This window comes from Alkalimarinus coralli, assembly GCF_023650515.1.
In the GTDB taxonomy this organism is placed as follows: Bacteria; Pseudomonadota; Gammaproteobacteria; order Pseudomonadales; family Oleiphilaceae; genus Alkalimarinus; species Alkalimarinus coralli.
In genome coordinates this window covers 453700-511370 of record NZ_CP096016.1, presented here as the reverse complement: position 1 = coordinate 511370, position 57671 = coordinate 453700, and the positions used below count along the sequence as shown (strand labels likewise).

Sequence of the window (57671 nt, the reverse complement as noted above, 5' to 3'; positions counted from 1 at the left end):
TTGTAGAAGTCAACACTTTAACGTTCGCGCCCAAGCACCTCAACATTCATTCAGATACCAACACCAGGTTTCTATTCACCAACAGCAGTAACCTGCCCCATCTTATGGTCATGGCGCTCGATATCAACGAAGTATTGGCCGATCAGCCATTTATTGATGCGTATTTAGAGCACGGAAGCGAAGATGTTACGGTGCCGGGAGGGCACAGCCATGGCAGCAGTAGTTCAACCGCAGATGATGCCTCTCCGATGGTTAAACTGATTGATGAGCACCCCGCCGTGTTTTTAAAACCTGGAGACACCAAGGAGATTCTGGTTAGATTTTCTGACACTCAACCCGTTCAACTAGCCTGCGTTTTGGATGAGCACCATGCCCAAGGAATGGCCGGGTCAATCAGACCTCATAGTAAAAGCTCTGCAGCACAAAATTCGCTCTGAGGACTTGCGGTATTAATAAGACACATGATTGCCCCCCCCCCGCTTGGTCAGCACACCATCAGCATCAAGCAAAATGAGCCATGTCAAAGCATCAACACGAAAAGCCCTTGACCTTACCCCGATAGGTGAAAGCGCGGGGCCCCCCTCTTACAAAGCCCTTGGCAAAATGTGTGACTACAAAGAAGTAAGAGGGTGCCCCGCGCCCGATAAAATGAGTTTTAATAAGCAGATAATTAACATAGAGCTCATAGCGCGATAGTACTTACTTAAGACGTAATTTATTGAAGGTGTTCTATACGGTGAGTGTATTGCGAATGTATGCTAATGGGCTAATGATTGCTCTATACGATGGGTGTCTTGCTAATGCCTCTTTTATTACTTGTCCTATTTGTCGGCTTGTAGGCGTGTTTCAAGAAGTGGATGTCTTTTTTATTTTCAACAACTTGTTATGCAATGCCCTGTCGTCGCACGTCATTCGATACACCCGCACAGATCGGCCATGGAACTCTTGGTGTGTGTAGGCTCCGAACCCGACCTTCTCCGCCACCCTAACGGAGGCTGTATGCTCCGGCTCGATAATAACAATTACCGACTCGCAGTGTTTTTGGTCGAAAGCATACCGGAGAACACCTTTGACAGCTTCTGTCGCATACCCCTGATGCCAGAACCTGCGTGCCAGACGATAACCTAGATTGATTTCTTCAACATCGCCAAACAACTCCGGCCCAACGCCACAGAAGCCGATAAAATTCCCTGATTCCTTCTCACACAATGCCCATGGCCCAATTCCATGAGAGTCGTAACACTCAAGGCACCAATCAACGAAATTTCGAGTAGCTTCTTCGTCGCAAACTCCACGAACGGAGAACTTCATGACTTCCGGATCACAGAGCATTGCGGAGAGCACCGGAGCGTCTTGATGGGATAGCTTCCTTGCAATCAACCTCTCTGTTTCAAACAATGGCACCGATCTCTCCCTGTGCATAGACATAATGACTCCCCACGTCACCAAAGAGTGCTGACCTCCAATTCGTGGGTTAGCAAAGCCAGAGCCATAATATAGTTGTTAATCACTATAGCGGAGGCCAGCACCACGAAAAACAATAGCATAATATTTGCGAAAAACTCAGGTCATCAATCTTAACACTGCTGCTATTCGTAAGGAGCTTCTGTTTCAAGAAATGGGTGTCTTTTTTATTTTTTTATTTACTCACTGCGCGCACTTGTTAACCTGCTAGTAGGGTGCAGCAATAGCCTCAAACTTGTATTCATTGAAGTCTTTGACAAGCATTCTTTCCCCTAAGTCTTTTTTGCTTTTAAGTGATGCTCGATATAAGCAACCCTTAGAACACCAAATGATACTATCCCCATCATTGTCAGCCCATTCCCAATCATCAAAAATAAACTGCGAACCGCTGACTTTGTTTTCAAGCATATGCTCATCCCAGTAGCAACCCTTGCCTTCGGGTGATCCTACCTGCTCGTGAGCCACCTTCGTTAGTATCCAGGAGTTCTTTAATTCTTTGCTAAAAATGGTAGCTCTATTCCACTTACCGTATTGCTCTTTTCTTAGAAGTGTCCAACCATCACGCATTAGCCTTCGATAGTAAACTCCTGTATCTTCCGCACCAAATTGGCCTTCTGGGACGTAGCTTTTATTTTGCTTCACTAAGCTCGATGTAATCAGCCTATTATTTGAATTAGCATATCGATCATTCAACCAGTAAGAATTTTTACTTAAGAATAAGCCTCCGCCTTCCCAGCAGTCCCCTTTGGCGTGTAATTCTACTGCTTTGAGCCAAGGAGCTTTTGACACAGCAGTCCAAGACCCTCTAGTTTCTGAATCCCACTTAACATTCATAGCAAAGTAAAGTAAAAACTTACCGTCAGGCGATAAATCTGACCTGCGTTCGTAAATTCTCCCTTTTAACCACTGACCTATTTCAACACTGTCACTTTTCCTATCCCACAAGAAAGTACAGACTTCTTTGGAAGGGCCGCGCCTAAACACAACGGCTCTAGGGCTGTTGGAAGCAAGAACTACGTGCAATCTAGCTGGAAAAAGTTTTGCCATAATGATCAAAGGTTAACGCTTGGCTCAGCCGCATGCGGACTGGAGCAAGTTTTGTGTGAAAATGCAGCGCAGCGGAATGGACACAAAAACTGCGTAGGCTCGCATGTCCGCTGGAGGCACTTGATACTAACAATGACCTCCCAAGGATTTTCTAGCTTGGCAGGTTGAACTACCATCCAAGATGGAACTTGCTCAAAGGCACGTACCTCAGGAGGCCATCATTATGAAATTCTATACTAAACAGCACAAATTTCACTGTGGTATCGACTTACATACCAAAATCATGTTTGTCCGAAACTCGGGACATCCATCTTAACACTGTAGCTATTCGTAAGGAGCTTACGTTTCAAGAAATGGATGTCTTTTTTATTTTCCGACGGCCTTCTGAGAGTCTTCCACTGCTCAATGCCACAACTCACAGGGCTTTGACCTTCTCAATTGCTCTAAAGACCAAACTATTTGCCTGATAAACGTGTAGGTTGTGTCGATAGGGAGAAAACAGATCTTTTTATTGCTGCTATTCGTAAGGGTCTTCTGTTTCAAGAAGTGGATGTCTTTTTTATTCTTATTTTTTATTCGGCAGTTACTGCTGAATTGGGCGGGTTAACCCCGCCTCTAAGGTGTTAATAAAATCGACGTTTGGCAGCAAAGCCAAGCAATCCAAGACTTAGCAGCGATAAAGAGCCTGGTTCTGGGATGGTAGCTGACACTTTAAAGTTAGAGTCCCCACTAATTGGGAGGCTGGGATCATTTCTATTTTCTTTGTACCACCATACGAGTGATGCAGGCCTAGACAAAAAATCTGCAAGCGGATCTGGTGAGTTGAACGGTACAAAGCCTCCTGCCGTCGACATAGCAGATACAATGAAGTCATCAAAGCGGAGAACGATTACCAGCTCCCAGCTTACATGGGTTGCTTGATAGAAATTGACATATGATTCAGTGAGTTTTTTGTATTTTATTGGGGAGAATGTTGTAGAGAAGTTGGTTATTTCTCCAGCTACGTAATTGGTTACTCCCCATTCTTCACTGCCTTCTACTTTTTTGGGGCTAATTGTATCTACAGAAAAGCTGCCGCTAAATGATTCTCCGGCTTCAGATTCAAATTGGATAAGGAGAGCGTTGGCTTGAGAGGAAAATAACACAAGAACAAAAAAAAAGTATTTCATAGTAAGTCCATTTTTAGTTATTTATTTAACGAAATCACTAAAGGCAAGAATTGGGCCTGTCATGACTAACACTAGATAATGCAAGGCTTGAGAAAAATAAACCCTCTACTATCAACAAATTGCGTAAATTTTACTGACGCGACATTGGTGCAGCACTTTATGGCAAACACTCAACTACATGACACACGAAGCTCGCAGTTTTCGGTTTCGCCGCTGAGCTTGGGGGTTAGTGCTCCTCACTCATTCACCGGAGTTAAATCCTTCTGCCCTTTCTTTTCAAGCCCTACTGTTGTGCCAACCATTAAGTCACTCCTCACTTCTGCCCCAAGCTCAGACTCCTTTGCAAACTTGCGCTTAAAATAGGCGCTGACATTCGCCCCCAGCACCAGCAAGCACGGCGTGAGGAACAACGTCAGCAGTGTTGCAAACGCTAACCCGCCTGCAATGGCGCTTGAGAGTTGAGTCCACCACTGGGTAGAGGGGGCGCCAAAGGTTACATCCCGGTTAATAAAGTCAATATTCATCGAGAGCACCATAGGGATCAGGCCGAGAATGGTAGTGCCTGCGGTAAGAAGCACTGGCCGCATTCTCAACTCTCCGGTTATCAGAGCCGAGTCGTAAGGAGACAGCCCCTCTTTAAGGTAGGCGTTGTAAGTATCAATCAAAACAATATTGTTGTTGACCACGATACCCGCCAACGCAATAATCCCCAGCCCCACCATCACAACGCCGAACGGTTGAGCGGTGACCATTAAGCCAATCAGCACACCCGCCGTCGAGAAAACAATCGCGCTGAGCACTAACAGGCTTTGATAAAAGCTATTAAATTGCGTTACCAGTATCAGCAACATCAGGAATATTGCCAGTACGAATGCGCTGGACAAAAACTGTGCGGTCTCTCTCTGGTCTTCATCTTCACCTTTAACGGTGATATTCACATCAGGTTTCAATTCACGGGTTTTCATTAACTCCTGTAACGACTGCAGCCGCTCGCTGACCAATCGCCCCTCTTCAACGTCGGCCTGAATCGTAATCACCCGCTTGCCATCGACCCGTTTAATATTGCCGGTCTTTTGCGCGGGAATCAGCGTGACAAAGTTGCTAAGCGGTATCATTCCTTTTTCGGTTTGAATGCTAAAGTTATCAAACTTGTCCAGCGTTCGCTCTTTTCTGGGGAAACGAATACTAATATCGATCTCTTCGTCTGAGTCATCAGGCCGGTAATCAGATACACGGTAGCCGTTGGTAATCATCTGAATGGCGCTACCGATCAAGGCGATATCGGCGCCGTAACGCGCCGACACTTCTCTATCAACCTCCAGCCTCCACTCTATGCCTGGCAGCGGTCGGTTGTCTTCCACATCCTTAAACCCACCTAACTCGGTCATGGCTTTGCGTATAGTGACAACGGCTTCCTGCAGGTGCTCTGGCATCATCGCGCCGACTTGTAGCTGTATCGGCTTGCCACCTGAAGGGCCGTTCTCTTCTTTGCGAAATTCTAGCTTTATGCCTGCGAGGTCAGAGGTTTTGGCTTGCATCTCGTTTAATATTTCAGATGCGACTCTGCGACCTTGCCAATCAACAAACTGAAATTGAATTGAGCCAATCACATCCTCTGCAACGCCACCCTGAGAGCGGTTGAATGATCTCGCATAGAGCGATTTGAGTTCTGACATGCCATACAGTCTTTGCTCAACCTCTTTCAACAATCTGTCTTTTTCATAGATTGAGAGATCACCACGAGCATGCACCAGCACCTGTGCGGTTTCTGGTTCAACATCGGGGAAGAACTCTACCCCTTTGCCAAACTGCGCGTAAGCAATATAGGTAACGACAATAATAGACATGGCCAGCAGCAGTGTTTTACCCGGGTGCCTGAGCAATGCGCCCAATAACCGCATATAGCCTGACATCAGCAGTGATTGGGTCGACTCGGATGATGGCTTCGCTTGGCTGCGACTGCCACCCAACCAGCTACCCAATACCGGCAAAAACACTAACGCAACGGCCAAAGAGGCGAGCAGGCAAATAATAACGGTGATCGGGAGAAACTTCATAAACTCTCCCACCGTCCCCGGCCATGCAATCAGCGGAAGAAAGACCACCAGCGTGGTCGCGGTTGATGCAATAATCGGCCATGCCATTCGCTTGGACGCCTGAGAAAACGCTTTGCCCGCAGCTAACCCCTGCTCCTGATTTCTGGATGCCAGCTCGGTCACCACAATCGCGCCGTCTACCAGCATCCCCACCACCAAAATAAGGCTGAACAGCACAACAATATTAAGCGTGTAACCCATCGAATAGATAATCAAAATGCCGGTTAAGAATGACGCAGGAATCGCCACCCCCACCAACAGAGAGGAGCGCAAACCCAAAGCCCCAACGATGACGATCATCACCATTACAATGGCGCTGGACACATTGTTTTGCAGATCCTTTAACATATCTACAATTTGGCCGGATTTATCAATGGTGTAAGTGTGCTTGAGCGAACTCGGCCAAAACTGCTGTTTCTCATCAACAATCTGCTTAACTTGCCCAATAACTTCGATAATGTTGGAACCAACACGTTTCTTTACATCAAGTGATATTGCCGGTTCACCATTCACACGCGCAAAACTCTGCGGGTCTTTAAAGGCACGGCGCACCGTCGCGACATCCCGGAAGCTGACCACCGTATCCCCGACGACTTTAATCGGTAGTGACAAAATATCATCAAGACTTTCAATCACCCCGGAGACCTTCATAACCTGCCGACCATGGCCACTATCGATTGCGCCAGCCGCCACTAACTGGTTATTACGGTTAACAATATTAAGTACACTTTCAAAATCAATGTTATAGGTTTCGAGTACCAGCGGATCAACAATAATTTCCAGTACTTCTTCTCTGTCTCCACCGATATCAACTTCCAATACGCCCGGTAGCGCTTCAATATCATCTCTAAGGTCTCGCGCGATTCTGAGTAAATTTCGTTCTTGAATTGAGCCGGATAGGCTCATACTCAATACTGGGAACAGCGCAACATTGACCTCATTAACTTCTGGCTCTTCGGTATCGGTGGGTAGGTTAACTTTTGCTCGGTCTACTTTCTCTCGCACATCATCCAGCGCAGACTGGCTATCAAATCCGGCATCAAACTCCAGTGTCACCGAGGCATGGCTCTCACCTGCCGAAGAGCGCATCTCTTTAACGCCTTCAATCGATTTAAGCTCTTTTTCCATTGGCCGCACCAGCAGCCGCTCGGCATCAGCGGGCGAAATGCCGTCGTGATACATAGAGACATAAATAATAGGAATGGCAATATCCGGCTCAGACTCTTTAGGTATCGACTGGTACGCAAACGTGCCGCTGATCAGCAGGAAAATCAGCACTAACAGTGTTGATCGCCGCCTGTTGATCGCCCAATCAATCAGGTTGTGTTTGTCATCCATCATAACGCCACCGGCTCTGAGCTGTTCTCTTCAGAGCTATCATGAGATCTATCTTCTAAACTATCTTCAGAACTGCCTTGAGAGCTAGCTCCCGCATCATCCTCGACTGGCTCAACCTCATCACCTTCACTAACAAACCCCTGGCCAACGGTAATCAGGCGAAATGTATCCGGTAAGCCTTTCAGCCATATGCCATCTCGCTCACTTCGCAAGATATCGACTGGTTTGGTGATCACCCTGTTTTCACCATCAACCCCTTTCACCTGAAGAATACCTTCACTATTCAGGTCAAGCAGAGACCCCGTTAGTTTGTGGGCACGCTGTTGACCTAACTGAATGGTTACGCTGGCACTCTGGCCAAAGCGCACAAAACGCTTAACATTTTCAGACTTGGCTTCAATACGAAAGGTACGGGTGCGAGGGTCAGCGGATGCTGATACAAACGAAATTTTTCCATCTAACGATTGCCCGTTCAGCAGCTTCGCGCTAACCGTCTGCCCCAACGATAGCCTGGCAATATACTGCTGGGGAACATCGGCACTAATCAGGGTATAGCTGTCATCCACCAAATACGCCAGAGGATCACCGGGAGAGACGTAATCTCCCACTTCAACATGGCGTTCATTCAGCACCGTGGCAAAAGGTGCTTTGACCGAGGTTTTATCAATCTCAACCTCAATCTCTTTTACTGCGGCTTCGGCAGACAGGACATTGGCAATATTCTGTTGTTGCTGGTTCTTCGATAGCATATTCTTTTGCCGAAGTTGCGCCCCTGCGCGCTCTTCCGACTTGCGAACCTCTAGCTCAGCCTTGGCTTTCTTCAAGCGAGCCAGTCTGTCACTGACATCCAGTTCGACAATTAAATCATCTTTGTTCAGGCGGGCTCCCTTGTCTTTGCCCAGCCGGGTAACGATACCTTGCACTTCTGCCTTAATCTCAATCTCCCTGGCAGCTTCAATCTGGCCTTGAAGCAACAGGTTGTCGGTAATCAGCTCTGCTTCTATATTTTTGACCTTCACTTTAAATTTTTCTGCGGGCGCCTGTTCGGCCGAGTGATCGACCGACGCGGCTTCAGGCGCAGACCTCGAACCGGAAAGCACCCACCCTACTGCAACAACCGTCAATACTATTGCCACTATTAATGAACGACTCATATGTTTCCTCTTATTCTACAGTCCATGCTTTCTCGCCCTATCAATACACAACCCATGCTTTCCTACAGATAAACTGTTTTTGTTGCTGCGCCTGACAAAGGTATGTCTGGCAAAGATATGTCTGGTGACGATATGCCAGCATACTTTTTATGACTATTAGTCATATTCGAGCAAAGGTGATCCCAATTTATGCTCGCAACCCTGATTAACTTCTTAGGCCCATTAACCCAGCAATCATGTACTCACTGATAATGGTAATAAACTCATCTTGCTCCAGCTCAGTATGACAGCTGATGTTGGTATTCAAGATCATTGACATCGCACCATCAAACGTTGCCTCCAAACCAATGATTAAATGCTCATGTGGCCGTTTTGGAATAATGCCCTGCTCAATCCCCGTATCCAGAATTCTGCCGATAAATGACTCAAACAGCCCTTCAATACGTTCAAATTTTTCCTGATATTGACTGCTCAGTCGTTCAATGTAATCAGCCCTCTTGCAATAAAAACTCACTCGAGCATGAGCCTGACACGCCAGCGACAGCTCAAAAGAGAGGCGTATCACCTCTTTCATCACCTTATCAACCGGCATCTCGTGGTCAATGGCTCTGAACTCGGCCAGTAACCTTTCGTGAAACTCCAGCGTGATGCACGCGTAAATTTCATCTTTTGTTGAGAAATGCTTGTAAACCGTCCCTTTACCAATCTCCGCCTTCTTGGCAATTTGATCAACGGTCACTTGCTCCCAGTTTGGGGTCTCAAATAGTGACAACGCTGCATCAATTATTTCCCGCTCTCTGCGAGCAAATTCTCTCTCTTTTCGTGTTAAGGGCTGCATACTTTCACTACAAGCTTTCACTACAAGCTTTCACTACATTCGTCCACTACATGCTTTCACTGCAAACTCCGGCTACAAGCTTACGCTACCAACTTTCGCTACAGACTTTCACTACATACGACCTGAATTTAAAACGGCGGCTAGATGCAAAAGCATAATACCCGCCGTCATAATATGACCAATAGTCACACATATAAAATAACAGGTCAATTTTTGTTCATATTATTCTTCACACAAATCTAGAATAGATATGAGTATGCATAACCTGCCGTGACAGCCATTCCAATAACTACCAGCAAGAAAGCTATAATCATCTGGTTCTTAAAGAATGATTTGAGTAACACAACTTCCGTTAAACTGGACCCTGCACTTCCGATAATCAGTGCCATTATGGCCCCCAATCCCATACCTTTGGTGGCTAATACTGCACTGAGTGGAATAACCGCTTCGGCACGAATATAAAGGGGAATGCCGATAATCGCCGCTATAGGTACCGCTAATGGATTGTTTTCGTTCGCCACACTCGCCACATAGTCCGCCGGCATAAAGCCATAAATCACCGCCCCGATTGAGAGGCCGCCTAATAAGTAAGGCAAGACCTTCAAGAAGTCCTTCCAGGTGGTTCTCCAGATTTCTAACCACTTATTCTCAATAATCGTTTCAGCCGAACTGTCCTGCGATATCTTAGAAGACACAGGCGCGATATATGCCTCAGCCCTGATATACTTTTCAAAGCCCAGCTTTTCAAGACTATACCCGGCCAGAATAGAGACACCCATCGCAACCGAGAAATAGAATACCGCGACATTCAACCCAAAGGTCACAACAAACAACCCAATAATAATGGGATTTAACAGCGGACTCGCAAACAAAAACACCATCATCGTTCCAAAGCCTGCATTCGCCCTCAATAACCCCTTCAGGAACGGAATGGTAGAACAGGAGCAAAAAGGCGTGATAGCGCCTAAGAAACCAGCAATAACATAACCTTTTCCTTGCTTACCACTTAATATACTTTGGATTTTTTTAGGTGGAATATGCATCTGCAAAATGCCTACGATATAGCTAATCACCAAAAACAGTACGGTTAGCTCGATAGCCAGAACGGTAAACATTCTGACTGACTCCTGAATCATCTCAGTTGATACAGTCATCATTTTTCTCTCCTTAATTAAAACTATATTTCTAGTATTTTCGAAATATAGTTTTAAACTCTGACAATAGCAATATATTTCTGCTAATATCGAAATATTAAAATCTGAGGGGAACAAAGTGGAAATAGAAAAACTGGCCAAGGCATTAAAAGAGCTGGGCCACCCTACACGCTTAACCATTTTCAAACGCCTTATCAAGGCGGGCTATCAAGGGCTGCCCGTTGGAGACATTCAGGAAGAGTTGAAAATTCCGGGGTCAACGCTTTCTCACCATATATCAAGCCTGGTTTCGGCAGGTTTGATTGCCCAACGACGAGAAGGGCGAACGCTATTCTGCGTTGTTGAATATGGCCAGCTACAAGCGGTTGTTAGCTTCTTTCAAGATGAGTGTTGCATCGATATGGCGCCTAAATAAGCGGACTTGATCAGCTCTGCTACGAAACAGCAAACCCACAGCGCCCCGAGAGTTAAATGTTCATAAGCTAACAGTCTGAAAGAGCGTTACAGAATAAATACATACGAATAATCATTTGCTTACTAGAATACTTATCATGAAGACCAGTGAGAGGCCATGATGAAAGCAATACAGCCCTGCCTATTATTAATAGCGGTTACCCTCATTGCAGGCTGTAGCTCGATTCCACCTGCCTCAGTTGAGCCTCAGACGAGCCAACTACCGATACTTCAACCTGCGTCAAACTCTATTGTTAAAAGTCTTCACGACCAACATGAAGCGTGGAAAGGAGTGAAGTACCGTTATGGCGGGCTGTCCAAGTCTGGCGTGGATTGCTCAGGGTTTGTATTCTTAACCTTTAAAGAGCAATTTGGTGCTGTGCTGCCACGGTCAACACGGCGTCAGGCTGAAACAGGCTTACCTGTAACACTTGCGCAGTTACGCCCCGGCGATTTGGTGCTATTTAAAACAGGATTTAAAGACCGGCATATCGGTATATATGCCGGTGAACAACGTTTTTTGCACGCCTCAACCAGCAGAGGAGTTAAGTTTTCAAGGTTGGATAACCCTTATTGGAAAGAGAATTTCTGGCAAGCCAGAAGAGTTTTCTAGGCTTCTTTTTCTACTCCGACTAAAAAGCTCTCGAAGTCTTCTCCGGTCAATTTTTTGATTTGACTAAACAGATACCAGATCGCCAGCATTAGAATTACAGTGCTCGGCAGGGCGATGACGGGGTAGCTCAATGCCGTCATCTCTCCCAGCTCTTCGGCAAACTCAGGTGTGCCAGGCGGGCTAACCAGAATGACTTTTGCCAAGACATAGTTCAAAACAGATGACACAAAAAATGAACCCGCAACAATAAGTGACGCCAACTTTAAACGTTTTTCAAACTCATCTGTGTAGTTGTTGTCGGAAAGCGCTGAATAAAGATCATCAGTGCGGATTATCTCTTTATTCAAAATGATCATTTTAACAATAGGGTATTTTGTACGCTGGGTTATCAGCACGGCGAGGCCAATAATAGCAGGAATTGCAGCTTCTTTGATCGCGATGTACTGAGGGTCAAGCTCTAATAAACTAATTCCCCCTGTTAAAAACACACTCACAATACCCAGAATTGAGAACGCATTGACTTTACCGGACTGTTTAAGATCCCATAAGCCATAACCAATAGGAAATGCCAGCGCGACCACAATACTCCATACCGGCCCCAGGCTATCAACCGCCGAAAACTTGCTGAGAATTACCACCGGAATAATGATGTTAAACGCCAGGTTGCCTAAAAGGCCGCCTTTTTTCTGTGTCTCTTTTGCCATATTGTTGGTATCTACAGTCAAATTAGTTTCTACGGTTAAATTAGTTTGTACGGTTAAGTTAGTATCTATAGCTAAATTAAAATCTTCAGCCAGCTGGAATCTGCGACCAACGGCCCATTGGTTTCGTCAAAGCAAACCCCTACAGGTTGTTTCGACATTGAATCATGAGTTTGGTTCATTTTCAATCAACCCGCCTTAGCTTTGCGACAGGGTGCCGTCCTCAAGAATGCCTGACTAGCAGATAAGCACCCGCTCCAGCCATGATTGAACCCGCAGACCGGTTCAACCGTTTCATTGAACGGTGAGATTTAAAGTAGCGTCGCGCAGATGAGGCGGAAAATGCAATCAACAACAATCCCGCCATTAAAGCCACTAACGTTAATAGCGAAGCCAACGCTATATCACTGCCTGACAGTTCAGACACATCCAAAAATGTAGGTAAAAAGGCGATATAAAACAGTATAACCTTGGGGTTTGAGGCAGAAATTAAAAAGCCCTGAACAAAGCTCATTGAAGCCCATGAACGCTGATGCTCCAACTGTTGTCCATCAACATTAACAGGCGTCACCCACATCTTGTAGCCAAGATAAAACAGGTATGCCGCACCAACCAGTCGAATAACAGTGAATAACTCACCCCAGTTCTCAGCAATAGCGGCTAAGCCATAGCAGGCCAAGACAAGGTAAGCGATGTCACTTATCGCCATCCCCAGCGCTAAAGAAATGCAAGACCTCACACCACTCACCAGTGCACGGGCAAGGATTGCGAAGACCCCAGGGCCTGGCGTAATACCAAAGATAAATATCGCAACAAAAAAAGTGATTGTACTTTCAATCGACAAAAAACGTGCCCCAATAAACGAATTGTTGAGGGGTGAACTATACCCTGAATTGACTTAAGAGTCGTTTTCATTATGTTTATTTAAGTGATGGAGGATTAATGAACGCTTCCAATTAATCACTAGTTTGGCCGTTTCAAGGCATCGAGAATTCTCTATTTACGCCTTGCGGCCACCTCGCTGATATATTCTTGCCAGATATCAGCGACATGACTAACTTTCAAGGAACCGCTTTAACAGGTACTGAACACGTTCATTTTCCCTTAACAGGGACTCATTCTGCTGCATCAACTCAATGACCAACGCCACCGCGACCCAATCTATTTCCAAGTCCTGGTGCAAGCGAACGGCTTTTTTGATCCAGTGAACGCTGGTCGTATCAAATACCCAGTCGGCGGTTTTCTCCCCCCTTACCGGCTGAGCAATGCCATACTCGACAATTTCGATGACGATATCAGGTTCAATGCATTCAAGTTGACACAATTCATTGAGAGGAAGACTTAATGATATTTCTGTCATTTTTTTACCCCCCAATCAGCGCGTGGGTCAAACTTGGCTGTTTCTGATAACTGCTGCCACAAATGCCTGATTTTTTCGTTCGCGGTAGCAGGCATAACAATTTTAATAATCGCATACAGGTCACCGGTCACCGTTTTTCCCTTCAGTCCTTTACCTTTAATGCGTAGTTTTTTGCCTGACTGGCTATTGGGCGCAACCACCACATTGATATTGCCCTCCAGCGTAGGAACAGTCACTTTTACACCGAGTGCCGCCTCCCACGGGGCAATGGGTAGCGTTATCATAAGGTCGTGGCCTTGCACATCAAACAATGGATGAGGCACTAAACGGATATGTAAATATAAGTCTCCCGCCGCGCCATTGCCCATGCCCGGTTTACCCTGGCCTTTAACCCGAATGCGTTCTCCATCGGCAACCCCTCGCGGTATTGTCACCTTCAGACGCTTGTTAATATTTTCGAGTTTTTGGCCATCAAATACGGGGAGTTTATATTCTACCGTTTTAACATGATTGCTAAGCGTCTCTTCCAGAAAAACAGGCATTTCAATTTCAATATCCTGCCCTCTGACATGTCGGTGGCGCATATCGCCTGCATGGTCGAAACCATGGCCTTCGCCACCAAAAATAGAGTTGAAGAACTCAGAGAAGTCGCCCTCAAAATGCTGAGCCCCATGATGTTGAAAACCACCGGAGTGCTGCCAGCCTGGAGGGGGCCGAAAACTCTGCCCTGACTGGCCGCCATATTTTCGAAGTTCGTCAAATTCAGCACGACGAGCTGGATCTTTTAACACTTCATAGGCTTCTGCGACTTCTTTAAACTTGCTTTCTGCGCCTTCAGCGGGGTTCATATCAGGGTGATATTTTCGCGCCAGTTTCCGATACGCTGTTTTAATCTCCTTAGCATCGGCATCGACATTGACCCCAAGAATTTTGTAATAGTCTTTGAATTCCATACCCTTTCTCGAAACTGTTCAACTAACAGAACTCACACCTTTACTGGATAGCCTTTTCAGTATAGTGAATGTTTTGGGAATACACTCAATATCACCGCCCCCAAAGAGCCCTAGCTTGTTAGCGCCGAGAGAACCTCAATAGCCGCCCTGTCGCCAGAGCGCACGGCGCCATCCATATAGCCACAACCTACTTCAGCGCATTCCGTGCCTGCCCAATGTATTCTACCCACAGGCGCTCGCAAGGCCGGGCCTGCCGATGTAAGGAGCCCTTTAGTCAGCGGCGTAATGCACCCGATACTCCAAGGGTCTGTTGACCAGTCTTTTTCGACGTAGCCCATTGTTGCCATAGACTGAGGGCCAAAATAACGGCTTAACTCCTGCGGCAACAACCTTGCCCGATCGGGTTCACTGGCCATAGCGGGTACTTCAGCAGCAGACAAGAAGGCAGTTAGAACGCCTAATGATGCATCCGGCGGTGAATTATCAAACACCAACTGCAGTGGCGCGTGATCGGTGACGACATTACCGTTTAGGCCCGCCTCACGCCAAAAAGGGGTTTTATAAATAACCGAATGCTTAATTAACGGCAACCGGGTAAGCCCCGCCCACTGCTTGACCAATGCATTCCGTTGGGCGGTTAAGCCAGTCTTAAAGTTGATTCGTAATGTGTCAGCCGGCGCCATTGCCACCACAACCTGATCCGCAAGGTAGGTTCCTTTTGGTGTACGCACTTCAACAGGGCCTGTTGCATTATCGCTAATAGAGGTTACCGGCTCCCCCATTTTCACCCGGTGGCCCAACGCTTTAGCAACGTTGATCGACACCTGCTGTGAGCCGCCTACAAATCGTAAGTCCTGAAGCCCGTTATCATTCAACGCGATACCTAACAGCCCACCACTGGATTGAATATAGTGTAAAAACCACAACAGAGAGATGCGCTCAGGGTAACCCGACATAATGGCTCGGCAAATAATGCGAAAGGCTTCTACCGTCCACTTGGATGCCCCCTCTCCTTTTAACCAATCTGCCAGTGTTATATGGTCCAGGTAATGCGCATTCGCCGCTTGCCATGGGCTCCCTAGCGGCAACTGGTCAGCCATTGACTGTAAGCGCCACGCCAACCGGGTAAAGTCATAACCTTTCTTAAAGCTAAGCTCCGGCAGCAGCCCTTTGGACACCAGCCCTTGAATCTCATAGATACCTGCACCGTCATAATACGCATCAAACGTATCCACGCCTACGTCTGCTGCCAGTGAGGCAATGCGATCCTGCCCTGGCCCAATCCACTCGCCACCACCCTCGACGACATGCCCTCCCGGCAGTGGCAGATTAAGGGTGCGCCCTCCCACCCTGTCTCGAGACTCCAACACCACCACCGAATCAATACCGTTGTTCACCAGATTACGTGCTGTGGTAAGGCCCGCGAGTCCTCCTCCCACAACAGCTACCTGAACGCGCTGTACGTTTGGCGCGCTCCATGAGAAGCTCGCAGGCAGCACGCCCGATGCAATAGCCCCCATACCCAGACGCAAAAAATCTCTTCGGTTACTCTTCATAAATGCTCTCCGGCATTTTGGGTTCGTGAGCCTGCATAGAGTATTGAGCGTGACTATTGCAGGTTCCGGCAGCCAACCACTGTGTAATACGATCAAGCGCCTGTTTATCTAACGTGTTTAATATCGCAATCATCCCCTGATCTGCATCACCGCGAGTGTTTTGCTTAATTTCACTAATCCGGCGATTAAGATATTGTTTATGCTGAAAGCAGAGCTTAGGAGCCAGCAACTCACTATTGCCTTCGCCATTAACGCCATGACATGCAGCGCAATTTTTTATATATGGACGATTTGAGGATATTCCGCCTTCTGGCGTCGGTAGTGTTGAGATATAACGAGCGACCTTTACGATATCATCAGACGAAAGCGCTCGGGCAAACGGGGTCATAACGGGTAGATTGACACGCCCGCCCCTTAGTTTCTGAAGTTTATGCACCAACACCGCTTCATTCTGCCCCGCCAAACGGGGCACACTGCCATCACTGCGGCCGCTTCCATCTGCCATATGGCACGAAGCACAGCCCTCAAACAACAAAGCCCCTTCTGCAAGCGCAGACTCTTCACCCTGTGTCTCGCTTGCTTCAATCCGCCACGGTGAGTCGAGCGTTATCGCCACAGGTTCGGGAGCATTTATTCGCTCCGCTTTTAGCATATAGACCAGACCTGCCCCACAAAGTCCGATCAAAAGCGCAAATACCAGTAAACGCTTCATACCATCTCCAACCGATATTAAGGGTTCAGCTTTTGAGCACGTCGATATAAACGCCCAATGACCTTGGCAACCCACATTTTCGGCAGCATTTGAATGAGGGCCATCCCTATCTGATTAGACAAACCCGGAATACAGGTGGGCCGCCCTGCCAGGCAGGCGTTAACGGCTTTCTGTGCAACATAGTCCGGTGCCAATATCAAAAAAGCAGGAATCTTCATCACACGCCCTTGGGCCGGGTTATCTAACATTTTAGTAGCCGTATAACTTGGGCAGACAACAGTCACAGAGACGCCTGTGTTGGCGGCCTTCATTTCATTGGCGAACGCCTGACTAAAAGACAACACAAACGCTTTTGATGCAGCGTAGAGTGCCTGATTTGGAATGGCCATCCAGGCGGCGGTTGAGGCAACATTGAGAATCCGACCACCTCCTCTTGTTGCCATCTCGTTGGCAAACAAGTGAGAAAGCGCAGTCAACGCAACAATATTGCAATGAAGCAAGTTCTCCTGATCTTTCAGGGCAATCTGTTTGAAGTAACCATTAAACAGAAGCCCGGCATTGTTAACTAATATATCGACAGCTATATTGAGAGAAGTGACCTTATCAAACAGGACTTGTGCAGCATCAGGGCTCGCTAAGTCGCATGCGATCACTGCCGTTTTAATACTGAATGAGTTCTCCAACTCACTCGCCGCATTTTCTAACTTTTGCTGGGTGCGGGCTACCAGTACGATGTTATAACCATTTGATGCCAGCACTTTACAGAATTCAAACCCAATGCCTTCCGAAGCACCTGTCACCAGTGCATATTTCTCTTTCATGTTATGCCTTTTTTATTGTCGTTGTGTGCATGCATACACAGCCTAGCTTATTTGAATAAAATTATGACATACCGATAAGGGCAATGATTGACCTATGGCGACTCGTTCATTGTCATATAACGACATCTCCATCTGATTCATCTAGCTCTATAAATCAAGTATTGCTTCCAGATAGCCACCTTTCACCTCGCCTCGCTATACCCTACACTAACCATTTATGGGCATCATAATCCGAGCGACTCTCAGCTACGGAGCCAGCACGAAAGACGATATGAAACGCGATGAATAAAACCAACATATTTGAAAACCTCCCTGAACATTTAGATCAGGAAGTGTTTAATACCCTTGTTGAGAATAAGAACGTAACAATTGAACGTATTGTATCTAATGGGCACACCTCACCTAATGAGGGATGGTATGACCAGGAAAGAGATGAGTGGGTTATCGTGCTAAAAGGGGCTGGTGAATTAACCTTTGAAGATTCAGGTTCGGTCAAGCTAGAGGCTGGTGATTATATCAACATCCCCGCTCATACCAGGCACAAAGTGTCATGGACGTCACCCGATACAGAAACAATATGGCTTGCGGTACACTATTAGAGGTCTTTGTGTAGCTAATAACGCCGTGCAACGGTCTCTATATTCATTTAATAACTATTGATTTAACAACTGACAATTTAACAACTGAATAGACAGACTACGCATCGAGGAGCACTAAAAATGTTTGAATCTCTTAAACACTGGTTTGAGTCGTCGGCCACTGAGAGTAAATTATTCAACCATGCGGATGAAGAAACGATCCATATAGCACTCGCCTCGTTGCTTTACCGTGTAATCGCCTCTGACCACAGAGAAAGTGACCGGGAAAAGCATGAGTTTGCCGATATTCTAAGAACGGAGTTTGATCTTAACGACGCCCAGATTGCCAGCCTTTATAAGCAGGCAAAACACCTTAACAGCAGTCTCGCTACAGATTTAGAGACGATTGATCACTACCTGAAGCAAAACCCACATTTACGCATGATATTTATGAAGAAACTTAACCATCTCATTTCACTTGATGGTGTGACATCCAACGAAATGGAGGTGTTTTACAATGCTCAGAGCGTGCTGTTCCCTGAATTGTCGGGCGAAAGTGAGTTTTAACCAGACAGAATAGCAATTTGAGACTAAAGATATGGCGCTTAAGCTCAAATCGGCAATCACCTGTCCGAACTGCGGATATCAAAAAATAGAAATGATGCCAGAAAACTCATGCCAGTTTTTCTATGAATGCCAAAATTGTAAAACGCTGCTTAAGCCCAGACCCGGTGATTGCTGCGTATTTTGTTCATATGCAGACACCCCGTGCCCTCCTATACAGATACAGCGGTCTTGCTGTTAACACGGTACGACGCTAACAGAGACCCAGACCTGCGAGACTGGCTATTAACTTTCAACATGCGGATGAGCACTGGGTTGGCAGGTAAAACCTCAACACAATAAATGAATAAAAAGTCTCAGGACTGATTATTTATCAACTTTTTTAGATTTCTCCTATTGACCTATGTCCAGCGCATAGCTTTAAAGTAACCTCAAATTAGATATACGGGTACTGATAATGTTACGTCAGAGGTTAATCACAATTTTACAAACATTGGTATTGCTGCCCTTGCTGGCATTAGCAACCCCCTTTGTTACGGCTGAGATTGTGTCATCCCCTGAAGTAACGCAATTCGAGCAGATAAATACCCAAGCTGCTGGTCTTTTTGTTTCAGGCTCAGCGGAACACCGAGAAGAAATGAGCATGAGTCGTACCGACATGAACGACCACTGCCCAGATTACAATTCATCTCACCAATGTGGCAGCTGTGCGGCTTGCGCCGTACTACCTGTTTACGCTGAAAAAATGTCAGTAACTGACTCTGGCGCTGCTACGCCATATCAATTTCAATTTCCTTTAAGTAACATCAAAAACCACTTCAAACCTCCCCGCGTTTAAATTTCTTATGCACCTGATTGACCCCTTAAATCACGGTGCTTAATCAATACAGTACATTTATCTATACAACCGTATTTAATTGATCCATAAGGAATTCAAACATGAACAAATTTATTTCATTCACAACTGCGCTGTTAATCACTACATCTATGAGTGTCGCCGCTGATGGTGGTAAGAGGTGGGAACAAATGGTTGAGCGTAACTCAGTACCACACCTTCACACCGGCACCCCTTCTGCCAGTAAGATGGAGCACACGGCTGCACAACATAAAAGGTGGTTATTTGATGACGCCAAAAATAGTGAGCTAGATGCCAATGTTTCAGAGCATAAACACTCCGTCCCCAAACACGTGAACCATATGGCTTCCGATCATAAGTTTGAGATGGTTGGTGGAAACTAATAAATAGCTTTATAAAAACTCGGCCTTGCGTTTATCCCGCAAGGCCCCCTTCTCTGAATGGCCTGAGCTCCAGATGCTCCTGTTTTCAGCAGAACACAGCATTTAAGCCCGCCCCCTAAAAACAGCGTTAAAAGCACACTTATTATTTCAAAAAGATATTTCAAAAATACCATTTCGAGACCCACACTATAAGCTCAAGTTGAGTATTTTAGTTTAGATGGGCAAAAGAATGGCTATAGTTATGCGCATCAGCCAGCTATTGAGTCTTTTAGTAGGGTTAGCATTTTTGGCCTCCTATAATGTGGAGGCTACCACTGAAACGTTAACTCCATCGTATGTCGAGCTTGAGTCTAACGTCAATCATGCGACAATGAGAGGCCAAGACCATGACATCAAAGATGTAACAGATACCCACAGTGATGATTGTGTTCTGGAAGATCAGCATGGTTGCCACTGTATTTATTGTGCGTTTTTACTAAGCCATTCACCGACATACACCACACATAAACAAGGGGCCTATTATCTCCCTTTGCTACCAACTGTATCCCTCGTTGTATTCCCAATTGACCACCCACCTCAGTAATCGACTCTATATGATCAAGTGTCAAGTGAAATGATTAAATCATCATTTTGATAGCGAAATTTTCTGAGGAATACGTCATGAAAAAGCTAAGCACATTAACGCCATGGGCAGCCCTATCACTCCTTTTAAGTGCCAACGTAATGGCTGAAGGTAAAGCAGACCAACGAAGTGATGCGCCAGTCACACAGCAAGGAGCTGATGAGGTAGTGCAACATATTCATAACAAGTTTGGAGATACTGCTGCTGGGCCAATGATGAAGGAAGGTGATGTTCATATGGACAAAGGTGAAGATCGGGCACACGGACATTCCATTCACCCTCATACAGTGCAAGGAGGTAAACAACCACATATGAATATGACAGCCCATGAATACAAACAATGGCAGTTTGGTAGCAATTGATAGCCCCGTACAGAGGAAGAGCCTAAAGGCTCTTCCTCTGTTTCTCGGCAACACCTATCAGTTGTAATTAAAGGATATTCGATGAAGGGGCTATTCATATGAATACATGCCGCCAGCCAGTCCTTTCCCGGCGACGTTTCGTAACCGGTTTATCTTCCGCCACAGCACTTTCCATTCTGGGAAGTACGCCACTTCTCTTGGGAAGTAAGCGCTACTCTGATGCGCCCCCTGTCATGCAGGGTAAACTCTTTGACTTAAACATTGCCTATCAAGAAATGAATTTTACTGGCTCCCCTAGTATAGCCACCACCATCAGTGGTGCTCTACCAGCCCCCATTTTGAGGTGGAAAGAAGGCGAGCGGGTCACACTCAGAGTGCACAACAATCTTGATCAAACAACCTCTATTCACTGGCACGGTATTATATTGCCAACCGATATGGATGGGGTACCGGGCCTCAGCTTTGGAGGCATTCCACCTGGCGAGTCGTTTGAGTACCAATTCGACCTGCTACAAAGCGGCACCTACTGGTACCACAGCCATTCCGGTTTTCAGGAACAAACGGGGATGTATGGTGCAATTATTATTGACCCCATTGAACCTGAACCATTCAGTTATGATCGAGACTATGTGGTGCTGCTATCAGACTGGAGTGACGAATCTCCGAGCAATATCTACAACAAACTAAAAAAGCTCAGTCACTATTACAACTTTCGAGAAAGAACCCTTGCAGACTTCTTCGAAGAAGCCGACGAACATGGTGTCGCAAACGCATGGAACAACCGTCGCATGTGGAATCAGATGCGCATGAGTGACCGGGATATTTCCGACGTCACTGGCTACACCTATACCTTTCTGATGAACGGGCAAGCGCCTGCAGATGGCTGGATAGGGCTTTTCGACAGAGGTCAGAAAGTCCGGTTACGTTTTATAAATGCTGCAGCTATGACCTTTTTTGATGTTCGGATTCCAGGGTTAAGAATGACCGTCATCGCCGCAGATGGTCAAAATATTCAACCGATATCCATCGATGAATTTCGTATTGGGGTTGCTGAAACCTACGATGTGATTGTCGAGCCAGAAAGCGATACGGCTTACACCATTTTTGCCCAATCAATTGATCGCACAGGCTATGCTAGGGGCACATTAACACCTCACCCTAACCTGAAGGCCGACATACCCGCTTTGGATCCTGCTCCGATATTAACCCATGCAGATATGGGGATGGGTGGTCAAGGGGCTCACGAAGGGCATGACATGAGTGGTTCTGGCATGCCTACGTTTAAAATGAAAGGGAGTGAAATGCCAGGCGCAGGAATGATGGGAACAGGACAAGCAGGCTTTGGCAGTTCCACCCCAGTAAAGCACTCCACAACTGAATTTGGCCCTCACGTAGATATGCGTGCCGATAACCCAAACTACCGCCTTGATGACCCTGGTGTAGGTTTAAGAAACCACTTGCAGCGCTACGATCGCACGGTACTAACCTATGCTGATCTTCAGAATCTCTACAAGACTCAAGACACAAGAGAACCTCAGCGGGAAATTCAGTTGCACCTGACCGGCAATATGAGCCGCTATATGTGGTCTATCAATGGAACTAAATTCGCGGATGCTGAACCACTGCACCTTAGCTATGGAGAGCGTGTCCGAATCACTCTGGTCAATGACACTATGATGAACCACCCGATACATCTGCACGGTATGTGGAGTGAATTAGAAACAGGAGATGATCATTACATTGCACGTAAACACACTGTAATAGTACAACCAGGCGCCAAAATCAGTTATCTCGTTACTGCCGATGCAATAGGTCGCTGGGCCTATCATTGCCACCTGCTCTACCATATGCCCGGCATGTTTCGAGAAGTAATAGTGAGTTAGAGGTCTGTCATGATAAATGTAAAAACGCTCTTCCCTCTGTTTTTCTCACTTATTGTTTTGCCCGTTATCGCTGGAGTAAAAGATGACCCAGTGCTTGCCAAAATGATGGTTAATCAGCTTGAGATCAGGGACATTGGGGATGATAATATCACCGTCTGGGATGCCCAACTCTGGGCCGGGCAAGACCTGCAAAAGCTATGGTTAAAAAGTGAAGGCGAATATACAAACGGAGCAACAGAAGAGTCGGAACTACAAGTGCTTTATAGCCAGGCGGTTGCACCATACTGGGACGTTCAGTTCGGTTGGCGTGGAGATTTAAAACCCTCTCCCGATAGACATTGGCTGGCATTAGGGGTTCAGGGACTCACCCCCTATTATTTCGAAATAGATACGGCTCTTTTTGTGGGCAATCATGGACGAGTAGCCGCACGCATTGAAGCGGAGTACGAGCTACTATTCACTCAACAACTCATTCTTAGCCCAGAGCTGGAAATGAATTTTTTTTCCAAGGACGATGTTGAAACAGAAACTGGATCGGGTCTTTCGGATTTAGAAGCAGGCCTCCGGTTACGTTACGAAATACGTCGTGAAATTGCACCGTATATAGGTGTTAACTGGTCTAGAAAGGTGGGCAAGACAGCCGACTTTGCTCGCGATGAGGGAAACTCAGTTGATATCACGGAGATACTAATTGGCATCCGGGCATGGTTTTGATAGCAATGCTTGGGCCTCTGGTTTCTCTAATATTCCTTCTTCTGTGACTAAAAATAGTGTGTAAGCTCCATATAGTAAATATTGCTAAAAAAAGCATATTCGTCCTGAGCGCTACCAAAAAACAGTTGAGCTCCGCCCCCCACATAGAGATCTTCAAAGGCAGGAACGGCATAATTAAACGACGGATAGAGAAAGTGGCTATGGTCGTCCAGATTACTTATCCCATATAACGCAACAGTTATGAGGGGAGAGACCTCCTTCCCCACACTTCCGCCAAGATAGTTCCGCCCTAACCCCAATTTTTCTCCGTTGATGAGTAAACTAAAATCATATTTGGAGGGATCACTCTCCCCATCACCATTAAAATAGCCTTCCAATACAAGTCTTATCCCATCATCAGTGGTGTAATCAGCGCTTAATACCACTTCAACATACTCATCACTTGTGTCCGGGTCGCTGAAAACGATTTCGGACCGTAATCCAATCAACTGTGCTTGTCCTGCAAACCCCAATCCCAGTTTCTTCTCATCAACGAACTCCCCAGCCATAACTGACCAGTCCACAACATCAATATTACTTTTAAAGCGAATTGCGGCAGAAGCATCAGACGGTTTGTGCTGAGGGGCATAAGCAATACTCAACCGGCTTAAATCCTGAACATCATAGTCAAGCAGCATCGCATCAACACCCGTTCGCTCATCTCTTTCCAGCTGTAGAGGATTAAGCGGATTAAACCGGTCAAGAGGGTTCCAAATCAGCGCAGTGGCCCAGTTGATTTGCTGCCGCCCCACTCGCAAATCGGCTTTATCACCACTTAATCGAACCGTCCCCCGGTAGAGCTGGTGCGTCCCATAAACATCATTTTTGTCGATCGTATTCCCTTGCAAGTCCCAATACCTGGGGTCATCCCTCTCGGCAAACTGCCTGAATTGGATGGTATCAAGATAGCTGCCCAACTGGATTTCATTATCATAAACTAAGTCTACTTCCATCTTATCCCACCGCTCTGACAAGCCAAGCCTCAAGCGGTTGATGTCTAACCAATAGTCTTCTACAGGGCCAATAATCGTTTCACTGCCAATAAACAAGTTTTTGTAATACCCGTTAAGTTCAATTCCGTTGGTCGGTGTCGGCAGCAAAATCAAGAAACCTATTGTCAGAAACAGGCCGTTTACCGCGCCCCCGTATGCACGCCTAGGCATGACGAATGGCCTCAACCGGGTTCAGTCGCGATGCTTTGATGGCCGGATAAATGGATACCGTAACCCCGCATACAAACAGCAAGAGACTCGGCAACCAAATATGCTGAAGGATGAGTACCGGGTAAATAATATCGGTCATGCCCGGAATCGTCTGCATAGATTTACTTAAACCCGATAGGTCAATGCCGAAGTGGGCATAGTAAGCGGTTATTGCAGTGCCTAACATGGCTCCCACCACCATCCCCACCAGCCCCAGTACGATGGCCTCATACAAAACCAGTCGAATCACTTGGTGGCCTTCGGTACCCAGCGCCATCATCACGCCAAACTCTCGCGTCCGCTCTAATACCGACATCAGCATGGTATTCATTACGCCCATGGCAACGACGATAAACACCACCAATATCAGGTAAAAATCAATTTGGGTTAGGTCAACCATCTGAACCACAATGGGCATAACCTGCTCCCAGGGCAGCACTAATAACTTAGATCCATCAACCTGTTGGGCTAACTGCCGGGCGAATTCCTGACTAATAAAGCGGGATTGCAAACGAACAGCAACAACAGATGACTCCCCCGGTTTGAATGCCAATAAACGGTGAAGAGAGTCAAAGTTAACGAAGGCATAACCCCCATCAAATACTTCGCTGCCGGTATCAAAAACGCCACTCACAGTATAGGCGGCAGAGGCCAGGTCTCCCCCCGCCTGCTGAATGGTCACCACCACCTTATCGCCCACCTCAACGCTAAGTTCTTCAGCTATTTTTTGGCCGATCACCATACCTTCCGGTACCGCTGGATTAACATATTGCCCTTGTGACATTTGCTTGAACAAGGTCGTGACTTGCTTTTCTTTTGGCGCAACAATGCCACTCAATTCTACAGGCCAACTTTTTCTGGCACTGGCCAGCATGCCTTTTACGATGACCCTTGGCGCAACCGCTTTAACCTCGGCCGATTGTGCGACCTTTGCGACCAGAGAATCGGTATCGCCAATACGCAACGAAGGCGAATAGTCCTGGCGAAATTCAGAGGCAGACACTTGTAGATGGCCGCTCATTTGGCCGGTCGAGTTCTCGATCATCTGTTCAAAAAAGCCATCAGCAAAGGCGTAGAGAAACCAGTAAGCAGCAAGACCAAATGCTGTTGCACCCGCGGTTAGCATGGAACGTCTTGGATTACGAAACATCGATCGAAAGGCAATTTGCCAGAACACCCACTGGCTTTGACTGGGTTTATCGGTTCGACTACGCAGTCCTGTCCAGCCTTGAGGATGCAATCCTCGAATAGCGGTGACAGGCTGAAGTCTAGACGCCCGCCAGGCAGGATAGAGCGCCGGTAAAATAGCGACAATCAATACGACTGCATTTACCAACCAGACATGCCCCATATCGGTGACCGGATACACCATGCCAGACAACCCAGGCATGGTTTCCATGGCCTGGGTAAATTGCCCGAGATCCATCCCCGTCTCGGCTAAATACTGGTTAATGGCGACACCCAAAATGCTTCCCAAGGCAACCCCCAAGATTCCAAGCACGACTGACTCAGAGAGTACCAGCATGAGCACTTGATAACGTTGCGTGCCAAGCGCCATCATCACGCCAAATTCCCGGGTTCTTTCCATCACAGACATCAATATGGTGTTGGCAATTCCCGCGGTGACCACGGTAAAAACCACAAACAGAACCACATAGGCGACCGCCTCATGAAACTGCACCATTTGTAACAGGGAGGGCATCATCTCTTGCCAACTCAGTACCTCATATTGGTCAGCGAGTTGACCGCTAATAACCGCTGTTATCATGTCAACCTGGCTTCGATCTTCAAGCCTGATTGACCATGCGGATACCCTCCCCCATAAAGAAAATAACTCCTGCGCACCCGCCAATGAAATATAGGCCAGATTACGATCCATAATCTCAATGCCGGTATTAAAACTACCCACAACCCGAAAGCGATCTGCACCGATAGACCCATCTGCGGCTTGGGTTATCAGGACAATTTCATCACCAACGCCGGCGTTAAATGCCATTAATGCGTCATCACCTAATACCACTTCATTGGTGGCATCCGTTTGTAAGTATCGCCCCTCAATAATGGCCTGTTTTATTTGGGTGACTGACGGTTCGGCATCAGGCGAGACACCGGCCACCTGCATCATTCTGGACTTTTCACCCACACTGGCCAGCGCATAGCCTTCCAGCCGAGGCGAAAAACCGGCTATTCCCTTTTGCTGATCTAACAGCGAAGCAATCGGGCTCTGTTGGTCGATAGCAATATTGAGCTCTTTCGTATCGTGATAACCCAAACGATGAATTTTGATATGACCACTCACGTATCCGGTGCTGTTGTCAATCATTTGCGAGTTAATACCGTCTATAAACCCCCAAACAAATATAAGCGAGGCGCAACCCACAATAACAGATGAAAGCGTAATCAAGGTGCGGCGACGATTCTTTAGCAAATTACGAAGCGTGAGCCATAAAATACGCATCAACTATCTCCTTTCCTCAGAGTCAACTCGACCATCTTTTAGTCGAATCACTCTTTTGGCTCGCTCCATCACCATTGGGTCATGTGTTGAGAAGAGAAACGTGGTGCCGTGATGTTCATTCAGATCCCTCATTAGATCCAACAGACTCGCGCCGGTTTTAGAATCCAGATTTGCCGTGGGTTCATCCGCTAAAATAATGGAAGGTTGTGTCACCATCGCTCTTGCCACTGCTACTCTTTGCTGTTGACCGCCTGACAATTCGCTTGGCCGACGATTGGCCATCGACTCCAAACCGACTTCGTGCAATATCGCTTCTGCACGCTTACGGCGTTCGCTGCCTGAAATTCCCTGTAGCAACATGACATATTCAACATTTTCCAGTGCGGTCAATACCGAGATCAGGTTGTACTCCTGGAAGATAAATCCGAGTTTCCATAAACGTAATTTCGTTAATGCCGTACAACTAAGGTCACTCAGCAACTGCCCGCCAATGCGTATTTCTCCTGAGGTAGGAGTATCCAGCGCCCCGATATGATTAAGCAACGTTGTTTTACCTGACCCCGAAGGCCCTACCATGACAGTAAACTCCCCCGCATCAATGTTCAAAGTAACATCCTGAAGAGCATGCACTTTAATCGAATTCTGCTGGTAGGTTTTGGTTAGGTCATGGGTTTCGACGATGCTCATGAGGCCTCCTCTATTTTGGATTGCGAAGGTTACGAAGACTGAACAACTCATCATCCAAAGGATCGTCAAAGGACAGTTGTTTTACCACAATTTCAGTAAACTGGTCGGTTTTGTCTTGCGGCACCATGCGCCAACGGGTCGGTATTTTTCGCCCGCCCATTACACGAACATCACTGTAGTTCATTACTTTAACGATCTGCCCTCGCTCATCAAAAAAGGACTGTTGCAAGGGTATAAAGTCACTATAAATCAGGAATTCGAGTTTGCCCCAAACCACTGGCGCATCCGGTTTTGGAATTGATGTGATGCGGTAAACCGTTTTTCCATCCTGAGTAAATGACTCTGATATTTCATGGTTATAATCATTTTCCAGACTGCTCTCTTTAACCAGATCATCGTTACTAAAATCAGAGCCCATCCAGGGCTGCAGCATCATCGAAGGAGGAATTTTAATCGTGCGATCAATCTTGGGAATGTAGTTCCACATTTCGCCACCGATCCGCAGCGACCCAACACCTTTTTCCTTTTTCGGTGAGTGAATTCTTATGAATGTTTTGTTCGGTCGGTCCAGCCAGGCCTCTAGCTCAAGTTGGCGTTGCCAGTATTGCGTTTTAATCGACATGGTAAAGATGCCGTGGCTCTTCTTACTCCACATCAACGTTTCCATACCGGTAATCAGAGCTCGCGCGTTTTCCGTCGCCTGGGCACTAGAAACGAGCAGCCAAAAAATTATTAAGCATAAGGCGTTGAGCATCTACTATCACTCCCTTTTATAAAATTATGATCCATGATTCCAAGCCGACCGCCGGGAAAGCCACCACTACTCCTTAGAAAAGTAGATATCGCCGTAATATACCGTTGCCCGGGTATTTGAGTTATCAGTATCGGTCATGATGGCCACGCCGTCGATCAAGCGTACCTCTTCTCCAAATTCGTGTTTAAACGCGTCATAAACATTACGCTTTTCGCTATACCAAGTGCCCACCTGATCGTCCGCCGTTCTCACGGCAACCATCCGGTTATTGTCCGGCGCAAAGGCATTTGGCCAACGTTCGCCTTTCTTCGACCGACTAGACCATACATAATTCAGTGCTTTGGTATTCCAAAAAAACAACCCGCCAGAAACCATCACATAGAGTCTGGCGACATAATCATCACCGGCTTTTTGGCTTTCATCCATCGGAGCGAGTTTATTTTCAATTCTCCAGCGCCAGTTCAGATAAGGGTATTTTTGGATATCAACGGTCACCTCTTTAAAAAGACCTGAGGCTGAGTCATTACTAACGGATTTTAAAACGATTTGGTCATCAATTTTAGTAAAGAAATAGGCGGTTTTATTATCAAATACCTTCTCTTCCCACCCGGTTAATTCACTCGAAGAGAACCGACCAATAACAATATGATCTTTTTGTAGCTGCTCTTTAGACAGAGCCGTGCCGGGAACCAGCAAAAAACATATAAAAAGATAAGCGACCGTTTGGCTCATGTTTGGAAACCCCGTTAAAGAGAGAGACGCCAGAAGCGCCCTCACCCTTTTAGTTTGCAAAACCCCTGCGGCGGTACACCCAATGCAGCATTAAACTTGCTCGACATATTTTGGAACGCAATCAGCCCGGTTAATTCAATAATTCCATCATCTGAAAAGTGCTGGGCTAACCACTCCCGGTCCTCTGATTCAACCTGTCGGTCTGAAAAGGTCACAATCTCGGCATAGTTTAAAGCGGATTTTTCACGGTCAGTAAACAAATCACAGTCTCTAAAGTGCGCCAGGCTAGCAAGCTTTTCTTCACTGTTGCCACGCCTTAAAACCATCATGGAGTTAATGTCGACACAAAACTCACACCAGTTAATTTGAGAGACGCGCACGGTAACGAGCGATCTTAAAGAGGGTTCAATGGGCGTGTTTTTACGATCTAATGCACCATATAAAAGCGCAAGCGCAGCAAACACTTTAGGCGTTCTTCCCCAAAGTTTGGCAGGTTCCAGGACCTGGCCATAACGTCGTTTCTGGTTCCAGAAAAACAGTTTTACGTACCAGGGATAACTGATATGGTTTTCACCCTCTTTAGGTTCCATGTTCATTACGGTTTCCCCCTTATAAATGTTAGTCACAGATGCACCATTAGCTAATGATTCCCGTCATTATGACTGCCCAACAAATAGTGAACTAACTCGTCCAGATCCTGTTCCGACATTTTCCACCTTGGCATAAGGTCATCCAATTGCTCTCCTGCAGGGTTAACCCCATCACTGATTGCGCGTTTCAATGAAGCAGCATCATAAACCTCGTGGCTATGCCCCGTATCCTCATGATCACCCAATAATGCTGATTGCGTCAGTGAAGGCGCGGTGACCCAGAACCAGGGCCACATTCGCGCCCCCCCCTCCCGATCCGCTCCATGGCAGGTAACACAGCTACCACCGTGCATCTGCATATGATGGTGCCCACTCACGGCACTGATAGTTCTACCTGAGCTAGACTGACCAGTAAAATAAATACGTTCACCTACACTACTGAACGTTGATTTGACGGAGCTATTCGTCATATTAGAATGCATTGAGTCGGAACACCCTGCGATAAAAACAGCGCTGACAATCCCTGCAATCCCTACAGCACTTGAAACCCGAAGCGTCATAGAACCCTCTTCTACTGATGTCTGTTCTTATTCTTTACTGGACTGGAATGACAAGACCACGCCTCGTGTTTTACATTAGCCTTAATATTGTCATCCGTGTACTCGTACCAGCTTTTTTTGGTTTGGGTCCACCAGTCATCTGCGGTATGAATAAAGTGCTGATCAAGGATATTTTCTATATCCTCCAGACTCTTATACGACGCATCATAGGCCACCGTAATCGTATGTTTACCTTTATCAAGGTGAACCTCATCTATTCCCATTAACTGATCGATATCTTTTTCGATCTGTTGCCATGGGATATCACCTTCGCCCTCTAATTTGAGATGACGCTTTACTAAATACGTTTTATCAACACTGGCTTTATGTTCGTTCCCACTCATGACTATAATCTCCTGCAAGTATCCTATTCAGAAAAGTCTTAACGACTTATTGCGGCTGATTTCTTTGCAACCAGCGGCTATAAATATCGTCATTCCAATAGCTTTGGAAATAGGCAATGACCGCCATCTTTTCGTCGTCTTTCAGTACCTCTTTAAACGGCGGCATTTTTCCCCCCACTTGAATGCCACCACCATTAATCGTTTTCAATAACACCGGTAATGGATGATGCCAGGCATGGGCAGAACCATTAAGTGGTGGCGGTGGATAGCTGCCATCTTCCAGTGGCTGCGTCCATTTAAAGGTGCCGCGCGCATTCGGGTTATGGCAACTGATACAATTTGCGTCATAGACAGATTTGCCTAACGACACTTGTTGTTCAGAGTACCAACGACCCGTTATATCATTAGGCGTTAAGCTAGAGGACGGTGCTTGCTCTGAACAGGCTGTCGTTAAAAAACTAAACGCTATTAACATCGCTATTGACCAACCTGCTTTAAATACGGGTCTAGACATCATAGGTTCCTTTTTTCTTGGCTAGATTTGAGAACGATGGAATAAACCGCGGTGTATGTTTGGCGTATTCACGGTATTCATCACCAAACTCCTGAAGCGCCATATGCTCTTCACGTAACGCAAGCCTAAGATAAACCACCACTAAAATGGGAAACATCACCACAGTCGGCAGAGTGGGCCACTGCAACAAAAAACCAAACATAATCATTATAAACGCGAGATACTGTGGATGCCGACACTTTGCATACCACCCGGTTTTAGCCAATGTGAATGATTGCTGTGCGCGATGGAGTACATTCCAGGCGCTGGATAATAAAAAGAACCCCAGTACGATCACCACATTGCTCAAAATATGGAGCGGATCAAAATGAGGGTTGCCTTCAAAGCCCAAAATAGTATGGAGTAAATGGCCATTGTCATGGCTCAAGAAGTCGATTTCCGGGTATTTTTCTGTTAACCAACCAGATAAAAAATAGATTGTGAGAGGGAATCCGTACATTTCGGTAAACAGCGCCACCACAAAGGCTGAAAACGCCCCTAAACTGCGCCAATCCAATTTTGTTTTTGGCTTTACAAAGCTAAACGCAAAAAAGATAAAAATGGCGGAGTTGAGTACCACTAACATCCACAGTCCGTAACCACTCTCACCGTGCATGATTATCGTCCTTAGTATCTGGTTGATCTTTTTTCTCGTTCAGCGCATCGTCATAACCGCGCCTGTAGTCATCCATATCGACATTCTCTTTTAAATGAGCATTCTCGTGCCCGCCCTGTTTTTCGTGCGCATGCTTTCCGTGCCCGTGCCCCCCGTGCATAAACAGATGCATGAGCGGGCAAAGCAACAAGATCAAAAAAGGCAAAAAATCAACTAGGTGTTGGCGATGCTCCATTAACAGAAAATAGCTCACGGCACCAATAAGGCCCAACGCCCCTATCCCCTTTGGAGTGAACCAGAAAGATGATTTTGAAGACATTTTTAAATCCTCCTTATTCAAGCTTTATCGGTGACAATCAACTCACCTCGATACATTTGCATCTGGCAAGTGAAGCTATAGCTTCCAGCCGTTAATGCCGGTAGCTGAATAGCCTTTCGCTTGTTGAGAGGCAACTCTTCACTAATATCAAGGTCGGAGAAAACCACCGTACCGGCACAAGGAGAGGCTTCCTTCCGCAAGAAGTTAATCGACACGGGCTGGCCAGCGGGTACGCTCAAACGCGCAGGCTGATAGACCCCGCTTTCTAAGGTAACCAGTAACTCCCCTGCGTCTGAACTCACTTCAGCCGGTTTATAGAGCCAAAACCACCAAACAATACCGACGATTAGCAGGATTCCAAAAATATTTATAATTAACATAATCAGTGCTCCTTAGCTTTGAATAAGCGCAGTCGATTGGCGTTAGTAACCACCGTAACAGAGGAGAATGCCATGGCAGCACCTGCTATAACGGGACTCAGCAGCAGGCCAAAGAATGGATATAAAACGCCTGCCGCAAAAGGGACACCAGCCGCGTTGTAGACGAATGCTCCAAACAGATTCTGTTTTATATTGCGCAAGGTCGCCTTACTCACCGCGATGGCATCGGCCAGACCATGAAGTGAACCGCGCATTAGTGTGATATCAGCACTCTCGATTGCAACATCAGTACCGGTGCCGATAGCAAAACCGACATTGGCTAACGCCAAGGCAGGTGCATCATTAATGCCATCACCGGTCATACCGACTATTTCACCTTGCATTTGAAGCTCTGCGACTTTGTTTGATTTTTCTTCCGGTAATACTTCTGCAAAAAATTCAGTGATACCCACTTTGTCGGCGACTGCCTTGGCTGTCGCTCTATTGTCTCCTGTCAGCATCACCACTCTTATGCCATTTTTTTGCAGACGCTTAATAGCATCTATAGAGTCCTCTTTGATGGGGTCTGCTACTGCGATCACAGCGGCCAGTTGTCCGTCCACGGCAAAATACATCGGCGTTTGCGCGTCAGCGGCCATATTTTGTGCAACCTCAATAGCATCGCTTAACGCAATATTTCGGTCACGCATCAACTTCTCATTGCCAAACAACAAGGCTTTACCGTCGACAACCCCTTCAACGCCATGCCCTGCAATCGCTTTAAACCTATCAACAGGCAGTGGACTCAAATCACGCTCTTGGGCAGACTCAACAATAGAAACGGCTAAAGGGTGTTCTGATCCAGCCTCCAGACTAGCAGCCATTAGCAGCACGCTGTTTTCGTCGACGGCATTAACCAGGTGAACTTGGGTTACCTTCGGAGATCCCAAGGTGATAGTGCCGGTTTTATCCAGAATCATCGCGGTGATTTTAGACGCCGTTTGCAACGCTTCACCATTACGGATCAATACACCGGCTTCCGCCGCCTTACCCACCCCTACCATCACCGACATGGGAGTAGCCAGGCCCAGCGCACATGGGCAGGCAATAATCAGAACTGTCGTTGCAGAAACAATAGCGAACCCAACCGCTGGTTCTGGCCCAAAATTCATCCAAACAAGTGCGCTGATAACGGCAATAATCATAACCACCGGTACAAAGTAAGCAGAAATAACATCCGCTAACCGTCCAATAGGTGGCTTTGAATTCTGAGCACGCTTGACCATGCTGATAATTTTCGCCAGCGCAGTATCTTTACCGACTCGCGTTGCTTTAAATATCACCGAACCCGTTTTATTCAGTGTGCCGGCAACGACTTCATCGGATGCTTTCTTCTCCACCGGCATCGGTTCCCCGGTAAGCATTGATTCATCTACTGAGGTATGTCCTTCAACGACGATGCCATCAACCGAAATACTTTCGCCTGGCCTAACACGTACAAGGTCATCTAACAGGACTTGTTCTATGGGGATATCAATCTCTTTACCGTCACGGACGACTCTGGCCGTCTTAGATTGCAGGCCGATGAGTCTCTTGATTGCCTGAGAGGTTCGTCCTCTCGCCTTAAGCTCTAGCGCCAACCCCAGGTTGATCAAGCCAATAATCATGGCGGTCGCTTCGAAGTAAACGTGGCGCGCCATTTCCGGTACGGCTGAGGGGAAAAAAACAACGGCCATGGAGTATAGCCATGCGGTGCCTGTTCCAAGCGCAATCAATGTATCCATGTTGGCGCTATGATTCCAAAACGATTTCCAGGCGCCGATATAAAAGTGTCTACCTGAAAAGTACATAACACCCGCCGTAAGCAACCCAACAATCAACCAGGCTATACGCTCAGCAGTGGTAGAAACCGTCATTTCACCGATGATAAGGCTATACGCCATAAGTGGCACACCCAGCATCAGCGCGATCGTCATTTCTCGCATGAGTCGCTTGTAGTAGGCCAAATCTGCTGCTTCTTTTTCGTCAAGCAGCTCATCCTCTGAATTGCCCTCACGGCTCTTTGCAGTGTATCCAGCAGCTTCAACTGCCTTTAGTAGTCGATCTTCCTTTACCGCGCCACTGACCGTTACAGTCCGCTGGGCAAAGTTCATTGTCGCATCTACCACGCCAGGCACGGCCTTTAACGCGGCCTCAATTTTTCCGACACAACTCGCGCAACTTGCCCCTTCAATAAGAAATTCTTGTGTCGTTTGTTCATCACTGGTGCGATCATGTTTATCGCAGTGACTATTTACCGGTTCTTTGTGTGAAACATGATCCATAGTCGTTACCCCATGTAATGGCTACTTAATTTACCGAACTCTGTGCTGAGCTTAGCCCTGTGTCCAAGACACAAGTCAACAATCCGGTTTGGGGATCTCTTTACGGAGTAAGGCTTGATACTTTTTGTAGTGAAGCCTCACCAAGTTCTATTTCTTCCCACATCTCTATTAAAGAGCAGACCGAATCTCCAGTGGGCTCTCCATCAGGCATTGTTTCCCAGGTAGCGGCCGCTCGTTTCAGGCGCTGATAAAGCTGCTGAAGCTCTTCAATCGACTGTTGTGCGTCATTAAGACGTTTTTTAACAACCTCTCTAACTCGACAGCAGGGCGAGTTACCTGTTGAGGACATATTGATAATTTCTTGAATCTCGACAATCGAAAACCCGAGGTGGCGAGACTTGATAATAAAGTGCAAACGTTTCTCATCCGCCGTGTTGTAATTTTTATACCCGTTTTCCCTCTCCTTTGATGGAGTCAGCAACCCAATTCTCGTGTAGTAACGTACGGTATCAGACGTCACTCCCGCTCTTTTAGACAGCTCGTTAACACGCATGTCAAACCTCCCCCAATTGTGCCCCCTAGCTCAATTTCGAAGGGGGCATTCAACGTTATTCGTCTTCTATATTTACAGAGCTATGCATCCCCGCCTGATAATGCCCCGGAATATTGCATGCCGCCTCAATCTGCCAGGCATTTTCGAACGTCCAGATTAGCGTTTCCGTTTCACCCGGCTGAACCGTAATCGCATTTCCTCCTGGCCCGTGATGCATTGTTGGGTTCGCCATCATCATTTGGCCGTGTTCCATATGCTCATCTTTGGTACCGATCGCAAATTCATGAGGAATGGCACCTTTGTTAGTGACAACGAATTTTATCGTCTCTCCATCCTGGATATTAAAAGGCTCGTGGGTGAATCGCATGGAGTCATCTGCGGTGACGATTATGGTTCTAGAGACGCTACTTTCTTCGCCTGGCTTTCCGGCCAAAGAGTCCATTGAATGTGCATGGCCTTCCATACCTTCACTATTCATCATTTGCTCATGGTGTGAGCTACTGTCCATATGATTCGATGGTTTAGCCTGAGTGTCATGCCCCGCACCATGACCATGGACAGCCGATCCTGCTCCAGCATTTACAGTGCCTGATGAGATCAAAGCGATACCAGCTGCAATTGTTAGAATTTTTTTCATAATTATTCTCCAATATAAATAGATAATACGTTATAAGTCTTTAATAGAGACCATTTCAGTTAATGGAGTGACACCTATCATTCCGTCATCTTCCGACCCTGTTTGACAGGCCTTTTTTATCGAGTTTTTCACCAATTCAAGCTGATCTTCTTTTATGACCAGCTCAAATTTGGCGACTTCATCAGACCAGTCACTCGCATAGAAGTTAGGATTACAGCCATACCCTCGTACCTTAAGAAAATGCATACAAGATAGCTCGACCTGCTTTAGTTCTTCTTCCAGTACCTTTTCTTTATCGATGGGAACCAAAATCATCACTCGCAAATAACTCATTATTGTTCTCCCGCTGCAGGTTTGCTCTCTTCAGAGTTTAATGAAGGTTTGTTTTTTTCTAGACCCATTTGTTTCCAAATTGTGTAAATAGCCGGAATGACTAAGAGAGTCAGCAATACAGTGCTGATCATCCCCCCAATCATCGGGCCGGCTATGCGTTGCATCACCTCTGACCCAGTGCCACTGCCAATCATGATCGGCACCAAACCAATCACAATCGCAAAAACTGTCATCATAATAGGCCGTACCCGGAGCCCTGCCCCTTCCATAACGGCTTGGCGTACATCTTCCCGAGTCAGCAAACGACTATCCCGGGCGGCATCTGCTCTCAGCTTTTCATAAGACTGATTAAGGTAAACCAGCATCAACACGCCAATTTCTACCGCAACTCCAGCCAGCGCGATAAAGCCAACGGCAACGGCAATCGACATGTTGTAATCTTGCAGATACATCAGCCATAACCCACCAATCACAGCAAACGGTAGTGTCCCCATAATAATGAGCACTTCAACCACATTTCTGAAGTTGATATACAGCAGCAACATAATAATCGCTAAAGTGAGCGGCACGACCACTGATAATCGCTCTTGCGCTCTCACCATATATTCATACTGACCAGACCACGCGATGGAGTAACCCGCAGGCACATCAACGCGTTCAGCCACGACTTTTTGGGCTTCTTCTACGTAAGAGCCCAGATCACGACCATCAATATCAACCAGCGTCCAACCATTAAGGCGTGCATTTTCACTCTTAATAGCGGGTGGCCCGTTTGCGACGTAGACACTGGCTACATCTGCCAGCGCGATGCGCTCTTTTGCCGGGGTCACAATAGGCAGCAGTTTTAGCTGTTCTTCGGAGTCTCGATACGATTGGGGGTAACGAATATTGACCGGGTAACGCTCAAGCCCCTCCACCGTTTCAGTAACATTCATGCCGCCGATCGCAGTACGAACCACACTTTGGATATCAGCGACATTGAGGCCAAAGCGGGCCGCCCTGTCACGATCAATATCGACATTCACGTAGCGACCACCTGCCACGCGCTCTGAGTAGACTGACGCAGTGCCCGCTACTTCGGGCAGTATCTCTTCCAGGCGTTTACCAATTTTCTCGATTTCACCTAAATCAGGCCCTGAAACTTTAATGCCTACCGGGGTTTTAATGCCGGTTGACAGCATATCGATACGGGTTTTAATCGGCATCACCCAGGCATTGGTTAATCCGGGGAATTTAACCAAGCCGTCTAGCTCTTTTTTGATTGATTCTATGGTGACCCCAGGCCGCCATTGATCTTTCGGTTTAAACTGAATAACCGTCTCGATCATCGTCAGGGGCGCGGGGTCTGTCGCAGTATCGGCTCGCCCAATTTTGCCGAAAACAGTCTCAACCTCAGGCAGGGTTTTAATGAGTTTATCAGTCTGCTGAAGAATCTCTCTCGCTTTACCCACTGACACACCCGCGTAGGTGGTAGGCATATACATCAGGTCGCCTTCATCCAACGGGGGCATAAATTCGCTACCTAGCTTAGTTGCAGGCCATAGGCCAACTCCCAGCACCACCAACGACAGTAACAGAACGGATTTTGGGAACCTCAGTACACCCTTAATCACCGGACGATAAAGCGCGATCATTAACCGGTTAAGCGGGTTCTTATGCTCTGGTGTCACCTTGCCGCGAATAAAATACCCCATTAACACCGGCACCAAAGTAATAGAGAGCATTGCAGCGGCGGCCATGGCAAAGGTCTTGGTATAGGCCAGCGGTGCAAACAACTTGCCCTCTTGTGCTTCAAGGGTGAACACCGGCAAGAAACTCATGGTGATAATAAGCAACGAGAAAAATAGTGGTGGGCCGACTTCACTGGCCGCCTGGCCGATCACACGCCAACGGTTTTCATCAGTGAGTTTGGTTTTCTCAATATGCTTGTGGACGTTCTCGATCATCACAATCGCACCGTCCACCATGGCACCAATAGCAATCGCTATGCCGCCCAACGACATAATATTGGCATTCAACCCTTGCTGATACATTACGATAAACGCCGCTAAAATCCCCATTGGCAGGCTGATAATAATCACCAGGGATGAACGAATATGAAAAAGAAACAACATGCATATCAGCGTGACAACAATGAACTCTTCGAGTAACTTTTCATACAAGTTATCAATTGCTCGGCTGATTAAACTGGAACGGTCATAGGTAGTAATAATCTCAACGCCCTCAGGTAAGCCTGCTTTGAGTTTTTCCAGTTTATCTTTAACCCCATCAATGGTGGTTTGCGCATTTTCGCCAAAGCGCATCACCACGACACCACCTACAACTTCGCCTTCACCATTCAGTTCGGCGATCCCCCGCCTCATTTGTGGCCCCAGGTTGATATCCGCAACATCGCGTAATAACAGAGGAACGCCATTTTGGTTGACCCCTAATGGCACTTTTTCAAGATCATCAATACTCTGTAGATAACCTGATACGCGCACCATATATTCGGCTTCGGCCATCTCCACCACTGACGCGCCGGTCTCTTGATTCGCTTTTTGAATGGCGTTGCGAATATGTGAAAGCGGAATGCTATAAGCCCTGAGACGGTTAGGGTCTACATCCACCTGATACTGTTTAACCATGCCGCCAATGGTGGCCACTTCGGATACACCAGGCACTGTTTGCAGTTCAAATTTTAGAAACCAGTCTTGGATGCTGCGAAGCTGCGCAAGGTCATTGTTTCCGCTTCGATCTACCAGCGCGTAGGAGTATATCCAGCCAACGCCCGTGGCATCTGGCCCCAATTGAGGTTTAGCGGCCGCAGGCAGTTCTCCCGCCACTTGGTTGAGATACTCCAACACCCGGGATCGCGCCCAATAGAGGTCTGTGCCATCTTCAAATATCACGTAGACATACGAGTCACCAAAGAACGAATACCCCCTGACCGTCAACGCTCCGGGTACTGACAACATTGCCGTGGTCAGCGGATAGGTCACCTGATCTTCAACCACCTGGGGTGCCTGCCCCGGATAGCTGGTTTTAATAATGACCTGCACATCAGACAGGTCGGGCAACGCATCGACGGGGGTATTGCGAACGGTAAAAATCCCAAGCCCCAAAAGAACAGCTGTTGCCAGTATCACAAAAAAGCGATTGGCGATTGACCATCGAATAACAGCAGCAATCATTATTTACTCCAAAGAAACACATTCAGCAGCTCGAACTTTCAGTCATTCCTGCGTAGGCAGGAATCCATTTGATCTATCAGGGCTGGATCCCCGCATTCGCGAGGATGACAACATCCCCCTACCGTCATTCCTGCGTAGGCAGGAATCCATTTGATCTATCAGGGCTGGATCCCCGCATTCGCGAGGATGACAACATCCCCCTACCGTCATTCCTGCGTAGGCAGGAATCCATTTTGACCTTTTAGTCATAGGGCACCCTCAAGTGCTCAATAGCACTACTTAACGTCGATCTGCTTAATCACATAGCTGTTGTCTTTATTAACCTGAAGCTTGAAGGTCACTTCCTGCCCCGGTTTTAGTTCACCAAGATTAACCTCTTGGGCGGTTCTAAAATTCATGCGCATCTTTGGCCAATCCAACTCGGCAATCGGCTCATGAACAATGTTGACCATCTTGCGGTCAGCCATCACTTTATTGATACGGCCAGTGCCCATGACCTCTCGCATATGCTGACCCATCTCTGCCTGATTCATCATCTGGCCTTTCTCGTTCATATGGTTTTTATTGTGCCCACGGTTAGCGTCAGCCCATCCGGCTGCTGGCAATAACATGGCGCTGAAAATCAATGTTGCGATCACACGGTTAGACGAAGTGCGGTTTAGTAAGTTTTTCATTGTGTTCTCCTAAAGGTGTTTTCTATTTGCTTTTTACGTGTTTAATCGTGGTAATCAGGTAGTCCCAATCACCTTGCTTTTTAAGCTCAAACTCAATCAACTGACCGGATTGAAATGGTTTTAAATCAATATCGCTGGCGACTTCAAAGTCCATTCTCATCGTAGGCCAGTCAAGCGCTTTAATCGGGTCATGAGTGATGGTTAGCATTGCCATATCAGCCATCACTTGTTCTATTTTCCCTGTCGCTTTGAAGGTATTCTTCTCGAGTGCATCAGCCTTGCCGTTGTTTGCTTCACGGGACTCCATACGCGCGATCTCGGCATCAATATTGGATTCAGAGTCAATCAGGAACTGGGCCGATGTAACCACCACATCACGTTCTTTCAACCCTGATAATATTTGCACGCGGCCATCGGACTCGATGCCGGTTTCAACCAATACCGATTTAAATTTCCCGTCCCCGATTGACGTGACAACACGGTTATATCGTCCCCCTTTAATCAAGGCTTCTCTGGGGATACTCAAGGCCTCGTCTGACACGGGCGCAAACAAGGTTAAATCGGCGTACATATTGGGCTTAAGTGCTAACTCTGGGTTATCCACACGAATACGCACTCGCAGTGTTCTTGTTTTGCTATCTAACACCGGATACAGATAATCGACTTCACCACGCCACTCCCGGCCAGGCAGTGCCTCTGTGCGCATTTCAACTTTTTGGCCCGCTTTTACCCAGCTTGACTGTCGCTCAAACACCTCTGCAATCACCCATACAGAGGCCAGAGAACCAATCGACATCACTTCGGTTGCGGGCTTAATAAACATGCCCTCCCGAACATTTAAATCTTTTACAAAACCATTGCGGTCAGCGGTAACCTTAATCCGCTGATCAACGACTTTGCGCTTCTCAAGCCGTTGCACCTGCTGACTCGATAAGCCCAGCGAAATCAAGCGTGAGCGCGACGCTTTTTTAAGAGTTTTATTGCCACTGCGCAGTACCGCCAAATACTCTTCCTGGGCGTTAACTAGTGCTGGTGAGTAAAGCTCATAGAGCGTCTGCCCTTTTGACACCGCGTCGCCAGCGCTGTTGACATTCAACACCTCAATCCAGCCCTCTACCCGGCTATGAATGTGCGAGAGCTTATCCTCATCAAAACCAATATAACCGACGGTATTTATCGGCAGGTCTATCGGCCCTTTGGTGACGACTTCTGACCGCACGCCAAGGTTATTGATAACCATCGGCGATATCTTTACCGTGCCTTCATCTCCACCTTGAGCATTTTCTTCATAAACCGGCACCAGATCCATTCCCATGGGTGACAGGCCTGGCTTGTCGCGGCGATAGTTTTTGTCCATAGGTGCCACCCAGTACAGAGGCTTCTTTTCAGCGCTGCTGTTTACGGTTTCACCTTCAGGGTGCGCACCTAAAAATGGCAATGAACTATCACTCAGTACAAATTTCTGGAGGGCCACGCCGACCCCTAACGCCATCGCGATTGCGAATAAAACTCCAACGCTCTTCATTATTCAGCCTCTCCTGCTAAAGACCCAAAGGAACTCAGGGTTAACTCGGGCGTCTCGATTAAAAAATAGAACTGTAAATCTGAAATTAATTGCAGCCTTGTCACCACCAACCGTTCATAATCAAGTCGGTCACGTTGTTCACTAATAAAGGCTCTCATCACCTCTGCAAAATCGGCTGCATTGGCTTGGTAAGCATTGAGCGATGACTCAGCCTGAAGTCGTGCCTTGTCCAGAATCTGCTCATTAAACAGCGCTATTTGTTCCTCCGTCTGCCCTAAACGACTAAGTGTCGTCTGCACATCACCAACCATTTCAGTGAGCTTGTCTTGATAGGCATTCTGTTGAGCCTCTTTACGAAAAACCGCACTCTGCACCGACTTATCCTGTCGGCTATTGGTAAACAGCGGCATCGATACATTGACCATGGCACTCACAAAATCAGACCGATCTGAGCCATCATTGTTTTGGCCATCCCGGTAGCCATAGTTCAGCTCCACGCCCCATGCCGGGCGGTATTGCTGCTTTGATATCTGAATATCATGACTGGCCACATCGACCTGGCGTTGCAGACTCAACAACATGGGGTGGGCTTTCAACTGTTCAAATAGCTGCTGCCTGTTTACAACGCCGTATCGTTGAGCACCGCTATCGTTCAGTTGATGAGCTATTCCGCTGGGCGGCACCATCTTCGGAGCACGCTCTGGCCATGCTTCGATAGACGCCACATCACCAATCCAGCGGGATAACTGGGCTCGTTGTGCCTCCCCCTGCCTTTTGGCCTTAATGATCTTTTCTCTCAACCGGCTCAATTCAAGCTCTGCTCTCAGCACATCTTTTTGCTGAACATTTCCAACGCTATAAAGCGAGTGCGTCACCTCTAATAACTGCTTGCAAAGCGCTTCATCTTCTTCAATCAGTTTTTTTGCGCGCTCCCAATACAGCACTTCAAGCCAAAGGTTTCTGGTTTTTCGAGTCACCGTTAAATAGCGTGTTTGCGCAACACGTTCGAAAGAAGATGCTTGAGAGTTAAGTTTGAGTTCTTTAAGTGACAGGGTGTCACCCTGCGGGAACATCTGCCGGATACCCACCTTAAATTGGGTCATCGGCTCCTGATCAAACTTAAACGTATCGGTTGGCAGGTTTTGCGCACCAACCACCAACACCGGGTCTGGCAACTGGCTTTGCGAAGCGGCGTCTGCCTTGGACGAGTATGAGCGATTCAGTGTTTGAGCAATACCCAAATCACTCTTTATTGCTATCTTTTGCGCCTCTTCCATGGTAAGGGTAGCGTGGCCAAGAGGCGCAAATCCTATGCTAGTTGAGACAAACAGCAGCGCACCCAACGCGCCAGAATATAGACCACCTAAAAGGCCTTCTTCTCGAACCGGTGAGAGCCCTTTTAAGGACGTAGCCATACTTACAGTCATAAGTAATGTCTCGATTAATCAATGTTATACGATGCCTAAGAAAGGCAATTTAAAAAACAGAGTGGGTTCTGCCCCCAAATTACAGGCGAACCAAATGGTAAGCAGACGATTCAGTGAGGCGCTGGAATAGCGTTCAGCCAATACCAACCGAACCCGCTTAAGAGAAGAGGCTTAATTCAAAAAGGTGCAGTTAAAAACGTGATTTCTGGGGTAGTTATAAAGAGGCGGAGGCTCTCGATAGTAAGGCGAGTGACTAAGGCTATTCCTTAGCGATACGACCAACCAGCAGAGGGGGAAAAACAATAAAAACACGATAGACGAAAAGAAGGAGTTAGAGAGATAGCTCTCTTGCTCGTCGCAGCAATCGGCACTCGCCATATTACTGTTTGACAAATGATGATGCGCTTGGTCAACATCTGCCTGAGACGAGGACATTCCGTGAGAGTCACCATGATGGTGCCCTTCCATTGCGGTAGGCATGACCATCATACTGGACACTACATCACTAAAGCTTAGCGTACTCTCGTTTGACGCCCCTGCACTATTGCCCATCAGCCCAGCACAAAGCACCATGCTTTGGCACAGCAACCAGAGTAGAACCAACGGGCCTACAATGTGGCGACTTATTTTGCGGACTTCGGCTAATGACATCAGTAATGATTCATCAAATAGTTTTAGGCAGTTGGAGCAAATATAAACCTAGGTCTTACTCCCAGGTCAAGATTTTTTTAGTATGCTTTACCCGGTATCACAAACATATTACGGTGCTGTATTCATATTTCCGCACCTTCGCCTTATTTTTTATAGTAGAGAACCCTTTTGAGTTACTTGTCGCTTTCAGTCCTTGCGGTTTTCATCCCCACGTTCTTTTTCGTGTCCGTCACGCCAGGCATGTGCATGACGCTTGCCCTGACTATGGGTATGCGGTTTGGTCTGCGTAAAACCCTCTGGATGATGCTCGGTGAGTTGGTGGGCGTCGGTTTAGTGGCATCTCTTTCTGCCATCGGCGTTGCAGCGCTGATGCTGACCTACCCTGCGCTGTTCATGGTATTAAAATATGGCGGGGGTGCGTATCTTATCTATCTTGGTATTCAGATGTGGCAGTCCAAGGGAAAGATGGCGCTGAATATTAATGATGATAGCCAAATGGTCATGAGTAAAAAGTCATTTATCATACAGGGTTTTATAACTGCGATTGCCAACCCTAAAGGGTGGGCATTTTTTGTCGCCTTACTGCCTCCTTTTTTGAACTATTCACAGCCGTTGGCTGTGCAACTGGTGCAGTTGATATTTCTAATTTTGGTACTCGAATTTATCTGCCTGCTCATTTACGCCGGGGGTGGCAAGTCACTTCGCTCATTTATGATGAAATCAGGTAACCTGGAGCACTTGAACCGCATAGCAGGTACGCTGTTAATTGGCGTAGGGGTATGGCTGGCATCCAGTTAGGTATTAATACTGATCATCGATAACCGTGTTATTTGTTTTGGAGCGGATAACTACCCGTAACCATCTGTATTCGGACATTTACATTTTGGACATCGAATAATACAGGGTTCTCTTGCGCACCATCGAAACAATTAAAGCCATAGAGGTTGTTGTGTGAACGTGATGTTTATCCAATGCTGTTTTTTCATTTTGCTTACCACTATCGCTATTCTGCTTCGTATAGCGTCCATCTCCTCAACACTCAACAATCTATTCTCTTCTAATAAAAAGTTCACTTCGATATTTAACTCTCGCCCAATAGAAACCATACGCAGTTTATACTTGGCATTATATTCGTTCGCGATGTCAGCGGCTTCGTTTTCAACAGGTTTCATAGATTGATCATTCACCTGATAAAAAATCATCTCCCTTGCCGCGCCAATAAAGCTTTTAAGAGGCAGAAAAATAAATATTCCTGAAGCCATTACAACCATTCCGGGGTCGGCATAAGGAACAATCCAGTTATAGCGACCATCTTGAAGCATATAGGTCGCTGAGAATCCGATTAGAACACCTAAACTCAAGAGAAAATCACCTAACCACTCATTTTTTTCGACCGTCAGTAAGTTTGACTCAATAAGTTTGTTGTTTCGTTGAATAAAAAGCATGACAGCCAAGCAACCAAGCGTACTGATCAGTGCGTAGATAACCGCAGGACCAGGTGCAACTGAGCGTCCTCCAGCCAACAAAACTGAAAATGAATTAATCGCCGAGAATGAACACATACCTATTAGAGAAAGGGATTTAAAAACAATAAGCAATGGTTCAAAATGCGCTTTCCCGAATGGGTAACGAGAATCCTCTGTGGCACCTTTATCTTGAATTTGCTTTAGAACGACCAGGGAGAGAAAACTTAAACCAACACTGATTAATGAGTACAGTCCATCGAATATAATCATACTGGAGTCAATCGCAACGCCCCAGACAACGCCCAGCAATGCAAACAACGTGGTAACCCCAATAGACACCAACAAAATATTTCTTTCAGTCACACTCACTCCTGAGCCAAATCTGGGTTTTGTTCACTACTCAAACATATCACATATGTTGAGATCCAATAAAACCGTTGCCCCCCTTTATCTCAAAACCACTTCAACCCCTACACATACCCTGGATCGACTCCGCGGTATTCCTGCCCCAAACATATGCATGGAGAGCCTTTATTTGCTTACTATTAATATGGCTTGATTTTGGCGATCTCTTCTTTCAACCGCCTTTTGTACTCATCCTGATCTTCGATGTCACTTAACGCTTCATAGATTTTCTGCAAGTTATACCGGTAATCTTTGAGTTTGGATGCATCATCCTTGGTAAAAAAGGCATAGGCGTACATTGAATACCCAAAGACACACAGTAAAGGCAGTAACAGCAGCGATAACGTATGAAGAGGAAAGACCACTAGCCATTTAAGCAAACCGGCCAGCGTAGTTTTTGACTCTACCGGGATCAAAAGCCCTTTGGGCCAGGCCGATAGATTACCACGAAAACAGCCCCAGGCTTCTGCCCTGCTTAGTTTCACAGGTTTAAACATTGCGCCGACATCATATATTTTGCCGTTATCCAGTTTCAGCCTCATATCGACTTAAATCTCACAATAGGTGAACGAGTTAATAAAAAACGAGTGTCACAGTAACGAAGGACGTTAACAACTATATCGATTTTAGCTGATACTGGCATTAAAAGTTTACATAGAAAGCTTCAACGCACGTTATTGAATTCAATGGTTCACAAGACTATGCACCCTTGTAGCCTTGATGCAGCGAAGCGGAATCAGGGTTTGGGTTGGCAATCCACCATTAACTCTCCTTGATTCCAGTCGTCCCTCCTTTCATCACGGCTACAAATAGGCTCTCCCAGTAAAAATCGCCAGAATGACTGTGCTATCTATTAATGAATTAGGAACTATACTGCAAAGCGTTATGCGGTTTTTTGTGAGATTTTTGCAGAAAGCGCTTCCTGCTTAGCCAGAAAACTTTCAATTCGCATCATATTCAGGGTTGTTCCATTATCTGGGTTTTCTACAACCTTTTTGTCGAACTCAATTCCGTACTCATAAAACCCGACCAGCTTGTTAACTCTAACGACTCTGGCAGAGATTTGTTCTACGTTGATTGTTCCCATATCCAGCTCGAGCGTCAGAGATAGCGTAATTCGGTCATCGGGCTTATAAACACGATTCGTCTTTAAACACATGCCAAAAAGCGAAAAGTCTTTTGGTCGAGCCTCTTCCCATATGCTTTTTAATAAGCCTTTCGATACTCTTATAGATGAGGTTAAATTCGCTGTTGGCATTCTTTTTCTGGCGCGAAGATCATTTTTCAAAAGGAGGTCCCTCATTGTCAGTGAGTGACCAGTTTACTGTTAAGAATTTCTCTATTCTGTTATCCCGTTGGCTATTTTTAATAAAAGAATTAGTAAGATACTTGCATAATAGAGTTTAAAGCACCTTACTTTTAAGTGCTTGATCCATCAGGGTAACTTGATTTGCCGACTCGCTATTACCGTGGCCTCTCTCTTGCTGCTGCCCCAGTTAATTATCCCGTTGCCAACCATCGTCAACGCTAAACCAATAAAGCTGCTGACCTGCCACTGATAACCTTCAAACCAGCTGGATAACAGCAATGCCACAACGGGAAACATCACCGTAGCATAAGCAGCCTTGTTAGCCCCCAAGCGGGCAACCAGAGTCAGATAGGTGGTAAACCCGATAATTGAGCCAAATATACTGAGATAAAACAGCGCGCCCAGGTATTGTGGCCGCATATCAATCACCAGGGGCTGCGAAGTAAGAACCAATACACACGCCAATATGAGTGCGCCATAAGCCATACCATAGGCATTGGTAGTGATCGGTTTAATGCCTTTGAGACTATGGCGTTTTGAGATCATATTGCCAAGAGAGAACAGGTAAGTCCCGGTAACTGCTAACGCCAGCCCTTTAAGGGTGTCTACCGAGAACCAGTGCCCAGGTTGTTGCCCGCCTAACTCTGGCAAAAACAACAGCAACAATCCGGTGCTGCCCACCGCGCCAGCTATTAAAACACGTTGGGGAATGGCTTCTTTCCATAACAAGCGGTTATTCGCAGCGTTAAACAGTGTCGCTAATGAAAAAACTACCGCAACCAGACCGCTGCTGATGAATAGAGTCGCGTTGTAAAAACAGATGAAATTAAACGAGAACAGACAAGCCCCTTGCAGCACCATAAATATATGGTCTGTGCGATTAGTCTTTTGTAACCTCCCGGATAACCACATTAGAGGCAGCAATACCGCCGCAGCCAACAGGAAGCGGTAAAAGACCGAAACATTGACCGGCACATCACCTAACTGAAAGTAGATAGCCAGCCACGTGGTTCCCCAGATCAACACCGTAATAATATATAAAGAAGCGCTCATCTATACCTCCATAGTGTCGTTTGAACCATCGTAATGATTGCTGCAGAGTACAATGCAGCGCGATCAGGGTATTGCACAATATTGCGGTTATTGGCTCTTGGCAGATTGAGCCCGATGCAAACAACGGTTAATCTAATGGAGTCTGTTTACCGCATGCCAACGCCCAACAAGAGATTTGCCAAGAGGAGGACAACAGATGCTAATTCCAGAATCCGTTTTCGATACTCTAAACAAGTCCAATGCCTTGTTACTTGCCGAACACAGGATTAACAAGCACTTTAAAACAGCGCATTGGTCAAACGCGGTAGATCGAGTAACGTACAACGCAGACCACGTTCATACACTGAGCTTTTATCTGCAAGGCGGAGAAGGCTCTCGTCGTATAGATGAAGATAGAGGCACCGGTCATGCGGGCAGTTTGTGCATTTTGCCCCAGCATAACCAGTCAAAATGGGAAATTAGCGCCCCCATCGGTTTTGCTCATTTGTACTTTTCAGATGAGTCTATCAAGCAGTTTGCGGCAGCAACATTGGACATAGACCCTAGAACCGTAGTCGTGCCCGAGTTGACATTTCATGATGATACTGCCCTGGTTGCCCTCGTGAAGCAGTTGTTTCTCATGCCAGAGTCACGGGTTCGAGACCACTCAGACTCTCTAGGCCAGGAACAGATTATTCAACTCATTTTTGAACACCTGCTGTCAGATAGACGTTATTGCCTCAACCACCCCGTAAAGCTAACAGGCGGCTTAAGCCCGGTTATTGCCCGGCGCGTAAAAGAGTATATTCAGCAACACTCCAATCGCGCGCTTCACCTTAGTGAGCTGGCTGAAATAGCAGGTCTAAGCGACTACCATTTTTTAAGGATGTTCAAAGAGTCCACCGGGTTTACCCCCAGTGATTACGTGACACACATTCGAATCGAAAAATCCAAACAGGCGCTCAGCGGCCAGCAACCACTGGCACAGGTTGCCCTGGACTCTGGCTTCAGTAACCAGAGCCACTTTACCAGAACATTTAAAAAGTGGGTGGGTATGACCCCTGGCGCCTTTCGTTCTGCTTGTAACTAAGCATTCGCATAAAGTTGCTTAACCAGCTTGGCTTGCTGCTTTAGGAGCAGCATTGAAAATTATTGATAAACAACCTTCAATGCTTAGACAGAGCCAACCCGCTGTGCAAAAACGCTACCGCTGATGCGCCAACATCATTGCCCCGCTGCGGTTTGAAACCCCTAACTTTGCATAGATATTCTTTAAGTGCCATTTTGTGGTCGATAACGCAATGCCTGTCTGCTTACTGATGTCCGTGTTCGACAGGCCAGCGGCTAGTAACTCAAAAATTTCCAGCTCTTTTTCTGTCAGTACTATATTTGGGTTAAGCGACGGCTGATGAGTGGTTTCGGTTTCTTTCAACTGATCCTCAAACAACTCACGAAAAACAACCGGAAGTTCAATCCGGTTTCGACTGAGAGCATGTTTAAAAACACTATCAAGCCCTGGTGACTCATCGAACACAGTCCGCGAAAAGCAGGCCAGCCCATATCGCTCGAGTAATTTCTTAAGCTGGTTAATCACAATATCCCGATTACCCTGATGGTAATTCACAACCAGCAAATTACAATGCGCTATAAGCGCACGGGTCTTAATCCCTTGCTTATCAAGTGTCGCTATCAGTTTGGTTAATATATCACTGGCTCTATCATATCGACCTTTTGCTGTTAACCAATAGACTGACGCTAAACCATAACGCTCTCTACTTTCTTGGTAGTATGCTTCATCTCGCCAGGCTTCTTGCTCTATCCATAACGACAGGTCATATTTTTGTGCTATGCCATCTGCCGAAGACACTGACTGCTCTACCACAGCCTGTCGCATAAGCTCTTGCACTATTTGGCTCTGAAATCGATCATAACGCCCAAACACGAGAATTCGATCCAGTTGGTCGAGTAATTTAAAAGCCTTCTGTTTTTCACCTTGTATATGTAACAGTCGGGAGTAGCTCAAATACACGGTAGAAACTACTTCGGTTGCACAGGAAAAGCTCACGACTGGTAACAGCTTTTGGCATAGATCGACTGCTGACTCAAGCTGGTTCTGCTCGTAATACACAACCATCATGCCAGTTGCCAAGTTAACCCACACGGGTGTTTTGTGCTGCTCATCCAGATGACTATATAACTCAGTCATATACTGGGCCGCTTCTACGCCTCGCCCCATGTAGCGATCACATAATATAACCACCAGGTCTGCATAACTCTCAAGAAACGTATAACCCGCTTTAGATAAGTACTCTTTTGCGTCGTTTGCAGCAATTAACGCCGGTTCGAGTTGCCCCTTGTATAAAAAAATATAGGCGATAATAACCATTGAAACTGCGCGCATGTCAGTATTTTCATGAGTTCTAGTGAAGTACTTGGCCCTTGCGTCATCAAATACTTCAGCGTCTCGCTGAAAAAGCGCTAATACAGATTCGAGGAACTTTACGCTAGCCTGATCAGCGACATCACCATGTTGCAATATTTCAAGATAGTATCTTGCTTGATTGAATCGCCGGGAAAATATGCAGGCATATATGAGTGGAATAGACAGCGATGATTTCTTCCTCGTTATCTCATCTGAAATACCCGACAATGAGCTAAAAACAGACTCAAATTCCCCTGATTTAATCCATTCATTGCATGACGTGGCTAAAACAGAGTTATAGTAATCCTCGTCACCACACAATGATGCATGTCTAATCGCCTGAGATAGTAAGTGTTTGGTTAAAAAATACTCCGCTGCACACCGGTGAATATAATTTACATAACTGGCACCTTCTTCAACCAACAACCGGCTCTGAAGGAATTCTTGTAATAACGAGTGATAACGAAACGCCCCGTGAACATCATTGACGGGGACGATAAAGAGTTCTTGAGCCGCCAGTCTTTCAAGTATGATGGCACTCTCTGGTCCAAAAACCTGACGACAAAGTTCTACATCAAAGTGCTCAAATAAGGCGCTACTTAGTACAAATTTTCGTGCATCTTCAGTTAAATGCTTAAGCACCTCAAAGCCAAAGTAATTTAATAGCTCTGGCTGATTCCCACTAAATGAGTTTAATGCGGATTCACCAGATCTAACATAGGCCAACAGGGCAAGCTTTACCCCCACGATCCAACCTTCAGTCTGCGTGTACAATGTTAAGATTTTTGACTCTTCCAACTCCTTCCCTGTAATTTCAAGACTTAAGTAGGTGATGTCTTGTTTAGTCAATTTAAGGTCATTACCGTCAATAACTAAAATTCGTTCCGCCAGCTTCAATCGACTCACTGAAAACTCTGGATGCATTCTACTAGACAAAACTAAACTAACATGGCCCGGCAGGTGTGCGATCAGCTGGCAAAATACAGTCGACACAAAAGCGTCTTTAAGGTTATGGAAGTCATCGATAATAATTACCAACCGATTATCGACCAAATTGAAGGCCTGAACCAAAATATCAACCATCGCATCAGTTGATACCAGCTGCTCAGTTTTGAAAAAGTTAAAAAAAGGCGCATCCCACAGAGGCGTGCTTTTTTTTAGTTCGTTAAATATCTTTTTGAATATAGAAAGAGGGCTATCATCACGAGTGGAAGCATCCAATTTAATCACGGTATTGCCCGCGGAGTGAACCTGCCACTGACCTAACAGGGTCGTTTTTCCAAACCCTGGAGCCGCGACGATAAGCGTCAATGGGTAATTAAGCCCTTTGTCCAACAGGCAGAGCAGCTCATTCCTTTGAATTTCGTAGCGCATGTTTCTTTTTACATTTCGTTATTATTTTATCGTTCCAAGTGCGCAATAACCAAGTGCACTTTTACGCAACACGTGTACCCTGAATAATCATTATCACACCATTTAATTGTAAAATAGTATTATCTGTATAGGCTTTGTGAACTACTTCTAAAGTTACCAACAAATAGGCTCTAATTGATTATTTCGCATGCCTTTGCAAAGGCTTTATTTTGAAGTTTTACGTGCTTCGCCCGGTGTTTTTCCTGTCCAGTTTCGGTATGCACGGGTAAAACTGGCCTGATCACCAAACCCTAACTTATTCGAGATTTCACTAATAGGCATAGGCGTATCAAGCAAATAAAGATCTGCATAGCTCTGCCTGATCTCGTTGCTGATTTCCCTAAACGATGCATTTTCTTTTGCTAATTGCTGGCGAAGATAACGGGCACTCATACCCAAACGCTCAGCACATTGCTCAATGTTTGTCTGTCCATGCGTTTTTAACACATAGTCCCTCACCTTTGCCGTTATATGACCAGCGCCTTCGCCTCGATCAAACATGCCTTGTAACTCGGCACGATGCCTATTCTCAGCCAAGGAGTATACGACTTTTCGTTTATCATCTTTTTTAGTTTTGCGGTGTACAGGTTGTCTAAGATCAGGGAAAGTAACCTGATTATACTTTGCTTTAAACGCCCACTCAGTATTGGGTGCCAACGCCCCCCATTCGTGTTGATTTTTTCCCGTTTTGAAATCACATTCAAAACGTATTTCTTTACAAATAGTAGACGCAATTGTATAGATGCTTCCCATATATACTTTGGCTATAAATGACTTGGCGGCACCAAGTTCCCACTTATCATTTAAACGTATCACCACCTCACTGCCACTGTACAACACCTCCATATCAAACAACGGTAAACAAACCCGGAGGTGCTTTACAACAGACTCAATCAGTTGAGGATAATTTTCTCGACTTAATAACATGTATCCAAATAACCCATGAGCACCTATATCGAGTTGCTGGCCGAATTCAAAGGGGGCTTTTTCATCGTTAAGTAACCACTGGGCACTTTCCAGCAGCAGAATAACCTGATTAACTGAAAGATAACTGTCTGCTTTGTTGATTAAGCCATTCGCAGCTGAGTTGTGAGTGATAACTACCTCTTCAGAAATACGTTTAGTTTTTAAGAACCTCAAAAAGCGGTCTAAGTACCTGGAAGACACTAAAGGCACATCATAGGTCAGAGTATCCTGCATAATAACTCCTTTGCCCTGAGGTAAGATAAGTACAACTGCTTTGAAGGTAGGGCAATTAAAGCGCTTGAGGGCAGATTAGTCGTTCAAATAACAGGTCAACAGATCAGCCATTCCAAGCAATCAAATATAATTTATTGTCTTGGAGGGAAGGTTAGAATGAGCACTAGGTAATCTTAACCCCCCCAAAGAAGGGGGTGAATTTTAATAAATCGTACCAAAATGACTTGGAGCCTATAATTTACACGGTATTACAGGCGTTAACACTCATTAGTTACTGATTAAGTAAGCGGGTAAAAGAGCCCAAAATATGAAGTAAATCACAGTTGCTACCCGCCTACCTTCTATTTAATAACGCCCACGTTTAAACAAACTGAAAAAAAGTACTTTCTGTGACCGGCAGCCCCTCTATCCGTACTCGATAGAAAATATCCATTCCATCAACTTAAGTTAAAGGCTACAGATGAAATGGACAAGCGGGTTTGGTGCCATTCCAAACGGGTAACGATAAGTCTTCTGGTTCTTCGATAGGGCCACCTTTGCGGGCCTTAAACGAACCTTCGTTGATGGTCAGCCTCATCAATGCGGTTGCTTTGCGCTCTAACTTGTTGGGAGACCTTACCTGATCCCAACGCCCTTGCTCCAGCTGATTGATAATCACCTCGAACGCCCGATCAAACTCCTTGTCATCCACAACTCTAACCCCAGTGCAATAGAGCACCGCAGAGCGATAGTTTGCGCTGTGATGAAAGGCCGATTTGGACATCACCCACTCGTTGTACTCTGCAAATGAGATACTGCACTCTGCACCACTTTCTATCAGTCGCTGCAAGCGGCTTTTATTCGCCACATGGAAATACAAATGCTCTTCAACCCGCCATACCGTGATAGGTATGACTACTGGGCGACCATTAATCACAAACCCCATATGCCCCAGCTTTAAATCATCAATGAGCTGATAAACCGTTGCTTTGTCATAGCTTGCGCGCTTGGCCACTCTTTTCACTCTGCTGTGTTCGGTACAGTTAAGTTCAGTCATTTCTTCCTCCTTGTGTTTTTAAAGCTGTCTATTTATTACTCTTTAAAATCTAACCGCTGGTCAGCCCCCCTGCTATGGGTTGCATTACGTGATTTGATATGGTGATTTTGCGCCTCAACTGGTATCGTTAAAAGATCCAGTTTTTAATAATACATGGTGCCAGTTGATGGAAGCCCCTTCGTTTTCGAGTTTTGAATTTAGCTCTGACCGTCCGTTACAGGAGCAGCTACAATCCCAGCTAACCCAGTGGATATGCGAAGGTCGATTGCCACCGGGTACCCGCCTGCCCTCTTCTCGCCATCTGTCCACTGAGCTTGGCATTAGCCGCAATACCGTGACGATTGTGCTGGAGCAGCTAAAGTCGGAGGGGTTCCTGGAGAGTGTTCAAGGCAAAGGAGTATATGTATCGGCAGACTTGCCACGTGATATTTCAGGCCCATCTGCCATTCGCTGGGATGCAAAAGGCGCACTTCCAGAACTCTCAGACTTTGGCCGCGACCTTAATAAAACACCACTCATGGAACACGGCGAAATACTGCCATTTACGCCGGGCATACCGGATATAAACTCGTTTCCTCAGAAAGCCTGGCTGCAAATACAAAGAACCCATCAGAGCCGTGTGAGTTTACTGGGCTATAACGGTAATCAGGGGTATGGGCCACTGCGGGAGTCTCTTGCAGAGTATTTAACACTCTCCCGTGGTGTACGCTGCAAAGCAGATCAGATCATCATTACTCAGGGTGCACAGCAGGCGATCTCTCTCTGTGCACAACTGCTATTAAACGAAGGGGATTCAGTTCTGGTAGAAAACCCGGGCTATATGGGGGCAAGAAAAGCATTTTTAGCACGTAGAGCTAAGTTAATATCCTGCCCAATGGGTGAGCACGGAGTAGACCTTACAGCCCTGCAACGCCGTTTAAACATAGCGTCATGTCACCCCAAACTGATGTACATCACCCCGACCCACCAGTACCCTTTAGGAGGCATTCTGCCCGCATCGCAACGGTTGAAGCTATTGGACTGGGCAGCGGCGAATAACATCTGGTTAATAGAGGATGACTACGACAGCGAGTTTCACTATTTCCACAAACCCATCGCGGCGCTACAGGGGATGGCAGAACAAACGCCCGTCATCTATATGGGCAGCTTTAGCAAAACGTTATTTCCCGCATTAAGGCTAGGTTATCTCGTGGTGCCTGAAGCGCTAGTTAAGGTTTTTGTCAAAGCTAAAAGCTATATGGGGGGCGAGTCTCCGATGCTCACACAAGCCGTTGTTGCCGATTTTATTAGCGAGGGGCATTTTGTCCGCCACCTACGCCGAATGCGGCTTCTGTATCAGGAAAAGTGGCTGCACCTCAACCACCTGCTGGGCACTCAGTTACCTCAGCATGTAAAACCCATCGCACAAAGTGCCGGTATGCATCTGGCTGTTGAGATTCCAGATGTAGACGACCTGGCACTAAAACAGGATTTTCAAAAACAGGGCTACGGCAGCTCAGCACTTTCATCATATTTTAATGACAAACCGACAAAAACGGGGCTGGTGTTGGGGTTTGCCAATACCACAAAAGATCAACGAGAAGAGGGAATTTCTTCGTTAAAGGGGCTGTTAAAAAGGCCCTATTAACTGTAGTAGTACTAACTGTAGTAACTCAGTCTTGAACAGACAGGCTTGGAATTGATTTTCGATTTTATCTGACAACCCCTTCCCCAAAGCAACTATTGAGAGTTCAGCACTGGTAGGCAACTCTGGACGCATTATTAGTAACAAAAAAAACATCGTGCTACAATCAGACTTTATTCAGTCCGAATATAGGTATGTAAATGCAAACCGAAACAGTTACTTTCGTAAAAGAGAATGCTAACAAGCTTAACGTGGATGAACCTTTGTTAGTTACTCAAAATGGAAAAGCAAAATATGTGGTTCAGAGTTTTGAAGATTATCAATATCAACAGGATTCGATAGCTTTGCTTAAATTGGTAAATCTAGCGGAGAAAAGCATAACAAAAGAACTCTCGATAAATGATGCTTTTGATATAGATTAAATTATTATGTCATATCAACTCATTTTTAGTCCCGTATTTAAGATCTCCCTGAGAAGGCTTTGTAGTTTTATAACGAGAAAGCATTCAAAAAAACTAGCAAATAAAACAAAAATAGCGATCCGAAGTGGTATTGAAGGCAAGCTTCTCCGTGACCCTTTAATCGGGCCAATATGTGATCGTCTTATAGATTTGGGAGTTGCAGGGTATCGGCAGTTGATAATAGATAAGCACAATATAGTTATTTATCGAGTCGATATTGAGAAAGAAAAGATTGTCGTATTATTGGTGTTTGATAGCAGACAGAGTATCGAAAAGCTTCTCAGCGATGTTAACCTAATTATTTAACCTGAGTTGAAAGGGCCTCTTTGTCACAACAGCTGAGAAGGTAATAAGGCTCATTTACAGCAAAAAACCACTACATAATAACCTTGTAATACCGATCAATAAACATATCTCACCGCTCAATAAACAACCACATCACGGCCTTTTGCCTTACCTTGATACAGTAACGAGTCAGCTCTGCTTAAGCACATACTAAACGTTTCATCCTCACCCACTTCTGCAACGCCTATGGTAGCTGTCATGGAAAAGGGCTCTTCTGCATTAACAATAACCACAGACTTTATCGTCTGGCGGATATTTTCCAGTACGACGATAGCGCCTTTTAGGGCTGTGTTGGGCAATATAACTACAAACTCCTCTCCTCCCCAGCGAATAACAATATCCTGATGCCTGACGGAAGAACTTAAACATAGCGCAGCCTTAACCAAAACTTCATCACCCGTACTATGTCCAAAGCGATCATTAATTGATTTAAAATGATCCAGGTCGATCAACGCCACCGAATAACCGATTCCCGAGCGCTTGAACCGCTCATGCTCCTGTTTAATCACCATTTCGGCACCATAGCGATTGACCAACCCGGTCAGTGCATCAGTGTGCGCCATAGCTTCAAGTTGCTGGTTAGAAGCCCTTAATTCAGCGGTTCTTTCAGATACCGTGCTCTCTAATTTAGCCGTCAGGTCGACCAACTCCTTATTGCTGGCCTCCAAATCAGCGCCTAGTTTTTCAGACAGGCTAAACGCCTCTGTCAGCCTCATATTCGTTACATAGAGCTGGCTCAAGACGTAAATCATCACACCAAAACTTGTAAGGTAGCCTACTGTGCCGATTTCATGAGCATAAGCAATGTCATTGACTGCGGTAATAGCCAGCGCACTGGTTCCGATAAATAGCGCGATCGCCCCCTGTTTTCGTTGACGCATAGCCAGACCTAACACGTAGAACAGATAGACCATGACGATAAAAATGCTATAGATTTGAAAACTAAAAATCAGTCTGGAAGAGAGGTCAACAGAGGCAACAAGCAATATCCCAATATAAATGGCTGATACACCACCCA

Annotated in this window: 59 protein-coding genes (2 of these 59 only partly in view); 16 read left to right on the top strand and 43 right to left on the bottom strand. The window is 46.2% G+C overall.

Going from position 1 to position 57671, the window contains the following annotated elements:
* On the top strand, positions 1 to 437 hold the 3' portion of the coding sequence (locus MY523_RS02235) for a cupredoxin domain-containing protein (RefSeq protein ID WP_250657186.1). The gene continues 97 nt to the left of window position 1, outside the view; the window shows 437 of its 534 coding nt (coding positions 98-534); its start codon lies off the left edge, out of view; it ends in the stop codon at positions 435 to 437.
* Positions 438 to 846: 409 nt separating this feature from the next.
* On the opposite strand, the gene MY523_RS02230 is transcribed toward MY523_RS02235, so the two are convergent.
* The 7 genes from MY523_RS02230 to MY523_RS02200 all read right to left on the bottom strand — a co-directional run bounded on the left by MY523_RS02230 (position 847) and on the right by MY523_RS02200 (position 10263).
* Complete coding sequence (locus MY523_RS02230) at positions 847 to 1428, bottom strand: GNAT family N-acetyltransferase (RefSeq protein WP_250657185.1); 582 nt, start codon at positions 1426 to 1428, stop codon at positions 847 to 849.
* A 243-nt stretch (positions 1429 to 1671) separates the two neighbouring features.
* Entirely contained in the window at positions 1672 to 2520 is an 849-nt protein-coding gene (locus tag MY523_RS02225; protein ID WP_250657184.1) for a hypothetical protein, read from the bottom strand.
* A gap of 614 nt (positions 2521 to 3134) precedes the next feature.
* The gene (locus MY523_RS02220; RefSeq protein ID WP_250657183.1) at positions 3135 to 3680 is read right to left on the bottom strand and encodes a PEP-CTERM sorting domain-containing protein; all 546 of its coding nucleotides are present in this window, start codon (positions 3678 to 3680) and stop codon (positions 3135 to 3137) included.
* A 236-nt stretch (positions 3681 to 3916) separates the two neighbouring features.
* Positions 3917 to 7117: an efflux RND transporter permease subunit gene (locus MY523_RS02215; protein WP_275975285.1), complete on the bottom strand. Its 3201-nt coding sequence runs from the start codon at positions 7115 to 7117 to the stop codon at positions 3917 to 3919.
* Positions 7114 to 8268 carry an efflux RND transporter periplasmic adaptor subunit gene (locus MY523_RS02210; protein WP_250657182.1) on the bottom strand — a complete coding sequence of 385 codons (1155 nt, stop codon included), beginning with the start codon at positions 8266 to 8268 and terminating at the stop codon, positions 7114 to 7116. Before MY523_RS02210 ends, MY523_RS02215 begins: the two co-directional genes overlap by 4 nt.
* Positions 8269 to 8473: 205 nt before the next feature.
* Positions 8474 to 9106, bottom strand: coding sequence for a TetR/AcrR family transcriptional regulator (locus MY523_RS02205; protein ID WP_250657181.1), 633 nt, complete (start codon positions 9104 to 9106; stop codon positions 8474 to 8476).
* A gap of 239 nt (positions 9107 to 9345) precedes the next feature.
* Positions 9346 to 10263 carry a permease gene (locus tag MY523_RS02200; RefSeq protein ID WP_250657180.1) on the bottom strand — a complete coding sequence of 306 codons (918 nt, stop codon included), beginning with the start codon at positions 10261 to 10263 and terminating at the stop codon, positions 9346 to 9348.
* A 115-nt stretch (positions 10264 to 10378) separates the two neighbouring features.
* On the opposite strand from MY523_RS02200, the gene MY523_RS02195 reads away from it, so the two are divergent.
* Together MY523_RS02195 and MY523_RS02190 are read left to right on the top strand one after the other, a co-directional pair.
* Positions 10379 to 10675 (top strand): ArsR/SmtB family transcription factor, encoded by a 297-nt coding sequence (locus MY523_RS02195; RefSeq protein ID WP_250657179.1) that lies wholly within the window; start codon positions 10379 to 10381, stop codon positions 10673 to 10675.
* 156 nt (positions 10676 to 10831) lie between these two features.
* Positions 10832 to 11326, top strand: a complete 495-nt coding sequence (locus MY523_RS02190; protein WP_250657178.1) for an NlpC/P60 family protein — start codon at positions 10832 to 10834, stop codon at positions 11324 to 11326.
* On the opposite strand, the gene MY523_RS02185 is transcribed toward MY523_RS02190, so the two are convergent.
* The 7 genes from MY523_RS02185 to MY523_RS02155 all read right to left on the bottom strand — a co-directional run bounded on the left by MY523_RS02185 (position 11323) and on the right by MY523_RS02155 (position 17429).
* On the bottom strand, positions 11323 to 12030 hold the full coding sequence (locus MY523_RS02185; RefSeq protein ID WP_250658756.1) for a VC0807 family protein: 708 nt from the start codon (positions 12028 to 12030) through the stop codon (positions 11323 to 11325). The genes MY523_RS02190 and MY523_RS02185 overlap by 4 nt on opposite strands.
* Positions 12031 to 12250: 220 nt before the next feature.
* The gene (locus tag MY523_RS02180) at positions 12251 to 12871 is read right to left on the bottom strand and encodes a LysE family translocator (protein WP_250657177.1); all 621 of its coding nucleotides are present in this window, start codon (positions 12869 to 12871) and stop codon (positions 12251 to 12253) included.
* A gap of 210 nt (positions 12872 to 13081) precedes the next feature.
* Complete coding sequence (locus tag MY523_RS02175) at positions 13082 to 13387, bottom strand: chaperone modulator CbpM (protein ID WP_250657176.1); 306 nt, start codon at positions 13385 to 13387, stop codon at positions 13082 to 13084.
* Positions 13384 to 14340: a DnaJ C-terminal domain-containing protein gene (locus tag MY523_RS02170; RefSeq protein WP_250657175.1), complete on the bottom strand. Its 957-nt coding sequence runs from the start codon at positions 14338 to 14340 to the stop codon at positions 13384 to 13386. Before MY523_RS02170 ends, MY523_RS02175 begins: the two co-directional genes overlap by 4 nt.
* 110 nt (positions 14341 to 14450) lie before the next feature.
* A complete protein-coding gene (locus tag MY523_RS02165) occupies positions 14451 to 15896 on the bottom strand; it encodes a flavin monoamine oxidase family protein (RefSeq protein WP_250657174.1) in 1446 nt (481 codons plus the stop codon).
* Positions 15886 to 16608, bottom strand: coding sequence for a c-type cytochrome (locus MY523_RS02160; RefSeq protein WP_250657173.1), 723 nt, complete (start codon positions 16606 to 16608; stop codon positions 15886 to 15888). Before MY523_RS02160 ends, MY523_RS02165 begins: the two co-directional genes overlap by 11 nt.
* A gap of 17 nt (positions 16609 to 16625) precedes the next feature.
* Positions 16626 to 17429: an SDR family NAD(P)-dependent oxidoreductase gene (locus MY523_RS02155; RefSeq protein WP_250657172.1), complete on the bottom strand. Its 804-nt coding sequence runs from the start codon at positions 17427 to 17429 to the stop codon at positions 16626 to 16628.
* A 281-nt stretch (positions 17430 to 17710) separates the two neighbouring features.
* Here MY523_RS02155 and MY523_RS02150 point away from each other — a divergent pair, with 281 nt between their 5' ends.
* The 9 genes from MY523_RS02150 (at position 17711) to MY523_RS02110 (ending at position 23391) form a co-directional block, all read left to right on the top strand.
* Complete coding sequence (locus MY523_RS02150) at positions 17711 to 18028, top strand: cupin domain-containing protein (protein WP_250657171.1); 318 nt, start codon at positions 17711 to 17713, stop codon at positions 18026 to 18028.
* Between the two features lie 120 nt (positions 18029 to 18148).
* Entirely contained in the window at positions 18149 to 18574 is a 426-nt protein-coding gene (locus MY523_RS02145) for a TerB family tellurite resistance protein (RefSeq protein WP_250657170.1), read from the top strand.
* Between the two features lie 31 nt (positions 18575 to 18605).
* Positions 18606 to 18812, top strand: coding sequence for a GDCCVxC domain-containing (seleno)protein (locus MY523_RS02140; protein WP_250657169.1), 207 nt, complete (start codon positions 18606 to 18608; stop codon positions 18810 to 18812).
* A 216-nt stretch (positions 18813 to 19028) separates the two neighbouring features.
* Complete coding sequence (locus tag MY523_RS02135; protein ID WP_250657168.1) at positions 19029 to 19409, top strand: hypothetical protein; 381 nt, start codon at positions 19029 to 19031, stop codon at positions 19407 to 19409.
* 101 nt (positions 19410 to 19510) lie between these two features.
* The gene (locus MY523_RS02130) at positions 19511 to 19810 is read left to right on the top strand and encodes a hypothetical protein (RefSeq protein WP_250657167.1); all 300 of its coding nucleotides are present in this window, start codon (positions 19511 to 19513) and stop codon (positions 19808 to 19810) included.
* Positions 19811 to 20039: 229 nt separating this feature from the next.
* On the top strand, positions 20040 to 20393 hold the full coding sequence (locus MY523_RS02125) for a hypothetical protein (RefSeq protein WP_250657166.1): 354 nt from the start codon (positions 20040 to 20042) through the stop codon (positions 20391 to 20393).
* 77 nt (positions 20394 to 20470) lie between these two features.
* Positions 20471 to 20794 (top strand): hypothetical protein, encoded by a 324-nt coding sequence (locus MY523_RS02120; RefSeq protein WP_250657165.1) that lies wholly within the window; start codon positions 20471 to 20473, stop codon positions 20792 to 20794.
* Between the two features lie 98 nt (positions 20795 to 20892).
* A complete protein-coding gene (locus tag MY523_RS02115; protein WP_250657164.1) occupies positions 20893 to 22677 on the top strand; it encodes a copper resistance system multicopper oxidase in 1785 nt (594 codons plus the stop codon).
* 9 nt (positions 22678 to 22686) lie between these two features.
* Positions 22687 to 23391, top strand: a complete 705-nt coding sequence (locus tag MY523_RS02110; RefSeq protein WP_250657163.1) for a copper resistance protein B — start codon at positions 22687 to 22689, stop codon at positions 23389 to 23391.
* Positions 23392 to 23438: 47 nt separating this feature from the next.
* Here MY523_RS02110 and MY523_RS02105 read toward each other — a convergent pair whose 3' ends face one another.
* The 21 genes from MY523_RS02105 to MY523_RS02005 form a co-directional block, all read right to left on the bottom strand.
* Positions 23439 to 24593: a hypothetical protein gene (locus tag MY523_RS02105; RefSeq protein ID WP_250657162.1), complete on the bottom strand. Its 1155-nt coding sequence runs from the start codon at positions 24591 to 24593 to the stop codon at positions 23439 to 23441.
* Entirely contained in the window at positions 24586 to 27090 is a 2505-nt protein-coding gene (locus MY523_RS02100; protein ID WP_250657161.1) for an FtsX-like permease family protein, read from the bottom strand. The genes MY523_RS02105 and MY523_RS02100 overlap by 8 nt, the downstream gene beginning before the upstream one ends.
* A gap of 3 nt (positions 27091 to 27093) precedes the next feature.
* Positions 27094 to 27777, bottom strand: coding sequence for an ABC transporter ATP-binding protein (locus tag MY523_RS02095; RefSeq protein WP_250657160.1), 684 nt, complete (start codon positions 27775 to 27777; stop codon positions 27094 to 27096).
* 10 nt (positions 27778 to 27787) lie between these two features.
* Positions 27788 to 28531 carry an outer membrane lipoprotein-sorting protein gene (locus tag MY523_RS02090; RefSeq protein WP_250657159.1) on the bottom strand — a complete coding sequence of 248 codons (744 nt, stop codon included), beginning with the start codon at positions 28529 to 28531 and terminating at the stop codon, positions 27788 to 27790.
* A gap of 66 nt (positions 28532 to 28597) precedes the next feature.
* Positions 28598 to 29263, bottom strand: coding sequence for a DUF3047 domain-containing protein (locus MY523_RS02085; protein ID WP_250657158.1), 666 nt, complete (start codon positions 29261 to 29263; stop codon positions 28598 to 28600).
* Positions 29264 to 29304: 41 nt separating this feature from the next.
* The gene (locus tag MY523_RS02080) at positions 29305 to 29859 is read right to left on the bottom strand and encodes a carboxymuconolactone decarboxylase family protein (protein ID WP_250657157.1); all 555 of its coding nucleotides are present in this window, start codon (positions 29857 to 29859) and stop codon (positions 29305 to 29307) included.
* A gap of 44 nt (positions 29860 to 29903) precedes the next feature.
* On the bottom strand, positions 29904 to 30413 hold the full coding sequence (locus MY523_RS02075) for a c-type cytochrome (RefSeq protein WP_250657156.1): 510 nt from the start codon (positions 30411 to 30413) through the stop codon (positions 29904 to 29906).
* 11 nt (positions 30414 to 30424) lie between these two features.
* The gene (locus MY523_RS02070; protein ID WP_250657155.1) at positions 30425 to 30796 is read right to left on the bottom strand and encodes a cation transporter; all 372 of its coding nucleotides are present in this window, start codon (positions 30794 to 30796) and stop codon (positions 30425 to 30427) included.
* A 46-nt stretch (positions 30797 to 30842) separates the two neighbouring features.
* Positions 30843 to 31313: a c-type cytochrome gene (locus MY523_RS02065; RefSeq protein WP_250657154.1), complete on the bottom strand. Its 471-nt coding sequence runs from the start codon at positions 31311 to 31313 to the stop codon at positions 30843 to 30845.
* A complete protein-coding gene (locus tag MY523_RS02060; RefSeq protein WP_250657153.1) occupies positions 31303 to 31965 on the bottom strand; it encodes a methyltransferase family protein in 663 nt (220 codons plus the stop codon). The genes MY523_RS02065 and MY523_RS02060 overlap by 11 nt, the downstream gene beginning before the upstream one ends.
* Positions 31955 to 32284 (bottom strand): DUF2933 domain-containing protein, encoded by a 330-nt coding sequence (locus tag MY523_RS02055; RefSeq protein ID WP_250657152.1) that lies wholly within the window; start codon positions 32282 to 32284, stop codon positions 31955 to 31957. Before MY523_RS02055 ends, MY523_RS02060 begins: the two co-directional genes overlap by 11 nt.
* A 17-nt stretch (positions 32285 to 32301) precedes the next feature.
* Positions 32302 to 32664, bottom strand: coding sequence for a cupredoxin domain-containing protein (locus tag MY523_RS02050; RefSeq protein ID WP_250657151.1), 363 nt, complete (start codon positions 32662 to 32664; stop codon positions 32302 to 32304).
* Positions 32665 to 32666: 2 nt separating this feature from the next.
* The gene (locus MY523_RS02045) at positions 32667 to 34967 is read right to left on the bottom strand and encodes a heavy metal translocating P-type ATPase (RefSeq protein ID WP_250657150.1); all 2301 of its coding nucleotides are present in this window, start codon (positions 34965 to 34967) and stop codon (positions 32667 to 32669) included.
* Between the two features lie 100 nt (positions 34968 to 35067).
* Positions 35068 to 35520: a MerR family transcriptional regulator gene (locus MY523_RS02040; protein ID WP_250657149.1), complete on the bottom strand. Its 453-nt coding sequence runs from the start codon at positions 35518 to 35520 to the stop codon at positions 35068 to 35070.
* Positions 35521 to 35575: 55 nt separating this feature from the next.
* Positions 35576 to 36157, bottom strand: coding sequence for a cupredoxin domain-containing protein (locus tag MY523_RS02035; protein ID WP_250657148.1), 582 nt, complete (start codon positions 36155 to 36157; stop codon positions 35576 to 35578).
* Positions 36158 to 36187: 30 nt separating this feature from the next.
* Positions 36188 to 36490, bottom strand: a complete 303-nt coding sequence (locus MY523_RS02030; RefSeq protein WP_250657147.1) for a P-II family nitrogen regulator — start codon at positions 36488 to 36490, stop codon at positions 36188 to 36190.
* On the bottom strand, positions 36490 to 39663 hold the full coding sequence (locus MY523_RS02025; RefSeq protein ID WP_250657146.1) for an efflux RND transporter permease subunit: 3174 nt from the start codon (positions 39661 to 39663) through the stop codon (positions 36490 to 36492). The genes MY523_RS02030 and MY523_RS02025 overlap by 1 nt, the downstream gene beginning before the upstream one ends.
* A 275-nt stretch (positions 39664 to 39938) precedes the next feature.
* Positions 39939 to 40337 carry a copper-binding protein gene (locus MY523_RS02020; RefSeq protein ID WP_250657145.1) on the bottom strand — a complete coding sequence of 133 codons (399 nt, stop codon included), beginning with the start codon at positions 40335 to 40337 and terminating at the stop codon, positions 39939 to 39941.
* A 22-nt stretch (positions 40338 to 40359) separates the two neighbouring features.
* Complete coding sequence (locus MY523_RS02015; RefSeq protein ID WP_250657144.1) at positions 40360 to 41862, bottom strand: efflux RND transporter periplasmic adaptor subunit; 1503 nt, start codon at positions 41860 to 41862, stop codon at positions 40360 to 40362.
* Positions 41862 to 43289, bottom strand: a complete 1428-nt coding sequence (locus MY523_RS02010; protein WP_250657143.1) for a TolC family protein — start codon at positions 43287 to 43289, stop codon at positions 41862 to 41864. Before MY523_RS02010 ends, MY523_RS02015 begins: the two co-directional genes overlap by 1 nt.
* 171 nt (positions 43290 to 43460) lie before the next feature.
* On the bottom strand, positions 43461 to 43940 hold the full coding sequence (locus MY523_RS02005; protein ID WP_250657142.1) for a hypothetical protein: 480 nt from the start codon (positions 43938 to 43940) through the stop codon (positions 43461 to 43463).
* A gap of 168 nt (positions 43941 to 44108) precedes the next feature.
* Between MY523_RS02005 and MY523_RS02000 the strand changes: the two genes are divergently transcribed.
* Positions 44109 to 44738 (top strand): LysE family translocator, encoded by a 630-nt coding sequence (locus tag MY523_RS02000; RefSeq protein ID WP_250657141.1) that lies wholly within the window; start codon positions 44109 to 44111, stop codon positions 44736 to 44738.
* 131 nt (positions 44739 to 44869) lie between these two features.
* On the opposite strand, the gene MY523_RS01995 is transcribed toward MY523_RS02000, so the two are convergent.
* The 4 genes from MY523_RS01995 to MY523_RS01980 form a co-directional block, all read right to left on the bottom strand.
* Positions 44870 to 45769: a cation diffusion facilitator family transporter gene (locus tag MY523_RS01995; protein WP_250657140.1), complete on the bottom strand. Its 900-nt coding sequence runs from the start codon at positions 45767 to 45769 to the stop codon at positions 44870 to 44872.
* A 182-nt stretch (positions 45770 to 45951) separates the two neighbouring features.
* Positions 45952 to 46353: a hypothetical protein gene (locus MY523_RS01990; RefSeq protein ID WP_250657139.1), complete on the bottom strand. Its 402-nt coding sequence runs from the start codon at positions 46351 to 46353 to the stop codon at positions 45952 to 45954.
* A 341-nt stretch (positions 46354 to 46694) separates the two neighbouring features.
* Positions 46695 to 47099, bottom strand: a complete 405-nt coding sequence (locus MY523_RS01985; RefSeq protein WP_250657138.1) for a PilZ domain-containing protein — start codon at positions 47097 to 47099, stop codon at positions 46695 to 46697.
* 147 nt (positions 47100 to 47246) lie between these two features.
* Positions 47247 to 48173 carry a DMT family transporter gene (locus tag MY523_RS01980; protein ID WP_250657137.1) on the bottom strand — a complete coding sequence of 309 codons (927 nt, stop codon included), beginning with the start codon at positions 48171 to 48173 and terminating at the stop codon, positions 47247 to 47249.
* Positions 48174 to 48369: 196 nt separating this feature from the next.
* Between MY523_RS01980 and MY523_RS01975 the strand changes: the two genes are divergently transcribed.
* Positions 48370 to 49242 (top strand): helix-turn-helix transcriptional regulator, encoded by an 873-nt coding sequence (locus MY523_RS01975; protein WP_250657136.1) that lies wholly within the window; start codon positions 48370 to 48372, stop codon positions 49240 to 49242.
* 114 nt (positions 49243 to 49356) lie between these two features.
* Here MY523_RS01975 and MY523_RS01970 read toward each other — a convergent pair whose 3' ends face one another.
* The 3 genes from MY523_RS01970 to MY523_RS01960 all read right to left on the bottom strand — a co-directional run bounded on the left by MY523_RS01970 (position 49357) and on the right by MY523_RS01960 (position 54223).
* Positions 49357 to 51948: a winged helix-turn-helix domain-containing protein gene (locus MY523_RS01970; RefSeq protein WP_250657135.1), complete on the bottom strand. Its 2592-nt coding sequence runs from the start codon at positions 51946 to 51948 to the stop codon at positions 49357 to 49359.
* A 204-nt stretch (positions 51949 to 52152) separates the two neighbouring features.
* Entirely contained in the window at positions 52153 to 53187 is a 1035-nt protein-coding gene (locus MY523_RS01965) for an AraC family transcriptional regulator (protein WP_250657134.1), read from the bottom strand.
* 454 nt (positions 53188 to 53641) lie between these two features.
* Positions 53642 to 54223 (bottom strand): pyridoxamine 5'-phosphate oxidase family protein, encoded by a 582-nt coding sequence (locus MY523_RS01960; RefSeq protein WP_250657133.1) that lies wholly within the window; start codon positions 54221 to 54223, stop codon positions 53642 to 53644.
* 166 nt (positions 54224 to 54389) lie between these two features.
* Between MY523_RS01960 and pdxR the strand changes: the two genes are divergently transcribed.
* Together pdxR and MY523_RS01950 are read left to right on the top strand one after the other, a co-directional pair.
* Positions 54390 to 55850 carry a MocR-like pyridoxine biosynthesis transcription factor PdxR gene (pdxR, locus tag MY523_RS01955; RefSeq protein ID WP_250657132.1) on the top strand — a complete coding sequence of 487 codons (1461 nt, stop codon included), beginning with the start codon at positions 54390 to 54392 and terminating at the stop codon, positions 55848 to 55850.
* Between the two features lie 197 nt (positions 55851 to 56047).
* Entirely contained in the window at positions 56048 to 56269 is a 222-nt protein-coding gene (locus tag MY523_RS01950; protein WP_250657131.1) for a type II toxin-antitoxin system Phd/YefM family antitoxin, read from the top strand.
* A gap of 461 nt (positions 56270 to 56730) precedes the next feature.
* Here MY523_RS01950 and MY523_RS01945 read toward each other — a convergent pair whose 3' ends face one another.
* Positions 56731 to 57671 carry the 3' portion of a sensor domain-containing diguanylate cyclase gene (locus MY523_RS01945; RefSeq protein ID WP_250657130.1) on the bottom strand. 934 nt of this gene lie beyond the right edge of the window, so 941 of the gene's 1875 nt are visible here — the last part of the coding sequence; its start codon lies off the right edge, out of view — the gene reads right to left on this strand; its stop codon occupies positions 56731 to 56733.

Bases quoted from the DNA above. Each gene is read 5' to 3' on its own strand.
- MY523_RS02230 (WP_250657185.1), bottom strand. From the start codon at position 1,428: ATGTCTATGCACAGGGAGAGATCGGTGCCATTGTTTGAAACAGAGAGG.
- MY523_RS02220 (WP_250657183.1), bottom strand. From the start codon at position 3,680: ATGAAATACTTTTTTTTTGTTCTTGTGTTATTTTCCTCTCAAGCCAAC.
- MY523_RS02215 (WP_275975285.1), bottom strand. From the start codon at position 7,117: ATGATGGATGACAAACACAACCTGATTGATTGGGCGATCAACAGGCGG.
- MY523_RS02210 (WP_250657182.1), bottom strand. From the start codon at position 8,268: ATGAGTCGTTCATTAATAGTGGCAATAGTATTGACGGTTGTTGCAGTA.
- MY523_RS02205 (WP_250657181.1), bottom strand. From the start codon at position 9,106: ATGCAGCCCTTAACACGAAAAGAGAGAGAATTTGCTCGCAGAGAGCGG.
- MY523_RS02200 (WP_250657180.1), bottom strand. From the start codon at position 10,263: ATGATGACTGTATCAACTGAGATGATTCAGGAGTCAGTCAGAATGTTT.
- MY523_RS02190 (WP_250657178.1), top strand. From the start codon at position 10,832: ATGATGAAAGCAATACAGCCCTGCCTATTATTAATAGCGGTTACCCTC.
- MY523_RS02185 (WP_250658756.1), bottom strand. From the start codon at position 12,030: ATGGCAAAAGAGACACAGAAAAAAGGCGGCCTTTTAGGCAACCTGGCG.
- MY523_RS02175 (WP_250657176.1), bottom strand. From the start codon at position 13,387: ATGACAGAAATATCATTAAGTCTTCCTCTCAATGAATTGTGTCAACTT.
- MY523_RS02170 (WP_250657175.1), bottom strand. From the start codon at position 14,340: ATGGAATTCAAAGACTATTACAAAATTCTTGGGGTCAATGTCGATGCC.
- MY523_RS02165 (WP_250657174.1), bottom strand. From the start codon at position 15,896: ATGAAGAGTAACCGAAGAGATTTTTTGCGTCTGGGTATGGGGGCTATT.
- MY523_RS02160 (WP_250657173.1), bottom strand. From the start codon at position 16,608: ATGAAGCGTTTACTGGTATTTGCGCTTTTGATCGGACTTTGTGGGGCA.
- MY523_RS02155 (WP_250657172.1), bottom strand. From the start codon at position 17,429: ATGAAAGAGAAATATGCACTGGTGACAGGTGCTTCGGAAGGCATTGGG.
- MY523_RS02150 (WP_250657171.1), top strand. From the start codon at position 17,711: ATGAATAAAACCAACATATTTGAAAACCTCCCTGAACATTTAGATCAG.
- MY523_RS02145 (WP_250657170.1), top strand. From the start codon at position 18,149: ATGTTTGAATCTCTTAAACACTGGTTTGAGTCGTCGGCCACTGAGAGT.
- MY523_RS02140 (WP_250657169.1), top strand. From the start codon at position 18,606: ATGGCGCTTAAGCTCAAATCGGCAATCACCTGTCCGAACTGCGGATAT.
- MY523_RS02135 (WP_250657168.1), top strand. From the start codon at position 19,029: ATGTTACGTCAGAGGTTAATCACAATTTTACAAACATTGGTATTGCTG.
- MY523_RS02130 (WP_250657167.1), top strand. From the start codon at position 19,511: ATGAACAAATTTATTTCATTCACAACTGCGCTGTTAATCACTACATCT.
- MY523_RS02125 (WP_250657166.1), top strand. From the start codon at position 20,040: ATGGCTATAGTTATGCGCATCAGCCAGCTATTGAGTCTTTTAGTAGGG.
- MY523_RS02120 (WP_250657165.1), top strand. From the start codon at position 20,471: ATGAAAAAGCTAAGCACATTAACGCCATGGGCAGCCCTATCACTCCTT.
- MY523_RS02115 (WP_250657164.1), top strand. From the start codon at position 20,893: ATGAATACATGCCGCCAGCCAGTCCTTTCCCGGCGACGTTTCGTAACC.
- MY523_RS02110 (WP_250657163.1), top strand. From the start codon at position 22,687: ATGATAAATGTAAAAACGCTCTTCCCTCTGTTTTTCTCACTTATTGTT.
- MY523_RS02105 (WP_250657162.1), bottom strand. From the start codon at position 24,593: ATGCCTAGGCGTGCATACGGGGGCGCGGTAAACGGCCTGTTTCTGACA.
- MY523_RS02100 (WP_250657161.1), bottom strand. From the start codon at position 27,090: ATGCGTATTTTATGGCTCACGCTTCGTAATTTGCTAAAGAATCGTCGC.
- MY523_RS02095 (WP_250657160.1), bottom strand. From the start codon at position 27,777: ATGAGCATCGTCGAAACCCATGACCTAACCAAAACCTACCAGCAGAAT.
- MY523_RS02090 (WP_250657159.1), bottom strand. From the start codon at position 28,531: ATGCTCAACGCCTTATGCTTAATAATTTTTTGGCTGCTCGTTTCTAGT.
- MY523_RS02085 (WP_250657158.1), bottom strand. From the start codon at position 29,263: ATGAGCCAAACGGTCGCTTATCTTTTTATATGTTTTTTGCTGGTTCCC.
- MY523_RS02080 (WP_250657157.1), bottom strand. From the start codon at position 29,859: ATGAACATGGAACCTAAAGAGGGTGAAAACCATATCAGTTATCCCTGG.
- MY523_RS02075 (WP_250657156.1), bottom strand. From the start codon at position 30,413: ATGACGCTTCGGGTTTCAAGTGCTGTAGGGATTGCAGGGATTGTCAGC.
- MY523_RS02070 (WP_250657155.1), bottom strand. From the start codon at position 30,796: ATGAGTGGGAACGAACATAAAGCCAGTGTTGATAAAACGTATTTAGTA.
- MY523_RS02065 (WP_250657154.1), bottom strand. From the start codon at position 31,313: ATGATGTCTAGACCCGTATTTAAAGCAGGTTGGTCAATAGCGATGTTA.
- MY523_RS02060 (WP_250657153.1), bottom strand. From the start codon at position 31,965: ATGCACGGTGAGAGTGGTTACGGACTGTGGATGTTAGTGGTACTCAAC.
- MY523_RS02055 (WP_250657152.1), bottom strand. From the start codon at position 32,284: ATGTCTTCAAAATCATCTTTCTGGTTCACTCCAAAGGGGATAGGGGCG.
- MY523_RS02050 (WP_250657151.1), bottom strand. From the start codon at position 32,664: ATGTTAATTATAAATATTTTTGGAATCCTGCTAATCGTCGGTATTGTT.
- MY523_RS02045 (WP_250657150.1), bottom strand. From the start codon at position 34,967: ATGGATCATGTTTCACACAAAGAACCGGTAAATAGTCACTGCGATAAA.
- MY523_RS02040 (WP_250657149.1), bottom strand. From the start codon at position 35,520: ATGCGTGTTAACGAGCTGTCTAAAAGAGCGGGAGTGACGTCTGATACC.
- MY523_RS02035 (WP_250657148.1), bottom strand. From the start codon at position 36,157: ATGAAAAAAATTCTAACAATTGCAGCTGGTATCGCTTTGATCTCATCA.
- MY523_RS02030 (WP_250657147.1), bottom strand. From the start codon at position 36,490: ATGAGTTATTTGCGAGTGATGATTTTGGTTCCCATCGATAAAGAAAAG.
- MY523_RS02025 (WP_250657146.1), bottom strand. From the start codon at position 39,663: ATGATTGCTGCTGTTATTCGATGGTCAATCGCCAATCGCTTTTTTGTG.
- MY523_RS02020 (WP_250657145.1), bottom strand. From the start codon at position 40,337: ATGAAAAACTTACTAAACCGCACTTCGTCTAACCGTGTGATCGCAACA.
- MY523_RS02015 (WP_250657144.1), bottom strand. From the start codon at position 41,862: ATGAAGAGCGTTGGAGTTTTATTCGCAATCGCGATGGCGTTAGGGGTC.
- MY523_RS02010 (WP_250657143.1), bottom strand. From the start codon at position 43,289: ATGACTGTAAGTATGGCTACGTCCTTAAAAGGGCTCTCACCGGTTCGA.
- MY523_RS02005 (WP_250657142.1), bottom strand. From the start codon at position 43,940: ATGTCATTAGCCGAAGTCCGCAAAATAAGTCGCCACATTGTAGGCCCG.
- MY523_RS01990 (WP_250657139.1), bottom strand. From the start codon at position 46,353: ATGAGGCTGAAACTGGATAACGGCAAAATATATGATGTCGGCGCAATG.
- MY523_RS01980 (WP_250657137.1), bottom strand. From the start codon at position 48,173: ATGAGCGCTTCTTTATATATTATTACGGTGTTGATCTGGGGAACCACG.
- MY523_RS01975 (WP_250657136.1), top strand. From the start codon at position 48,370: ATGCTAATTCCAGAATCCGTTTTCGATACTCTAAACAAGTCCAATGCC.
- MY523_RS01970 (WP_250657135.1), bottom strand. From the start codon at position 51,948: ATGCGCTACGAAATTCAAAGGAATGAGCTGCTCTGCCTGTTGGACAAA.
- MY523_RS01965 (WP_250657134.1), bottom strand. From the start codon at position 53,187: ATGCAGGATACTCTGACCTATGATGTGCCTTTAGTGTCTTCCAGGTAC.
- MY523_RS01960 (WP_250657133.1), bottom strand. From the start codon at position 54,223: ATGACTGAACTTAACTGTACCGAACACAGCAGAGTGAAAAGAGTGGCC.
- pdxR (WP_250657132.1), top strand. From the start codon at position 54,390: ATGGAAGCCCCTTCGTTTTCGAGTTTTGAATTTAGCTCTGACCGTCCG.
- MY523_RS01950 (WP_250657131.1), top strand. From the start codon at position 56,048: ATGCAAACCGAAACAGTTACTTTCGTAAAAGAGAATGCTAACAAGCTT.